A 57,671-nucleotide genomic window follows, 5' to 3' on the forward strand; every position below is an offset into this window, starting at 1 on the left:
AGGAATGCTGCCCCGTTAGTTTAAGCACAAAATTTCACAAAACTATATTCAATGTAAATAAATAATTATGTAGAATGAGTGACAAATTACAACAATATCCAAACAAAAAAATACCTTTGATCTATAAAATCAAAGGTCAAAGTTGAACTTAGTGGTCTAGGCTAAGTCCATTTTAGGAGGTCTAAACTCAGAAGAATTTAAACTATTATTATATTAACATATAATGAATATTTATTCAATAATATAAATAATTATACTTTATTCATATTTGGTTGCTTTTCATTTAACTTAATGAAACCCTTTTGAATTCAAGCCCCCGTTTGTTTAACAAGGATAGTTTAATAAATTTGATAATAAATTCCCTGCCATTTTTTATCAGGCATATCATATTCTTCTCGCAAGGATACTTCACGATTTTCCATAAAAGAAATATACCGTTTTAAACTTTTTATAAGTCCACTTAAGTCATTTTTTAGAATTTCATAATAAGTATTGTCCCATAATTCAATGTATTGCTCTTCAATTTCTGCTAAATTGCTTTTTCCCGTCTCACTAAGCAGCACAATATTTTTATCCTGAACAACATCAACAATTTTAATTGAGAGAGTACACCAATATGCCTCCATAGTTGAATCCTCAGCAAGATGAAACGGACTAATCACTAGATCATCAACGCAGTTTAAATTCTCTATTATTTTTAGAAGGATTTTTAAATCTTCAAGGGAAAAGTACAAATCCTCATTTAGGAAATGCCCTCCAGTTAATTTCTGCAACTCCTCAGAGCAAAGTTTACCTAAGTCCAAATTTTCCCCTTCAAATCCTTAGTTTATAAATTTATTTTATCAAATCCTTGTTCAACTCCCTCAGTTTAATACGAATATCTCTCGAATGCTCCCTTATTCGCAGGATTTCATAACCCTTGTAATTGGAGTTACAGTTAAATGAAATGAGTTCAGATCATTTTGGCTTCGTGAAGGCATAGTTAAATAAAGGAGTCAGCTACCGCTTCATATTTTACCATATAATGTACTTCTCCACGCCGCCCCTGGAGGCTTTCCCTCCCATGTCTCAACGGGTCAATTGCCCTCTCATTCCTTCGTCATGCCTATCCAAGGGGTGGAGGCCAGTTATGCTAACCTGATGGGTCACTGTGCCCTTTTGTTGAACAAACCTGGTACTCCGTACATATTTGAAATCCTACGAATAAGACAACACTCAAAATTAAAGTTACTTTTTTTAAATGATAAATTTTATATAAATAATGTTTTATTTCTATGCTGCTAAAGGGATTGATACTTGGACTTTGTTTGGATAGTAAGACTCGTTTCGTCGTGCTATTCCTACAAAAATCCTTGCTAGTTTACCTATCAATTTCATGATTGATTTCATTTTCTTTAACTTCTTTACCTTTACATTATGGGAATGGAGGGCTTTAAACTCAGGGTTATTCATCACAAGGCTCATAGTTGCTAAGTATAGGAATCGTCGCAGTCTGGACCTTCCACGCTTTGAAATGACAATCTGACCTTTCCATTTGCCTGAACTTGCTTCAGCTAAATGTAATCCCGCATGACGTAATAGAGAGTTTCCGTGAGAGAAACCACTTAGATCGCCTGATTCACCTAGTATCCCGGCTAATGAAATTTCACTTATTCCCTTAATCATGAGTAGTTTTTTTGCAAATGGTATTGTGTAGAGAACTTCTTTAACTTGTTGTTCAACTCTTTCGAGTTGTTTTACAGCGAGGTCATATTCCTCTAATAATTGTTCTAAATGGAATTTATAAGCATCAAGAGCTTGTCCGGTTCCAATAGAGGATTTTGCTAGATTGATTAGTAATTGAGCCTTTTTGGGTCCTGGTTGTCGTTTCATTAAAGACTTCCACCCCCTCATGACATCTAGGGTTTCTAGTGATGATATTTCATCCGGTGTAGGAAATAAACGAAGAGTTGCGATGGCCCCTTTGCACGAAACATCTTTAAACACTTGTCTGAGTTCTGGAAAAACCACATCCACCCATCGATTTACTTGATTAATTGACATCACGAGACGTTTAACAATTACATCACGGTTAGAAATTAGAACTCTAAGTTTCTCAAATGATTCTGATGTTGGACGAACAAAGGAATAATATCCGTTTTTCACCATATCCGCTATAACGAGGGCATCTTTTTTATCACTCTTCGATTGAGTATTGTCACGATTCTCTTTATTCCTTTTAACCAAGTGGGGATTCACTGTAACTACCTCAATGTTTTGTTTATCCAGCCATTTGGATAGGTTAATCAAGTAATGTCCTGTCGGTTCCATCCCCACAATTGTTGAATCTAAGTTTTTTAGTTTTTGTAAGTTTTGAATCCACTTTAATAGTTTTACGAACCCCTCTTCATTATTTTCAAATGTAAGAGGATCTCCAACTACAATTCCACGGAAGTTAACAGCTCGAGCAACGTGTAATTGTTGGGCAATATCCACACCTACAATTAGATGTGTATAGGAAATTCTTTCAATTAGTTGATTTTGTTTGTCTTGCATTTTAAAATTCATAGTAGGGCTTCCTCCTTAAGACTCTGAGTTAGATTGGACTCTATACTCGTATCTAACTGAGGGGCTCTATTTTTTTCAAACCTGATATTTAATGATCTACAGGAATGCTATCCTGCCCCGTTAGCGGAACAAGAAAAGCGATTGCTCTTATTGAACAATCGCTACCCATTAGTTTAATAAAAACCACAATTTTATCATTGTCTAAGATTATTCAGTACATTAATAATGTCATATAATTTCTTTTCAATTCCTTGGATATATGAAACTTCCTTCGAGGAATTCCAAGCAATAATAGATAAACTAACTGCTATTATAACAAAACTTGCAACCTTTTGTTGTTTAGTAAAAGAAGGCTTTATTATTGGTCAAAATGAATTAGTTAGATAGAGGTAAAATATGGGGGTATCATATATGAAAAAAGAACAACTTGAATGATCGCTCATTTTTTGGATCAACAGTTGCATTTATTATATCTAACACCATCTGAACAAAACCAAATAAAATTACTTCTTTTATTGTTTCGAACATAAGTCCCTTACCCCAGTAATCTTTGCACAAATCCAATCCGACTTCAGCAATAAAATCTTCTTTTTTTCTTAAATTGTTCACTCCATCAATGTGCTCACTATTATTTTTCTATAATAAGGACATAATGTATGTAAAAAGGTGTGTTCCAAATGGATTTCCCCACGATACATACTAATTTTTGGGATGCTGTAATAGCAGTCCCATTAATAATGATTTTTACTGAAATACTAAAAGTGATTCTGAAGGTTCCAAAAAAGTTTGTACCAACTATTGCGCTTATTTTAGGATTAAGTATTTCAATTTTTATAAGTCATAGACATCATCTAGTAGCAGGTATTTTTATGGGGTGGTTCTATGGATATGCTGCTATAGGTTCTTACGCGTCATTAAAAACAGCTTTATTATCATTTAGGAGCGGAAAAAAAGATAAATAATTTTCTAATTGGCACCCTTTTTCAACAACTCGATATTACTAAGCCCCCCAATAGGATAGGCTTTTTTCCAATTGGCATAGCACCTAAATCACTTACAAATTGTTTTTGAACCAAATCCAACGTTAGGACCGCCCGATTACAGAATAAGAGTTTTGTTTTTTACACTGAATTGGTGAACAGTTCAATAAATTTATTTAAAAGTAGCTTCTATTCTGTTCTCATTCTTGTTCCTACTTCCACCCTAAATACACTATAATCTAAATGAAAAACCAGTCGGGGCAGACTGGTTTTTCATCTAGTTTTATTAATAAGCTCTATATATTGTGAATCTCCGTATCCTATTGTTGGGAAAAGATCAAATAACCTATTAATTAATTCTGATGTTGGCAAATCTTTATTTTTGGAAATATACTTTACAACTGCATTATTTTCTTTCAGCATATCTAAATATATATCTATCGCCTGATACATTACTGGAAGTAGTTCATTTGATGGTTTTCTATGGTTTACCAATACTTCTTTGTATTCAGAATTATAGTTACCTAATTTAAGTTCAGTTTGACTTACTTTAAATTCATCCTCTCTGAAGCTATTTAAGAACACTTTGCCATCATACCCGGACTGTTCAAGATAGGAAAGTATTGTAAGTAGGTTCATTTGACAAAACATGTCTTCTCCAAACCATAAAACGATACATTTATACTCTTTATTAAAAAGATTGTCTAATGGATCAATAACCTTTTTGATATAATTTTCTACTGACTCATGATGTCCCGATGCTCGTGTTTTTATAAATTCTTTATCAAAAACTTGTTTAGTAGTTACATTTACACACATCGCTTCATTAAATGGAACGTAATCAGAATCTCCCATTAGTTTTTTATCTTTAAACTCTTCATACATAGCCTGACCATTCAATATGTTTAGTACGTATTTGTCAAACAACTCACTCTTTTCATTTTGTAACTTTTCAACCTCAATTTTTCTATAAATATTCATTCTACACCATTCCTCGTCCTTATTTATAAATTATTATACTGCTCCAATTCATCTAATGAATAAATATTAAACATCACTCTTCAATTAACCTCCCGTTATTGAATCAAAAAGAAAAAGAGCTGCTGCCGCAGCTCAATCTTCAACTCAATTACTTGAAAGTCAAAGGAACCCCTGACTAATATTTAAAATTGTCATGAAGCATTAATAAGGGAATTTATGTCTTTTTGTGATAAATACTTCATATGTTGATTTATTAATATATCAAGATCCTGGCTACATTTTATTGTCTCTTCACTTTTTAAACCAGTATATTTTGCTGATTCAATCATTTTTCTCTTCATTCTATCTATACAATTTAAAAGTAAAAAATCAAGTTCATCTACATTCATGCTACTACAAGTCTCCTACACAATATTTGAATAAAACGGACAAAATTAATTATAAAGTAAAAATATTCAAATAAATAGTATTTATGGAAGAATTCAAAAAAAAATGTAGTAAGTTTCACCAGAAATGTTCCCTTTAATCCACAAATAAATAAATCTTGTTTTCAAAATGGCAGCTGGATCTTCAATCCTTGTAACAATTAGATTAATATCTTACTACCCATTTCCCAGCAGGTAAGAAATAATATCTTGATTCGTACATTGAAAAGAGGTTGGGATATCATTACGATTTGAAATTAAGCTAAAATAACGGGTATCGACTGTATCCTGATATAAGCTGTATCGTAATATGTTTTTATTATTTGTGAGTTTACAAATAATCTGTTCAAAAAATTCCCCATGAGTTATCAAATCTGTTGATCCTAAGTGAAAAATCCCATTTAAATTTTTTTCAATAATAAATCGTAGTTGTTTGGCTAACAAAACATCCAAAAGATTGTTACAAACCAGATTGCTATACACATCTATCTCTTTTTCATTTTTAAGGCTTTCTTTAATTAAGTTCCATCTTGATGAATCCTTACCCCATATCGCTGGAATTCGGATGATTTTCACTCGCTCATCCAAAGTTTTTTTTAGTATATTTTCACATTTAATTTTGAAGTTCCCATAATCTGATTCAGCAATCGGTATATCTATTTCTGTATGGGATCTTGAGAAGTCACCATCAAATACATTTGTAGTAGAAAGGTAATAAACACGGGTACTTGTATTTTGCAAATCCTGAGCCAATTCCCTATGAAACTCAAGTTGCCGATCAAACTCTCCTCTAAGGCAAGAAATCACTATGTCAGGTTTAATAGAATATGTAATATTTTTTAGTTTATCGAGCTGCTGAACTTCTAATTGGAACTGCTTATCATTAGGAAGACTTGTTAACTTTGAAGAATATGTTCCAAACAGGTCAAAATCATTTTTCAATTCATCAATTAAAGCACTTCCTACTAGCCCGCTTGCACCAAGAATAAGTATCTTTTGCATCCTAATTCTCCCTTCGACAAACTTTTTAATCGGCTTCGGCTTCGGCATCTTTAACTCTGGCACCCGTTACATTAAGATGAATTTTAATGATATTCAGATGTATTATTCCACAATGGTTGGCTAATCTCCTTCTTATGTTAACCTGCATCCGTAAAGTCGAATAAGAAAAGGCTGCCATAATTTTCCTTCGTATTTAGTGCCACTCATTCGATATAGAAGATTTCCTTTATGAAAATAAAATTCTTAAGAAGTTCACTTTCGTTGATCGATATACTATTTGCTAAATCTTTCGTTCTCATTACAAACTCTTTTACCCCAATAAATTCTGATTCAATAATCAGGTAAAATTGTGTTCCTTTTTTATATCCATTGAATTTTCTATTAAGTGTATAAACCTTCATTGATAACCTCGAATAATAAATAATTTGATTTTTGTTTGTGTTATTTTTATAAATGGAATTATACCATTAATAATAGCTGTGGAATTATAAACCTTTCTTCAAAGAATGGAAAAAACCGCCCGAAGGCGGTAGTGAATAGCTGACATTACGTTAGTTTCAAGAGGAAATGGTTTCCCTACTCATTCCCACTCAAACATTTCATAAGTGTTTTTTCCTTGCACTTTAGCTTTATACATGGCTTTATCTGCATTTCTAATTAAAGTTATCGCATCTGTTCCATGTTCCGGGAAAAAAGCCAAACCAATACTTGTTGTAGTGTAAATCTGAATATTATTAATGTTAGCAGGTTTGTTAACCTCTTCAATGATTCTGTTAACAATCTTTATAGCTGAAGGTTTATCAATTTTTGGTAAAAAAACCAGGAATTCATCTCCCGCAAAGCGTGAAACTGTATCCTCTTTACGTAAGCAATTTAATAGTCTTTTCCCCATTTCCATTAATAAAAGATCACCAATCTCATGCCCATAATTGTCATTTACATGTTTAAATCCATCAAAATCAAGAAAAATAACTACGCCAGTTTGTCTATCCCCTTTTAGATCAATCAATGAATCTCTTAATATTTCTTCAAAATATCTCCGATTTGACAATCCAGTCAATGGGTCAAAATAAGATAAAGCTTTATACTTTTCTTCTGCTCTCTCTAATCTGATTCTTTGTTTCATAACAATAAAGAGAAATGGCATAAAAAGAATTGTAGTAATAATGGTGCCGATGAGCGCTTCCATTCCACCCATGGGTATTTTCCATAACCAATGAATAACTAGATATAATATGTTATATTCTGCAATCTTTATTAACAATAAGCCAATCAAGATAAAAATTATTTTATATGACCATTTTATATATTTATTTCTTCCTGTTTCCAAATAAGACATCCCCAATTTTATAATCCTTATAACAGATTACTAAATCTCACTTACTACTTCAATTATAGTTTACTGGTAATAGCTCACATATTGGCTCTCTTAAGTGAGAAAAAAAACCGCCTCTCTTATAGCTTCTGATTTAAAACTATCAACAGAACATTATCTTATCTTTTATGGGCATACACACAGTCAACTAGGTATTTACCTACATATGTTACACAAAGTATGTTCATGTGCTTTGGAGGGGGACATTTGGAACATTCAAATTTATGAATAAGCATAGGAGGTTTAATGATGACAAAATTTTATTCTTTTCATGGGACCGTCACCATGATTACTGATCTTTTGGGGCATAATGGTGAAGGAGATGGCTGCAATAAATTAATATCTGTCACAAACGGAATGGGAGCAATAGTAAATTTCGTGGTGTCACCAAGCACTTACTTTGTAGACCATGTAATGGTGAAAGCAGGAGATCGTGTGACTGGCTATTATGACGGAAATGCACCTGTTCCTCTTATTTACCCTCCACAGTATCAAGCACTTGTCATGGTAAAAGATAGTCCATATCAGAATGTAAAAGTAGATTATTTTAATAGTCAGTTGGAGAGTAGTGATGGGCGATTACGATTAAATAATTCTCCATACACTCAAATGGTTTTAACAAATGGGCAATCCTTTACAAGTAACCCTGCGAACCGAGATCTTATTGTTATCTATGGACCATCCACAAAAAGTATCCCCGCACAAACCACACCATATAGAATTATAGTTTTGTGTTTGAGGTTATTATAGAAAATTCTGTATGGGATCATAATTTGTATAAAAGAACCTTTCAAATTGTAATGACTTTGATGCACGAGAATATTTCCTCCTCCACAGATTTGAAGGCCCATTCATGTGGATAGTAGCCTAATGGGTTGCATATCATTTCAATTCCTTTATATTTATCATGGTATATGGTATGAATATGACCAAAAATATATTTTTCAACTCCATATTTCATGGCCAATTCACCCAAGCGTGAACTGCCCATCATTGCATTGAAAAAGTCCCAACTAGAATCGTTTTTAGATAATATAAACTGTGAGCAGGGAACGAAATGTGTTACCATAATGATATTTCTTCCGCGATATTCGCTTAACCAGTTCTCTATTCTTGTAATATAACGTTCAGTCACTTCATAATCATTCCCAGTCCAATGAGCATTTGTTTTATCAGGCCACGTAAAGTCATTAAAAGTACCAGTTTGGTATTGTTCTTTGGTATATCCTTCTATTCCAAAGGTGTAATCATACCAGCCTACATCGCCAATAATAACCCATTTTTCATCTAATTCGACTGGACCATTTCCAAGGTTTCCTTGAAACTCAAGTAGTCTTTGGTAAGCTAATTCAGAATCTTTATGATAGATATCGTGGTTTCCATGCACAAATAATATCCTTGTTTGTGGATATTCACTTTGTAGTTGATTTAATAGGGCAAGGCTTTTTTCAGGGCCAGCAGTCATATCGCCGCTAATGATAAACACTTCCGGTGAATGGACTGCGATCCATTTTTTTAACGTTGCCATTATATCAGACTTTGTATTTTTACGATTTAAACCTTCATGAATATCTGACAAAACCGCAATTCTCATTCAATCCCTCCTGCTCAAATCTTTATGAATTTTCCTGTACTGAACGCCAAAATACCACTCAATGTAAATAACAAAAAAAGTAAATATTACTAAAGAAGTTATAGAAAAAGAACTGTATTTATTCATTTCCCTCCCAAAACTCATGACACCAAATTTTTTACCACTAATGTTACCTTTGCACTACTTCACAAGTGAACTGGAATTTTTATGTTTTTTGTATGCCAATGGTGTCATGTTCATCGACTTTCTGAATTTATCAATGAAATAGCTTGTGCTGTTAAATCCTACTTGATAAGCAACATCAGTGACATTGGACTCTGGTTGTTGCAATAAAATTAAACTTTTTTGAATTCGAAAATCGGTTACGTAATTCAGAGGTGTCGTCTTTAAAATTCGTTTGAAGTATCGACAGCACTCGGAACGGCTTAATTGACCAGCTCGTGCAATATCGTCTAAAAGAATTTTCTCAGCGTAATTCAGGTGTATCCAATTTAACATCTGTTTCATTCGTTGACTCTTTATCAATTCCGTCTGTTCAGACTCTAATTCAATACCATTAATTATCAGGTTCTTCCAAATTAATGTTAAATGTAGGCTGATGTCGATTTCATAGTACGGGGGAATTTGTTTTATCAACTGATTGATTTTCAAAATAGAATCCAAAATATTATTCGCCCAAAGCTCCTTTGGAACCAAGAGTAAATAAGGTATATTAGTCGCCTGGATATAAGGGTTTACATAGGTTGTAAAAAGGTCTTGTGATAAAACGAAATTTGGAAAAACATTTAAACAAATATAGACACAGCCCGAATCATTCTTATCTTTTGCCATGTGCAGGCAGCCGCTATTAATAAAAAGACCTTCTCCTTCTCGAACTGTAATATTTTCTTCATTTATTTGAAAAATGGTTTCTCCTTTTACAACTAGAACAAACTGAAATTCATCATGCCAATGAAGCGGTATATATCCATTTACATTTCGGTTAATCGTTGTTTCATAACAGGCAATCGGCAGCACAACTGTACGATGTTCAGTTAATTCTTTTAAACTTTGGTCAACCATAAAATCTTTAATTTGCATTTTACCGCCTCAATATACTTATATTTTTTCATTCGATTTGAGTATTATTTCAGAGGTTTTCCACTTATTATTTAAAATATTATAACACTATTTTTATATTTAAAGGTGGAGAATCAATAATGAATAGACGTAAGGGAATATTTCTTGTCATAACGGGAGCAGTATTTTGGGGGATTGGTGGTACAGTTGCAAAAAAGCTTTTTCAACAGTATCAAGTCGATGTAGATTGGCTGGTGACGATCCGATTGCTTCTAGCTGGTTTTTTACTCTTAACCGTTCAATTTTTCGGAAAAGACCGTTCTCAAGTTTTTGCTGTTTGGAAAACTCGAAGAATCGCTATTCAATTGATTATCTTCGGTGTACTGGGTATGCTTGCGGTTCAATACACATATATGGCTTCCATTAAACATGGGAATGCTGCAGTTGCAACGCTATTACAGTATTTAGCACCTGTTATGATTATCGTATACTTAATTTTCCGCAAACAAACTGTTCTTACACGACGAGATTTATTAACTGTTTCGCTGGCTCTAGTTGGTTGTTATTTCTTATTAACAAACGGCTCAATCTCTCAATTATCTGTACCCACCCTTGCCATCGTTTGGGGTGTTTTATCTGGAATAGCTTTAGCATTTTATACTCTATATGCCGTTCCATTACTAAAGGAATACGATTCACTTGTCATTGTCGGATGGGCTATGATTATCGGTGGTTTTGCCTTAAGTTTTATCCACCCGCCATGGCAAATGGACTTTACAGTCTTAACACTACAAGCATATTTATATTTAGGCTTCGTAATCATATTTGGTACTATGATTGCATTTTGGTTTTATATAGAAAGTTTACAAAGTTTGCAACCTAAAGAATCAAGTCTTCTAGGTAGCATAGAGCCTCTAGCTGCCGTTTTAACTACGGTTTTTTGGTTAAAAGAACCCTTTGGTTTTTTCCAATGGGTTGGTACAGCTTGTATTATTGGCATGATATTTTTGTTGGCTTTGACTAAAAAGTCTTCTTCAAGTACTAACCAACCTTCTAAAAATGAAAAGCCCCTCAGAGTTGATTAGAGGGGCTTTATTCAACTCCCAAGTTGGCCACCAAAGCGATTTTTAGGTTAATGCCTCAAGTATTTTTCATTGAATCCTCCTTTCTAGGTTATATTGGTAAATACATTACATATGTTAGGAAGAGCTTTATTTGCTCTTTGTTGTAATTTAAGGAACAGTAAGGAAAATCTTAGTGTTCCTTTTTGCGTTTGCGTATGATGATTTATAAAAGATTTTAGCGGGTAATATAATCCTATGGTTACAAGCAGTTCAATTGCTAGCTTACGGAGGTACTTTATGCGTTATTCAATGTTTAAACGAGCCTTAATTGGGAGACCGCTGAAAACAAGTGAATTAGGCGAACAACGATTAGGTAAATTAAAAGCACTTGCCATTCTGTCATCCGATGCCCTTTCTTCTGTAGCATACGGTCCTGAACAAATTATCATTGTCTTATCTACTTTAGGTCTTATTGCTCTCTGGTATTCAATTCCGATTGGTGTAGGTGTCCTCATCCTGTTAGCTGCACTAATTTTGTCCTATCGACAAATTATCTACGCTTATCCTCATGGCGGGGGTGCCTATGTTGTCTCGAAAAGTAACTTGGGGAAAAATGCGGGATTAGTAGCAGGCGGTTCGTTATTAGTCGATTATATCTTAACAGTGGCCGTTAGTGTTTCAGCTGGAACCGATGCGATTACATCGGCATTTCCACTATTACATCCCTATAATGTACCTATCGCTTCCGTCTTAGTTATTTTGATCACGATTTTGAATCTCAGAGGTATTACGGAATCAGCTTCTGTCCTCGCCTATCCCGTCTATATATTTGTCTTTGCGTTAGTCCTTCTGATTGTAGTGGGATTGTGGCAAATTGTTAGTGGACAGATTCCTTCCCATCTGCATACCCCAATTGGGACAGCTGTTCCTGGTATAAGTCTATTTTTACTACTGCGTGCCTTTTCATCAGGCTGCTCGGCACTTACAGGAGTCGAAGCTGTTTCAAATGCTGTACCGAATTTCAAGGAACCTGAAGCTAAAAATGCAGTCCATACTCTAATGATGATGGGCATCATTCTAGCGGTTCTTTTCACGGGAACGATGTTTTTAGCCTATTGGCTTGGGATTTCTCCTAAAGCAGAGGAAACCGTTGTTTCCCAAATGGCATCTGAGGTTTTTGGGAGAAACTTCCTTTATTATTTTATCCAGGGTACTACGGCTCTTATTCTGGTACTAGCGGCGAACACAGGATTCTCTGCTTTCCCTCTGTTAGCGGTTAACTTCGCCACTGACAAGTATATACCGAGAATGTTCCTAAATCGAGGGGATCGACTTGGCTATTCAAATGGAATCCTTACTCTTAGTGTGGCATCCATTATATTGATTGTCATCTTTAAAGGAGAAACAGAACAACTTATTCCCCTTTACGCGGTAGGTGTATTCATCCCTTTCACGTTGTCGCAAACAGGTATGATTGTGAAATGGATACGAGAGAAACCTTCTGGTTGGCTATTGAAAATGACCATTAATCTAATTGGCGCACTGATTACTTTAACGGTTGTGATCATTTTCTTTATCACCAAATTTTCTCAAGTCTGGTATGTACTTATCTTCTTACCGATTATAGTGTTTGTGTGCCATCGGATTAAAAGGCATTATGATGCAGTTGGTGAACAACTTAGGATTTCAGCAGGTGATGAGGCCCTTCCGTTAGAGGGCAACATTGTTATTGTCCCGGTTGCTGGGGTTACGAAGGTTGTAGAAAACTCGTTAAACTATGCGAAGCTAATTGGTGACTCCGTTATTGCCGTTTATGTAGCTTTTGACCGTGAAAGTGAAAAACAAATGGAGGATAAATGGAAGGAATGGCAGCCAGATATTCGTCTTGTGACTTTGTATACATCCTACAGAAGTTTATTACGTCCGATTGCACGCTTTATCGAAATAGTTGAGGAAAAGGCGAATGAACAAAAGTACACACTTACCGTATTGATTCCTCAATTTATTACAAAGAAAAGATGGCACGATATCTTGCATAACCAATCAAGCTTATTATTACGACTCTACCTTATTTATCAAAAAAATGTGATTGTTTCAACCGTACCATTTCGATTCAAAAAATAAACTGCATTTTTTTAAATTGTTAAACAAAATACAAGGGATTCCAAAAGTTATTTTTGGAATCCCTTTTTCAGGTTGATTAAAAATACAGTGTCAACAATATCTCATGTATCAAAACACGCCATTCTCATTGGGAGAGTTCTCCGGTATGGGCTGACCTACATCCCATAACTCGACGATAAGGTCGTTATGGAAGCGAAAGATATGAACCACAGCTGTCCCAAGGTCCTCTTGCGTTTGCTTAACATGGGAGTGAACCGCAACGGTATCACCCTCTTCGATAACACGTTTTACCTCAAGGGTTTTGTGAGGATTCTTGGCGGCGTTTTCTTCCATTGCGAGCATAAGAGAATCAGCATCTCCGCGGAAAAAGGCATTATGATGGCGGAAATCCGGACCAATATACTTACTGTATGCTTCACGCACATCCCCCGATGCAACCAGTTGTAAAAACGACACAGCCTTCTCTCTTAAAGAATTCTTCATTGCTATTCATCCTTTCGTAATAATAGTTTTAATAGTTATGTAATTAATCTAACGAGCATTTTAAGTTTCAAACTCTCTTTTTTAAGTAAACCTAATTGTTAGTTACATTATATATCCAATATGTTGAAATTACACCCACTTGTTAAGTACATAAATGACAAAAGAAAAAAGGGCCAAAGCCCCAAACCCTTATTTATACCCATTGAATAGAGCCAAACTCACCATGCGGATGGTTTTGTAATTTAAATCTCCTATACTCATATTCTAATTTTGATAGTGGCAGCGTATAAAGCTTTTGATCTTCTTTGTTATATACGTTTAGAAATATTAGTTTATTGATAATTTTTTGCCGCTTTTTTTCATCGTTATTTCTCATCATAAACACTCCTTCAGTTTTCACTAAAACCTTCCCTTGAATATAACAACTTTAAATTCGGTCTGAATAATTTTTTAATTAGATTAATTGTATTATAAACCTATAATTCCTATCTGTAAAGTATGAATTAAAAAAATAACTTTTTGTAATGTTCCAATACTTCTGTACTTTATGTCATTTTAACTCCCTCAATCCCCATTTTCTGCAAAGATATGGGGCTTTTCTTCCGATTGTCCGCATAGAATGTGGACAAGAGTAAGTGATACTATGCCGTTAAAAATGGAGAGCTATTGTCACGTAGTGAATTGCGGATAAGCAAATATAAATGATACATAGTAGGCGGAGAGAAGCAGGAAAAACGGACATACCTGTTTAGACTCTGCAAACAAGAAAATATTAAGGTGAGTCATATGTAACTCTTAAGGGGAAATCCTTATGACTTGCCTAATATCACTCCTTTTCATTATAATGGTAATAAAAGATAATGTTGCAATTTTCTTAAAAACCTGTTATCTAAAACAATTATCACAGCAATAATTCTTCTAAAAGTTCCATTACATTCTCATAATTTCAATAATTATTTTTCCTCTCCATTACGTTTATACTTCTTTTGTTTTAATAAAAGTGTAAATCATAATCAGCTAATCATCCAGGTGCCCTGGTTAATGATTTTAGAATTTCTCAAAAGATGTTTCTTTAATTTTTCCTCTTAGTCATGAATTCCAAAAGAAGCAAAATGTATTACATGTCACATAATCTTTCGTTTTGCGATGAGTAGCAGAATATCGCAAAATAAAAGATTTTAATTACTTTCCCTATGAAACTTCACAATTTAGTACTCCTTTTCAAGGTCATGATTGTCTTCTTGTTGCTTTAATTTATTTATTCTCTTTCTCTTGTCTATATTTCTTTCAATTTAATTCATAATTTATAATAGCAATTTCATAATAATAATTATTATAATTCTAGTTTATAAGATTCTTAAAACTAGATGCATAATTATATATTTACACAGAAGGAGAGATAAAGAATATGGATATTAAAGACAATGGTAACATTGGTGGATGCCCGTTTCACGGCGGTGCTACCAGTAACAAATCAAGTGGTACATCAAATCGGGACTGGTGGCCAAACGCGTTAAACTTGAATATTCTCCATCAGCATGACAGAAAATCTACCCCTATGGGAGAAGACTTTGATTATGCAGAAGAATTTAAAAAGTTAGACTACGGTGCTCTTAAGCAAGATCTTCAAGAATTAATGACAGTCAGTCAAGATTGGTGGCCTGCTGACTATGGACATTATGGTCCATTCTTTATCCGAATGTCTTGGCACGCAGCAGGTACATACCGTACAGGTGATGGCCGAGGTGGTGGTGGAACTGGTAACCAACGTTTTGCCCCACTTAACAGCTGGCCTGACAACACTAGCCTTGATAAAGCCAGAAGACTCCTATGGCCGATTAAGCAAAAGTATGGTAACAAGATCTCTTGGGCCGACTTGCTAGTTTTTGCAGGTAATGTTGCGATTGAATCCATGGGCGGTAAGACAATAGGTTTTGGAGCAGGACGCCCAGACATTTGGCATCCAGAAGAAGACATCTATTGGGGTACTGAAACAGAATGGCTGGGTGACAATCGTTACACAGGCGATCGTGAGCTTGAAAATCCACTTGCTGCTGTTCAGATGGGACTTATCTATGTTAACCCAGAGGGTCCAAACGGTAAACCTGATCCCCTTGCAAGTGCAAAGGACATTCGTGAAACCTTTGCACGTATGGGAATGAACGATGAAGAAACAGTTGCACTAATAGCCGGCGGCCATACTTTCGGTAAGGCACATGGTGCAGGAGATGCTTCACTTGTTGGTCCAGAGCCAGAGGCCGCTCCTATCGAAGCGCAAGGCTTAGGCTGGCATAGCACATTCGGCTCCGGTAAAGGTCGTGACACCATCACCAGTGGTATTGAAGGTGCTTGGACTGCTAATCCGACACAGTGGGATAATGGTTATTTTGATCTATTGTTTGGATATGAATGGTGGCTTACAAAGAGTCCTGCAGGTGCCTATCAGTGGCTTGCTGTAGATCCTGATGAGAAGGATCTTGCACCTGATGCAGAAGATCCAACCATTAAAGTTCCAACGATGATGACCACCGCTGATATGGCACTTCGTCATGACCCAGTATACGGGAAGATTTCTCGTCGTTTCTATGAAAATCCAGAAGAGTTTGCAGATGTCTTTGCTCGAGCATGGTTCAAACTATTACACCGAGACATGGGGCCTAAAACAAGATATCTAGGTCCAGAAGTTCCAGAAGAAGATTTCATCTGGCAAGATCCTGTACCAGCTGGTATTTATGAATTAACCGATGCTGAAGTTACTGAGCTTAAAGCAAAAATCCTAGATTCAGGACTAACAGTAAACAAGCTAGTAACAACAGCTTGGGCTTCTGCTGGTACCTACCGTGGCTCAGATCATCGTGGCGGTGCTAATGGTGCCAGAATCCGTCTTGCTCCACAGAAGGATTGGGAAGTGAATCAGCCGGAACAACTCGCACAAGTGCTTCAAGTACTTGAAGGCATTCAAAAAGAACTAGATAAGAAAGTCAGCATGGCCGATTTGATTGTACTTGGTGGTTGTGCCGCAATAGAAAAAGCTGCACGAGATGCAGGCTTTGATGTAACGGTTCCTTTTGCTCCTGGACGTGGCGATGCAACACAAGAGCAAACGGATATAGAAAACTTTGAAGTGCTAGAGCCTATCGCTGATGGTTTCCGGAACTATCAAAAGAAGCAGTATAGTGTAAGTCCAGAAGAGCTCCTAGTAGATAAGGCCCAGCTCTTAAACCTTACTGCACCAGAAATGACTGTTCTTATTGGCGGTATGCGTGTTTTAGGTACAAACTATGGTGGCACTGGGCACGGCGTATTCACTGATCATGTAGGCAAACTCACTAATGACTTCTTTGTAAACTTGCTTGACATGGGAGTGGAGTGGAAACCTCTAGATGGAAACGTCTATGTAGGACGTGATCGCAAAACAGGTGAAGTAGTACGTACAGCAACTAGAGTGGATCTTGTGTTTGGTTCAAACTCCGTTCTCCGTTCCCTTGCAGAAGTTTATGCTCAAGATGATAATAAAGAGAAGTTTGTGAATGACTTTATCGCTGCCTGGGTCAAGGTAATGAATGCAGATCGCTTCGATCTTAAGTCGGTTGATTTTAAGAAAGCTCAACTAACAGGTAAGTAAATATAAGAAAAAACCGCCGTCAAACCCGGAGGGCACTGAAAAAGTCCAATATTTAAAAAAGGCAGTTGAAAGTTCAATGAACTTTCAACTGCCTTTTTACTTTATAATATTGTTATCAATTGTATGTAGGTGGTATCCAAGTGATTTCAAATCAAGAATCTCTTAACTTTAGCCCATTCATGGCTTTATACGATATTGTTGTACCAAAAGATAATATGCTTCGTAAAATTAATGAGCTTGTAGATTTTTCATTCATACTGGAAGAATTAAAAACAAAATATTGTCTTGATAATGGACGTAATGCCGTTTCGCCAATTCGTATGTTCAGATATTTACTTCTTAAATCAATCTATGATTTGTCAGATGTAGATGTTGTAGAACGTTCCAAATACGATATGTCATTTAAATATTTTCTCGACATGGCTCCAGAGGATTCAGTTATTGACCCAAGCTCTTTAACGAAATTCCGAAAACTCCGTCTAAAAGATGTGGGATTATTAGATATGCTTATTGGAAAAACCGTTGAGATTGCTCTAGAAAAAGAGATCATTAAAAGTAAAACCGTTATTGTGGATGCAACACATACAAAAGCACGTTATAACCAAAAATCACCGAAAGAGTTTTTACAAGAGAAATCAAAAAATGTCCGAAAAGCAGTATATCAAATAGATGAATCATTGAAAGAAAAATTTCCACCAAAAACAACTTCTAACGAAGTTAATGATGAATTGGATTATTGTCGTCAAGTCATTACAGTTATTGAAACTGAGCCACAAATCGCCGAGATTCCTGCTGTCAAAGAAAAATTAAACGTACTAAAAGAAGTTGTAGAAGATTATGCAGAACAACTATGTTTTTCAAATGATCCAGATGCACGTGTCGGACATAAAACAGCTGATTCTTCTTTCTTTGGATTTAAAACACATATTGCTATGAGTGATGAACGGATTATTACAGCTGCGATTGTTACTACTGGTGAAAAAAGTGATGGGAAATACCTAAAAGATTTAGTTGAGAAAAGTAAGGAAGCAGGCATGACAATTGATAGAATTATTGGTGATACAGCTTATTCGGAAAAAGATAATATCCAATATGCAAAAATAGAAGAATTTCAACTAGTATCCAAACTGAATCCTCAGATCACACAAGGTGGACGTGCGAAAGAAGATGAATTTGAATTTAATAAAGATGCGGGTATGTATGTTTGTAAAGCAGGTCACATGGCAATACGTAAAGCAAGAACAGGGAAGAAGGGACAAAGTAAAAATCAAAAGGATACATTTTACTTTGATATTGAAAAATGTAACAAATGTCCTTTCCGTGAGGGCTGTTATAAAGAAGGGGCAAAAAGTAAAACATATTCTGTTTCAATAAAATCCACTGAACATAAGGAACAGGAAGCATTTCAAAACAGTGAAGAATTTAAAGAATTTGCACGCTCTCGTTATAAAATTGAAGCAAAGAATAGTGAAATAAAACATAGACACGGGTATGAAACAGCATCATCTGCGGGTCTATTTGGTATGGAAATTCAAGGAGCCACAGCGATATTTGCAGTAAATCTCAAGCGAATCCTAAAACTCCTAAGTGAAAAAGAATAAAAAATAAAAGGAAAAAGGCAATTTACCGTCTAAAACCAGAGTAAATTGCCTTTTTTTGTATTGAATTGAGACTTAAAAATAAAAAACGTAAGTTTTTCAGTGCCCTCCAAACCCGACGGTGGTTTTTTTCTTGTGGAAGAGACATTGAAACCCCCTCCTACAAAGCGATATAGACCTTTAAGTTTAAAATAAAGGAAAGGAAGGTGCTACCTAATCGGCAGCACCCTCATTTTTGTTGTTTGTTAAAGAACGTTTCAAAGTCGAAAAGATTATTCCGCTTCTGAATGAGCTGCAGTTGAAGAGTCTCTGCACTCCCAGCATTCCACTCGATTCCTCTCCATAATAGCTAATTCCTCTCCGCATGAAATGCAAATTTCCATTAGCGCTCCTCCCTTTTCACGTTTTTTATTAATTAACATTAACCTTATCCATTTAAATATAACACGAAATATTCTGAAAAAAAGAACAAACACATGTTATTTAAATTACATTAATTGCACCCATATAACAATGCCATCCTATGGTGATGATGCTTTGTAAATAATGACTGTGTTTCTTAGCGACAAACGAAGCGCGGAAAATCCTCAAATTACAAACTTCCTCCCTCAAACCCCAATTTCTGCAAAGATATGGGGCTTTTCTTCCGATTGTCCGCATAGAATGTGGACAAGGGTATGTGGTCTCTCATTGAAAAAAATTATCCTGGAGGGAATAACCTAATGCAATTTATTGAAGATGTTAAAGACGTGAAATTTAGCTTTTTGGAAAAACCGCCTGCGTCGTCTATGACATATGCCTTTGTTTATGTTAATAATCACAACCAATACTATGCCGTTAAAAATGGAGCGCGTTTGTCACGTAGTGAATTGCGGATTGGAAAATATAAAAGGGTTTATACAGTCAATATGCAGCAGCAAACCATCACCTACAATGAGGAAGTCCCTTCGGCAACAAGAGGAAGAAATTTTTCTGTCAATCTGTTTATCGATATTGCCGTTGAACACCCCGAAAAGTTAGTTCAACAAAATGCAGGAGAATTTGGCCACATTATTAACAATAATCTGCCTTTCTGGGTGGAGTCGGAAGCAAGATTTTATCCTATTGAAGAGGATCTGAGTTTTGCCCGACATATTGAAGAATTTTTTCAAACCTCGCCACTAGTTAAGGTGTTAAGAGAGGCTGGAGTAGTTGTTCGAAATATTCGTGTTTTGATCAGGCAAAGTATTCGGGACCAGCGCCATGATGAGGCGATTGCCGATTTAGACCGGAACGCTGAACTATCTGCCTATCAAGAGGCTCTGGACTTGGAGGAAGCGCGCCGGATTTCGGCCTCGATTAAAGAAGCCCTTCAAGCAGGTGATTTTATCACTGCAGGGAAGCTTGGAGAAAAAAATGAAATGGCAAAGCGGTTAGTGGAATCGGAGTTTAGCCAAAATCAAGCCTTCAAATATGAGGTAAATAAACAACTTTTTAATTTGATCAACGATCACTCTATTGACCAGTTTGAGGCGGAACAAAGATTGGCCAAGCTAAAAAAACTATTACCCTATCTCCCCATCAATCAGGAAAACATCAATAGAAAAAAACAGATTACTGGTTCAAAGAGAGAACTCCTATCCTATTTAAATAAAGGAGATTAGCGATTGTGGAATCCATTTTAAATCAGCTGTTTTGGATCTGGTCACTTATTTCTGTCCTGCCGGAATGGTTGCGCCTTTCTTTGGCTCTCTTTGTTCTCTTGCAGCTCGCAAGGCTGATTTTGTTGTACATGGTTCCTCCCTTCTTCAACTTGTTGTGCCGTTTGTTGAAAAAAATGTTTTATCTCATTTCTTACCCAATCATGGCACTTCTGTGCTCGATACAAAGAAGACGGAGAGAAGCAGGAATCGCCGGAATATCTGTTTGGATTGATATCATTGAAGGAATGTTTGCCTTGTTCGAAAGATTTTTCAACAAAATGATTCAGCTTTTCATGAAACGGAGAAGGAATAAGTCAAGGATTAAAAAATGGACCTTCTATTCTGCTACAACTTTAGTAATTTTGCTTACTGCAGCAATCCTGAACAATCCAAATAAGTGGTATACACAAAAATGGAAGAAAGCTGAGATATGGTTAAACCAAGAACATGTGCATATACAAGCATCCGGGGCCTCCCCTGATCAAAAAGAACTTATTTTAAATAAGAAATATGAAGAAGGCGGAAATATTCGTGAAGCTCCCACACTAACCGCACAACGTATTTACACGATTACAAATGGAGAAATCATGCACTTTTTGAATGAAGAACAGGTAGATTCCAAAGGAATTAAGTGGCTAAAAGTTCAAACCGCAAACGGGATCGAAGGCTGGATTTCAGCCTTGATTGTCAGGGAAAAATAATTAATTGAGAGGTTCCGCAGGAGAAATGGGCACATGATCATTTCTCCTGGCAGAAACTAATTCATTGCCATCAACATACCATCTGTGAAACACTAAATTAATAACATGATAAATAGGTAAAAGCATATAATCGAAAAAGCAAAAAAGAGTATTGCTATTTTAATATTCGTTCTAAATTTAACACCGTAAGCACAAAAGAAGATCGCCGCTGCCAATTTGGCAACTCCCTTATAATAATCATTGTCCGCAAAAAATGAACTGCTAAAAATAATTGAAATAATCAAAGTTGTAGAAATTAGTATTTTAAACCACAAAGGCTCATATAGAAATTGTTTAATAATAAATTTTATCCGTTGCATGACTGTATTACTCCCTTCATGTAACGTTTATTTATTTTAAGCATATGGTGTGGTCTGTAAAAGTATCACTTACCTTTATGTAAGTATGAATTTAGTTGAAAAAGACTTCTGTAAAAAACAGCAAATTCTGCTATAAGTTTGGTAGTTGTTTTGCAATTCCATAAACACCTACAAATTCCCCATCAACAATAATTGGGGAAATCTCTATGTGGATATCAACACTTACCCCATTTTTATGTAATATTTCACAGTCGAATCCTTGAGTAATACCTTCAACTGTTATGAAATAATGATTATAGACTTTATCTATGTCATTTATTGAAATTAACTTAAGAAAACTTAATGATTTGGCTTCCTCTGCAGTATATCCCGTCAGGCTTGTACAAGCATCATTTAAGAAAATAAGATATCCGTTAAAATCTATAGCAAAAAAGGAATGCGGGTTATGTACATTATTATTTTTATTAATATCCTTAATAAAACTCTCTAGCAATTTTCTCTTCATTATTCTTGTCTGCTCTTTGTTTAAGTCCATTAATATAGTCAGTCCTTTTTATACTTTGTAAATAAGTAGATTGAAAAAACAAGTATTCTATCATTATTTACGAAAAATAAAAATTAGTTGCACTTGTATTTCAAAAACTTTTTTCTATTATTATAAATACCGATTGTACAATGCCATTAATTTTTATTGAATTTTAATTCAATTGTAATATATTAAATATAAGTGCAATTTATTTAATATGCTCTCCTTGAAGCTCAATAACCTGATCCAAAAATTAACCTTAAGCTGCATAAGAAAAAGGCATTACCTTTTTTGTAGTAGTGCCCCTTTGTTATAATCCTTCATGAGTTTCTTTTAACCCCAATTGTCTGAATCCTAAAGCATTTTTCGATTGTCAAATAGATAACTATTACTAACTTTAACCATTTGGTCAAATGTAACTTTAGGAGGTATCGATGATTTAGATCCTCTTGGATACATAATATTGTTTTTATTGTTATTATGGGCTCTATCAAATTTTAGATTCCCTTGATCATCTCTCATTGGCTCTCCTTTATCGTTCACTTCTAAATATGGATTGGGATCATCTCTATTATTAAATTTATTGGTGTAATACAAAATATGTCCTATTTCATGCGCAACTACCCATGGATAGTCCTTAACACCATCGGAGACTACAATTAAATATGGAGGTTTTTTTGTATCATACGCAAGTGAAAGGCCATTCGCTTTTCTCTTAAATTCCAATCCGGGTAAATATATAATGATCACATCTGGTTTTGTTTTTCTTATCAAAAAATATTCTACTGCCTTTTTATAGAGGGATGTTAATGGCGCATTTTTACTTAGTGGTTCTCTACCAATGTTCTTTGTCTCAAGACTTGTATCTATTTGCGCAAACCCTACATTTTCAAATAGAATTCCTTTCCATATCCTTTGTGCGTTTTCATATTGTTTAAGAAGCTCTTTTATAGTTGAACGGTTAGAAACGATTGTACCAATTGTAATTTTTGGCTTTTCTCCGAAATTGGAAAACCCTTGAGATCCTATAGCACCTCCCAGTTGAAAGTGAAACTGTTCCAAAATCGTACCTCTTTTCTAGTAAGCTAATAGCAAATTATGAAAATAAAGGATTTATGGTCTGTGTCCTTGTTCTATAAAAAAGAATTTTTATTATCTCATAATAATATAAGGAGTCCTCTTAAAAAAAAAGCAGCCAAGAATGGCCTCTGCTTGTTCAACTCTAGCACGCTATAGTCTTCTTAATATTTTTTCAAATTCATTTTTTAAGTCACTTATCATTACATTAGTAACTTCTTTTACAAGCATTAACTTAGAACCTTCACTATATTTGACCACTAAAAACACCCCAATAATTAGATTTCACTCTAACTTTTGGGGTGCAGTACAATTACGTTGCTTTTTTCACTCTTACACCCAGAGTTTATGTGCAATCCTTCACAATCTTGTAACACTCTTTTTCAAGATTTTGTACTACAATGAACTCATGGAATCCAACAAATTCACACGGCGTAAACGATGGCGCCAATCATCTAAGCCGGGTAGTAATTTTTCAGGTGGCTTTTCCAGCCACCACCAATTATAACATCAATGAAACCGTTTACCAACTGGTTAATGTTGGAGTATCAGAGTGTAATAATAACTATTACGCCAATATTGTGTTTAATCTTTTTGAATTGTCCTCAATTCATTAATAAAAGAGAAAACAACTTCCTCCTTTGTTGCCCAGGAAGTAACCAACCGAATCGCAGAGTGATCAGAATCGACCTTTTCCCATATGTGGAAGGAATACTTACTTTGGAGTTCAGTAATTAAGGAATTAGGCAAGATCGGAAAAATTTGATTGGATGGTGAATGTGTTAAAAACTTGAAATTTGCATTAACTAGTTCCTGTTTGATCATGTCAGCCATCTTGTTAGCATTCATGGCTAGGTCGAAAAATAGATTGTCCTGGAAAAGTGCAAGAAATTGGATCCCTAAAAGTCTTCCTTTAGCAAGAAGCGCCCCTTTTTGCTTCAAATGGAAGCGAAAATCCTCTTTCAATGATTCGCGGCAAATGACTAATGCTTCACCGATGATGGCTCCATTCTTCGTTCCGCCAATATAGAAGGCATCCACGAGTGCTGCAATATCATTCAACGTAAGGTCATTTTCTGTAGAACAAAGTGCAGACCCTATTCTGGCGCCATCCATATACAAAATCAAATTGTTTTTACGGCAAAATTCACTTAATTGCTCCAGTTCACTTTTCTTATAAATGGTGCCAATTTCTGTGGAATTGGATATGTATACAAGCTTTGGTTTCACCATATGTTCGTCTGTATGATATTCAAGTACTTGCTTTATATGTAAAGGGGTTAGTTTCCCATCATCGACTTCAACTGATAGAATTTTATGCCCAGTTGCTTCAATCGCCCCTGTCTCATGCGTAAAAATATGACCGGTGTGTGCCGCAATGGCAGCCTCGTGTGGTCTGAGAAAGGATGAGATCGCGATTAGGTTTGTTTGTGTCCCGCCAGCGATAAGGTGGATGTCAATATCTGCTCGTCCGATTCTTTCCTTTAAAAGTTCGACTGCTTGTTGAGTGTAGCGGTCTTCCCCGTAGCCATCCTCCTGCTCAAAATTGGATTCGATTAAAGCATTCAATATTCTAGGATGTGCCCCTTCACTGTAATCGTTCTTAAAACTGTACATTTGATGTCCTCCCATTAAGATATGTATTTATTCCCTAATAAACCAAACTTTTGAAATTAAGTCATCCTTCACTTCATAAATAGCCATTAAGCTTGTGCTTTCACCCGTTAATCCGTTCGTTGCGATCTCCCAGTCGATTACCTTGTTTCCAACAATTGAACGGTTTTTGATTTCAGCGAACATTTTCTTTTTGAAGGTTTCTGTATATCTTTCAATTAGTGCCTGCTTACCGCTTAATGTAACTGTATTATCCGGGAAGGTCAACACCGTAATATCCTCTGAATAGGTGCTCGCAAACCCTTCTAAATCCTGGTTATTATAAAATTCAATTTGTTTTTGTACCACTTTTTCAATTGACATAGAATTCACCCCATCCTAATTCGTGAATGATAGTAACATCATACCATAGAACAAAACAAAAGCCGGGTTTTAAAACCGGCTTTTTTGCTTTATTCAAAAGTTTGCGATGTTTTTGGGGCACTTGAATTTGTATGAATCCAAATCACCTGTTTCAATTGAACATATTCTTCTTCAAGGTCTTGCAATGTCCATTCATATAGATGCTTATTGTTTTTCTTAAAAACTCCTAATTTAAGTAGCTCATCAATTAGATGTTGCCTTTTTTGCTGGACAGCATTTCGAAGATTATTTTTCATAACGAAAAACCTCCTAGTTTGCTTTGGGATTTACCGTGAAAATTGCTAAGAATAGAACGAATAAAGAACTAAAAAGCATTAATTTTTCAACAAGTATTGTTTCAACTCCTTCCCACAAATGCCATTGTAATTCCTAAAATTAGAAAAATTTGTCGATTTGACACATTTTTATCGATTTTTAAACGAAATGTTATCTACTCTTAATATAAGAAATATTTTTGATGTACCCCTCATTTCTTGTTATAATCAAGCCAAATTCATATGTGCGAACATAAAATAGGTGATTGAATGCGAAAAAAATATGCTAATTTAGAAAATGTCAGTACGAACAAGACCTTTAAAGACATGGTGAAATGGCAAAAAGAACGCAAAAGCAAGGTAAAGGATTTATCGGTAAATATCGAGCAGTGTGAAAGTAAAATGGTTACAGAACTCCAGGAAAATCGAAATAAAACCACATATACTTGGATCGGACATTCGACTTTTCTGATTCAACTAAATGGACTTAATATTTTAACGGATCCTGTATGGGCCGAGCGGATGGGATTTCAAAAGAGATTAACTCCGCCAGGAATTTCATTAGTAGACATGCCGGAAATTGATATTGTCCTTATATCTCATGGCCATTACGACCACTTGGACTTTCCGACGATCAAGCAGTTAAAAGGGAATCCTCAATATTTTGTACCAATCGGATTAAAATCGCTATTTCTCAAAAAAGGTTATCATCGGGTCATCGAATTGAATTGGTGGGAAACGGTTGAACATGAAGGACTTACTTTACACTTTGTGCCTGCTCAGCATTGGACGCGAAGAACGACAACAGATATGAACACGTCCCATTGGGGGGGCTGGATCATCCAGAATCAAGCAGAAACGTTTTATTTTGTCGGAGATACCGGCTATTTTACGGGATTTAAGGAAATTGGAAAACGATTTACCATCGATACGGTGTTTATGCCGATTGGGGCCTATGAGCCAGAGTGGTTTATGGCATCCTCCCATATCTCTCCTGAAGATAGTGTTAAAGCTTTTTTAGAATTAAAGGCAAAATGGTTAGTACCGATGCATTACGGGGCCTACCGCTTAGCCGACGATACCGGCCCCGAAGCGTTAGAGCGGTTATATCGTGAATGGGAAAAAAGGCAATTACCTATGGAGCAATTAAAGGTATTATTGATTGGAGAAACTGTTACCTAATTTACTGCAACGGAGGCCGCTATTCACCTCCGTTTTTTAGGAAATGTTTTTGAAGCGGCAGGTTGAGCTCAGCAATTCCCTCTGCAATCAGTTTGGTGATCTCCCTTGCACCCTTTTCTTGAAAATGAATAGGATCCTGTACTCCATCAGGGTAATTTGGATGTTCTCCAGCATCCAGGAATAAAAAAAGTTCCGTTGTTTTTTCTGGACCCAGTTGTTGATAAAGTGCCCTACTTTTCGCCGTCAAATCAATAACAGGGACATTCTCCTTCCTGCCAAGCTCCTTCATAGCACCAGGATAATGGCCGTGGGTGGCCAAAGCCTTTCCGTCGGCTGAGAAACTCCACCTCTCAACCGGTGTAACAAGAATTGGGGTGGCCCCTTTCTGTCGGGCACCGTCAATATATTCCTTTAAATAATGTTGATAGGAAGTCGCAGGGTCTGTGTAACGGGATGGGTCATAGCTTTTTTCATCGTTATGGCCGAATTGAATCAACAAATAATCTCCCTTTTGAATTTGATTTAAAATCTTGCTTAACCGCCCTTCGTTGATAAAACTTTTCGTGCTTCTCCCCGGGACGGCTTCATTTTTCACGATAATCTGCTCATCAAACATTTGAGGGAGCATTTGTCCCCACCCAGCCCTCGGTGTCCGATTGCTGGCATAATTTGCTACTGTGGAATCGCCGGCGAGATAAACTGTTATGTTCTCATTGGTTTGTTTGGCTGTCGTACTATAGATATTTAACCCGCTAAATAACATCGTGCTAACAGTTAATATCAATATACAATAGATAAACCTTTTCATTTCTTTATGCTTCTCCCCCTGATGCCAATGTGCATGATAAAAACCTTCAAATAGATGAAGGTTTTAGCCAATTTACAATCCAAGCAAATTATCTCACGTCGTTGTCTCATTTTCATAAGCAATTACGACTACTTTTTTATGGGTTTGCTCACTTATTTTTTCTTCAAGGGATTGAATTTCATTTATTAATTGTGGTGAAAGGGAAGCTGTAATATATTGATTTTCTTTGTCCATTATTGATTTGATTCTCCTTTAAAAAAACTAAGTTAATGGTTTTCCTCCATCAGGAAAAAGATTAGGATCTCCGCCGCCAATGATGATAGCACTTTCTGCCTGGATATCATTATTATCTAAGTTCACTTCAACGTCTTTATTCATTTTTTCATTTATTTTTCCCTTATTTTGAAATTCTTGAGGATCATTTTCTTTTGGCATTTACACCACCTCCTGAATGGTAGTGTTTGTTTTTCGATTTTTATATATGTATGAGCTCATTTTTTGCTGATAATTGATTTCTTCCGCGCTGTTTGGATTGGAGCAATAATTGGTCCGCATAAATATACCCCTTCTCCATGGATATATTTTCGGTAACATCATAAAAGTAAAGGCCGAAGGATGCTGTATAGGTGATTGACATATTTTCTCCATTAAACTCTACTGGAACCAAACTTTTTTCAACACCTTGCCTTATTTTTTCCACCATAGCCACCGTTTGATCATAATCTCGATTCCTCAAGAAAAGCGTGAATTCTTCCCCTCCGCTTCTGAATAAAAAATCATCCTGTTTAAGATAGCTTTTTAAGGATGCAGCAAAATGTTGGATTACTCGGTCGCCGACTGCGTGATTATAGGTGTCATTGATGATTTTGAATTTGTCCAAGTCAGTAACCACAATCCCAATTGATTCATTTTCTTGATTTAACTCTGCCATCTTCTTATCCATAAAGGCACGATTGGAAACACCTGTCAAAAAATCGGTATAGGCCATTTGTTCAAATTGGTCTCGTTCCAGCTTGTTTTGCAAGTATTGAGATTTTGCAATAAAAGAGTGATTAACCAAATAATTCAAAATAAAGAAGCTGATTAATATTTCCCAATGTCCTTCCTGAAGGAAGAAAAATAACATTCCGTTTGTGAACGAGATTTTCCCTAAATCAGGGATACTTCTGCTTTTAAAAAATTGAAATACCTCCACCCGCGATTTGATTTCTCCTAAGAAATAGAAGATGATCGTGAGAAAGGTATCTGAAAGAATTGCGTTTGTTGTTGCCAGGAAAAACATTAAAATCCAAAAGCCAAACGGTATCGCTTGAAAATATTGTTGTAAGACTTGGAACACAAAATAGGAAATAGTATTTTGTAATACAAAGGATCCGATGTTATAAAAAATGTGCTCGAATTCATCCTGATCCGCTGTTTTGGTGATCTTTTTATAAAAATAATTGCTAATTCGAAAGATGGTTTCGAAAATAAATAGTCCTAACGGTCCGGAGAACATAACAAAGGATAAACTGTAGTTCATTCCATAATCAAGTGTCACGGTTCCTTTTCGGCTTATGGTACGTAAATGAAAATAAAGAGTACTGAAAAACCAGTACAGGATCACTGCTCTGATGAAAAGTGTGTTTTGGAGTGGAACACGATTTGACCCGATCGCAATAGCCGCAGCGGCAATAAATAATATGTAAATGAATAGCCTTGCCCCTTTTGTCAAAGTCCCTCTCCTTTCGAAGCAGAGTTTGATTGCGTCTAAGTCTAGAATCCCCTATGTTCTAGAATACAAACGTTTTTTTAATATACTGCAAAATAAAAAGAAGCAGCTGTCTCTGTTATCTGCTTCTTTTCTTCACAAGATAAATTCTCTTTTTGATTTCTTTCTCCATTTTTTGAAAAAAGTTTGCCAAACTTGTATCAGTGGTTCCGTCTAATATACGCTTGCTGGCGAAGGCAAGGGCCCCAGTTATCTCTGCATCAGCCAAGAAGGATAAGTGTGTACCTCCCTGTTTTTCTTTTATATGCAAAGCTCCATTGCCATTTATCTCTCCAAGGTTCCCTTTTCCCTTTACATGGAGCCGGTAAGATGAAGCTGAATTCTCTTCTATCGTGTAGATTTCCAGCTTAAACACATCTTTAATCGGTCCAATATGAATACCAATTTCAGCAAGGTAATTTCCAGTCGATCTTTCTTCAAAAAAACTGCATCCAGGGAGAGAGTTCCTAAGTACATTTTCATCCTTGATATATTTCCATACAATAGATCTAGGTAATTCAAAGGAATGATCATATTTGATTTTCAAGCGTACTCCTCCTCCATTGCTTTTAATCATTTATTTATATTCAAATGGAGTTTGTGTTGTTAATTGAGACTAAATGAGTTTAAAATTAATTGGTGCAGTCTTTTAAGAGGAGGTAAAAATTCGCCTTGATTTATCTTTTTGTAGGTATAGCTGGTTCTTTGGGAGCGATATTGAGATATTTAATTGGAATGACCTTTTTTACAAATAGCACTTTTCCATTCACAACTTTACTGATTAATTTATTTGGCAGTTTTTTATTGGCCTGGCTGACAACCAATATTTTCAGGAAGTTCTCTTTATCAGCTCAGATGTCGACTGTGATCGGAACTGGCTTTATCGGTTCTTTTACCACTTTTTCAACCTTGAGTGTAGAAACCGTTAAATTGTTTCAATCCGGAAAAATGTTACTGGGTGTCCTTTATGTTTTTGTCAGCATTATTGGAGGTTTATTCATGGCCCGATTAGGATTTAAGGTCAATAACGAGGTGGATAAATCGTGACAGGCATGCATTTGATAATTGTCGGAATTGGTGGTTTTTTCGGGGCGGTTGCTCGTTATTCCATTAGTAAACGCTTAAATCATAAATCTGGTTTACCAATGGGAACTTTAACGGTTAATTTATCTGGCGCTTTTCTTTTAGGTGTAATCACAGGCGCGAAAGCTGATATCATCATTGTATTGTTATTTGGAACTGGATTTATGGGGGCTTATACAACCTTCTCGACGCTGAAATTAGAAATGATCAATCTATTCTTAAAAAAAAATAACAAGGACTTTATCCTTTATACCATTATTACCTATGGCGCAGGCATTTCACTGGCTTATTTTGGATATCTGGTTGGTAGTTTTTTATGGTGATTTAATATCCGGTTCATCATCAATGATATGATATAAATTATTTTTCCCTTCCTCTTGGATGTCATTAACTCCATTACAGGATGCCAAATTTTTTTGTATGGATTTGGATGTTACAGCTACCCTAGAATAAGCGAATTAAAACAACCTTCCCAAAATGGATTTAGGAAGGTTTTTGTATGCATGTTTAAGTTATTTAAAATTATCTGCATTTTTTGGAAATCAGGTTAAAGCTTCAATCAACAACAAGACTTTACATTCACATGCCTGGCATTCCAGTCATGCCCATACCTGGCATTCCGCTCATCCCCATTCCTGGAGAAGTGCCCATTCCCATGCCTGGCATTCCGCTCATTCCCATACCTGGCATTCCGCTCATTCCCATGCCCGGAGAAGTGCTCATTCCCATACCTGGGAAGCCGCCCATTCCCATTCCTGGCATTCCGCTCATTCCCATTCCTGGCATTCCGCTCATTCCCATTCCTGGGAAGCCGCCCATTCCCATGCCTGGCATTCCGCTCATTCCCATTCCTGGAAAGCCGCCCATTCCCATTCCTGGAAAGCCGCCCATTCCCATTCCTGGCATTCCGCTCATTCCCATTCCTGGCATTCCACTCATGCCCATTCCTGGCATTCCGCTCATTCCCATTCCTGGCATTCCACTCATTCCCATGCCTGGGAAGCCACTCATACCCATTCCTGATGTCATATTTTCACCTACTTTCACTATACATACTATGATTTTTATAAAATTGAGAGCTTATTTTCCTCTAAAATTAGGCGGAACACTAGAGTTGATATTAAATTGTAAAGGCCTTATTACAAAGCTGAAAAATTGCTTTGTTATAATGTGGACTTGTTAAAGATTCGAATTTTACGAAATTTCAAAATGAGGTGTAACGGATGAAACTTATACTGCCCATGTTAATCATATTAGGTTTGTCGACTTTTCTTTTAACACCGGAGGCTTATGCAGAGGCAAACTTAGCGAATCAAACTTCACAGTCCCAAGCAAGATTACATAATGCTATAAATGAAAAATTGCAGAAAATCAATCAAGGTATTCAAGATAATCAAAAGGCAATTGTAAAGGCTGATCTAAAGGTAGCAGCAGCCACTTCTGAAGTACAAAAGCTTGAAAAGGATATTAATATTTTAAAAAACAGTATGGAAAAACGAAAAAATGTACTAAAAGAACGTGCCCTTTCCTATCAGCAAAGCAACAGACATTTAAGCTATCTTAATGTATTGTTAGGTTCGACAAGCTTGAGTGATTTTGTTGACCGGGTAGGAGCAGTAGCATCGATTGTTGAGGCAGACCGAAACCTTTTGGAACAGCAGGAATCCGAAAAGAACAAATACATCAGTAAAAAAGCTGCTTTAGAAAAAAAGCTCACTGGACTTCTTAGCATGAAAACGGACCTAGAAGGGATGCGTTCGCTGCTTTCAGAACAACAAGGAAAATATGAAGGTTTAATAAAACAGAGTGAGACAGTTAAAAAATCGGAATACATAGAGCCTCCGGTTATGGCGGATGGATACCTTAAGAAAATTATCTCCGCAGGATACAAATACATCGGAAACTCTGTCTATGTTTTTGGCGGCGGAAGAAGTGAATACGATGTCGCTAACGGAAGATTTGATTGTTCCGGCTTTGTCCATTGGGCTTTTGCCCAGGCGGGGGTTGAAATAGGTTGGAGTACAGATTCAATAAAAAGTTCGGGTGCACAAGTTTCGGTAAGTGAAATGCGACCAGGAGACCTTGTATTTTTTGATACTTATAAAACAGATGGCCATGTAGGCATTTACATAGGTAACGGGAAATTCATTGGATCGCAAAGCTCTACTGGAGTCGCGATTGCCGATATGGCAACGGGGTATTGGAAAGAGAAGTTTAATGGCAGAGTGGTTCGGATTTAGCTTCTTCTTTAGCGAAATAGTTCGCAGCGAAAAGACTGGCTACATAACCGTAAAGGCTGTATTCTAAAGATTTGGGTCACGTAGACGGCTCCTACGTGACCCAATAAGGTTTATTCTCATGATTTCGGTCACTTAAATGGCTCCTGCGTAACCGAAAATTCCAGTTAGTAAGAAAACGGTTACGTATTCCACCCATTCAAAAAACCAGCAATGCCCCTTTTTCATTAAGCTTCCTTCAAATAAGCCTGTTTTTTCAAAAGCAATCTTATCACCAACAACGTCAAAATAACCGCAGCGACCAAATAAATCACCAACGCTGTCACGTCATTACGGAGTATGTGGTAATCCCCAGTTGAAATAATCGCACGGAAGCCTTGGACTGTATAGGACATTGGCAGCAGCGAATGGAGCGTTTGTAAAAACCTTGGCGTGAGCTCGATCGGAAAAGTTCCTGCACTAGAGGTCAACTGCAATACCAGCAACACAATCGCTAGAAATCTCCCTGCATTATCCAAAGCAATCACAAGCAGCAATATGATAGACATAAACATTAAGCTTGCCAGAAAGGTAAATAGGTAAAGGTAACCCTGATTCACAGGGTCCAAGCCAATTAATTTTATTAAAAATAGATTGGTTATGACGCTATGAAAAATAGAAATAAAAGCAAGTATTACCCATTTGGATAAAAACCAGGCCATCGCCGACGTCGGCTGGGTGCTTGTTAACCGAAACGGGAGGATCGTGGAAAGTAAAAGAGCCCCGACAAACAAACTTAAGGAAAGGAAATAGGGAGCTAACCCCGTTCCATAGTTCGGAACACTATGCACCAATTGCTCTTTAAGCCTGACCGGATTAGACATCATCTCATAAATAGGCTGTCCCGAATGTATTGCATGAATTTGTTTTGCTCCTTCCGTCAATTTATCCGTTAATTCCTTGCTTCCGGAAGCAAGCTTCAATTCACCATCTTTCAAGGATTGCAAATGGCCAATCACGCTATTCCACCCATTATAGACATTTGTCGCCCCAGTGGAAATCTTTGCTTGTGCAGCAGCTAATTGCTTGGCACCACTTGAAAGGTCCTTCAATTTAGCAGCAATCGTGGCTGATCCCGAACTAAGTGTTCCTGTACTTTGAGCAGCTTTATTCAAACCTTGATTAAAAGTGATAAAATTCGAATTAAATTTATCTAGACCACTACTGAGACTATTACTAATTTGGACCATTTGTTGATAGGCAGTGTCATTGGCAGATGCAGGGTGGCTAGTTGCATACCCTTCCATCGCTTGACTTAGTTGCTTTGAGCCATTCACAAGCGGACCTATTCTAGAAGCAAGTTGCGCAGAACTGCTATTTAACTGTTTTAATCCACTTTCCAATGTGCCAATACCACTATTAATCTGCCCCATCCCAGATTGTAATTGTGCCGCACCATCGGATAATTGTGTGGCAGCACTGCCTAATTTTTCTGCTCCGCTTGACAGCTGACTTAATGGCTCGACTTGCTTTTGCATGCCGCTGATAATTTCCTCGGTCCCTGACGTTAAATTGTTCAAGCCTGCAGTAATTTGACCTGAACCTTGACTTGCTTCATTCAATCCCTCCCCGACCGATTTGATATTGCCAAAAACGACTTCCGCATAATTTTTGCTGATTTGCTGGGCTAACTTTGTTCTAATCTTATCGACGGCATTTCTTCCAATTTGCGAGGCAATGAAATTGCTCCCCACATTCACCTTATAATAGAGATTAAGCGGTGTCGGTTTTTGCGCGGTTAGCGTCGTGGCCCTTATGGAAAAATCACGGGGAATATAAATTTCAAAGTAATATTGATTATTTTTTATGCCTTTATCCGCCATTTCTTTACTGACAAAGTTCCATTTAAAACTTTTGTCCGTCTTCAATTCCTTAACCAGATCATCACCTATCGCATACGAGCTGCCTTTATAATCGACTTTTTCGTCATCATTAACAACCGCGACCGGCAGTCTTTCTAAATGAGCGTATGGATCCCAGTTCGCCCATAAATAAGTTCCACTATATAGGATTGGAACAAATAAAATCACAATTAACGCTATCATCAGCTTGGGATTTTTAATAGTTTGTCCCCATTCATGTCTAATCCAGGAAAACATAGTCAATGATTATACACCCTCTACTGTCATATCATACTTTTCATTATTTGTATGAATTGGTAGATTTATGTGCATTGAAAAGAATGACATAAAAATAAAGGGAATTTCCCGTTTTCATGGAAGGATTTTATTAGATAAAAACAGAATATTAAAACATCTATTCATTTCGATAAGCGAAATAGGAAGAAAACTAGGTGGTGTGTAATAGATGGATTTGCTAAACTCACAGAATAATAGAATTATTCCTTACAATCATAAGCTGGCTCCGCTCTTTATTCGCAACACCTTACATTCCCTAATTCCAGAAGGAACAAAGCATATATATGTCGTTGGAATTGGTTCAAATAGGATAAGCGGTGACAGCCTTGGTCCGTTTGTAGGGACCTTGCTTTCTAACTTGTTTCCTAGCCACTTAACTGTATTAGGAAATCTTCAATCTCCTATGGATGCCAAAACCCTAATTCCGGAATTTACCCGGCTTAGCCTTCCAGAAAAAAGTTTTGTTGTTGCGATTGATAGTGTTCTAGGTTCAGTTGGAATCGTAAATTCAATTGTCGTTCGAGAAGGTTCCATGCTTCCAGGTGCAGGTCTTGGAAACCAGCTTCCTCCTATCGGCGACTGCAGCGTGATGGGAGTCGTCCTAGAAAATGATCCATCTATCGAGACTTCTTTATTTTACACAAACCTCCACCTGATCTATACGATGGCTGTTAATATTGCAAAAGGAATTTCACTTTCGGTTCGGCAGTATTTTAATTATCCTTCAAACCACCCGATCCTGCTTCATCATTAATATCAATTATCCCTGTTTACACAGGGATTTTTTTTACTAAAAAAAAATTTTCTGTGTAAACGCAACCAATTTTCTTACAAAATTCATTTATAAAAAAATTAGAGTATAATTGGAAGGGAATAAAAGTAAACAGGGGTAGAGATCATTGGATAAACAAAATAGCAGGTATCGTTGGGTGGTTTTCGCCACCGTCTTGTTCACTTATTTTTTAATCGTGAGCCAAAGGACAGCACCAGGATTAATTTCCGATCAATTAATGAAAGATTTTAATATTACTGCAGCAACTATCGGTCTCTTGACCAGTGTACAATTCTTGGCCTATGCTGGGCTGCAGGTTCCCATTGGTATCCTTTCTGACCGGTTTGGTCCTAATGTGTTTTTAATCGTTGGGGCGATTCTCAATGGGTTAGGAACGCTTCTTTATAGTCTGGCAACAAATGAATATATCCTCCTTCTTGCCAGATTGATGGCGGGTATGGGTGATGCGACGATTTGGGTGAATTTGGTTATAATTATGAGCCAATGGTTTAAAGTAAGAGAATTTGTCAGCTTACTGGGATTCGCCGGGATGGCCGGAAGCTTTGGTTTCTTAATGGCTACCGTTCCTTTTTCCGCTTGGATCACCTTATCTGGCTGGAGAACTCCTTTTTTCATAACAGGAATCATATTATGTTTAAGTGGGCTTCTTTTATATGTTGTTCTCGTAAACAAACCAAAGAAAATTTTTACGAACGCTGCTTTATCAGTTAAAAAAGAGAAAAAGCGAGAAAATACGGTTGTTTTATTAAGACGGATGTTTTCCGATCGACAAGCCTGGGCAACCTTTTTATGTCATTTTGGCGTGGTTGGTACGTATGTTGGATTTATCGGTTCTTGGGCAGTTCCTTATGGGATGCATGTGTACGGGATGAGCCGATCGGACGCAAGTCAGCTGATAATGATTGGTTTAGTTGGGGCAATTATTGGTGCTCCGCTAACAGGCTGGATTTCAGGTCGGCTGAATTCCATAAAAAGACCTTATATCTTTGTCCATCTTATTGTTTTTATAAGCTGGGTTGCGTTCATTTTATTTAATGGGAAGCCATCCCATAGTATGCTTGTGGTTCTTTTCTTTATCATTGGTTATGGAAATGGTGCCAGCTCGTTGACCTTTGCGGTTGTCCGCAAATCGTTCCCAATGAAAGAGGTGGGAGTGATTTCGGGGTTTGCGAATACAGGTGGATTTACAAGTGCGGTGCTTCTGCCAATTATTTTCGGAAAGGTTTTAGACCATTTTCATGCGGCCGGCAGCAGTGTTGGCTATCACTATGGGTTTATCATCCCCGTCCTGTTTTCGATGGTCGGCTTAATTGGCGGAATTCTTATAAAAGAACAACGTCAAGAAGCCAAGCAGCCGAGTGAAATGTTGGCTTAGGTTATTCGTGATTTATAGCTTCATTGCCCGTTGGGTGAAAAAGTTTGCTTCCTCGGGCAATGAAAGTCCATTTCATTTACCGTTGTGCCTAGAAGCAGCCTCTCTCGGGCAATGAAAGCCCGAAACAAAGGAAATTAAAGATTAATATAAAATTTTTTTTAAGACAGAAGGGTTTCTATTGAAGAATTTGGCAATGAACACGGAGGACAAAAGAATACGTTTTGTGATTACTCTGGTAACTGCCTTCGTTGGCGGAATTATTTTCACCATCCTTCATACCCCTATACCATGGCTGCTAGGTCCGATGACTGCTGTCCTGTTTGGTGCAAGGTTGGTGAAACTTCCATTATTCTGGCCAAGCTACATACGTGATACCGGGCTAATCTTTGTGGGCTATTCCATAGGACTGTCGTTCACAAAAGACGCACTGTTGCAAATTCTTGAAAAGCTTCCTTCGATGCTCCTCATGACTGTAACTCTTGTGGTATTTTGCGCGGGAATTGCTTTTGTTGTCTCCAAACTTACCGGTGTAGATTATCCAACGGTGCTAACTGGCAGTATTCCGGGTGGTCTTTCACAAATGATTACCTTTGCCGAGGAAGTCAAAGGAATTGATCTCACAACGGTTACCTTCCTTCAGGTGGCAAGATTATTAATGATCATTTTCTTTGTTCCCTTTCTGATTTTAGGACCTTTTTTTAAAGAAGCTAACTCAGCTCCGGTTGCAGATTTTATTCATAAGTCAGCTGCATTTTCTGGACCTATTTTTCCAACCATTCTTTTGTTTGCGGTTGTCTGTGTGCTTAGTGCTTTTCTTGGAAAAAAACTTAGGTTTCCAACTCCATTTTTGTTGGGGCCGATTATTGGGACTGCCGTCATGAATATATCTGGACTAAATGGGCCTCCCCTTTCCCCAACGATCTTGGATCTATCACAATTCTTGATTGGCGCCTACATCGGATTGTTATTAAAACCGGAAAAATTGCCGCACAAAAGCAAAATGATTACCCTTGCGCTTATTAGCGGCATGGTAATGATCCTTGGCTCCATCGGCTTAAGCTTACTGCTTGTTTTCCATTACCATATTACTCCGTCCACAAGTTTTTTAAGCCTAGCACCCGGCGGTATGGATCAAATGGGTATTCTCGCCCATGAAGTGCATGCCGATTTATCAATGGTAACCGGGTATCAATTATTCCGGCTCCTATTTATCTATTTTGCGGTTCCACCGATATTGAAGTTGTTTTTTAGGGTGCGGAGGAAACCGAAGCAAATATAAAGCGGTGTTCACATGGAACACCGCTTTATTTATTATAGAGTTTTATAATATAAAACAGTCGTATGCAGTTCCCCATTTGCTGACTTGGCAAAGTTCGGGATTCGCCCTGCTTCGATAAATCCTAGTGATTGGTAAAGAATATTGGAGGGGTCTCCTTCTCTTGTATCTAGAACTAACAATGACCGGCCTTCTTGTAATGCCCGTTTCTTTGCTTTTTGCATTAGTGCACGGCCTAAACCCTGCCGCCTAAAGTCAGGGTCCGTTATGAGCTTGGCAATTTCGGCTCTATGTAAACCGTTTGGTTTCGTGCATAAATGTAATTGAACACTCCCTACAATCCGATTGTTAATTTTAGCCACAAATAAAATCACACCAGGCGATGAAACTGTTTCCCAATACTCCCTAGATTGTGATAGTTCCATTGGCGGCAGAAAGCCTACGGCCGCACCATCATCGACTACTTTCACCAATAGCCGGGATAGCTCCGAAATAGATTCCTCAATCGAATCCAATTCCTCAATGATCAAAATAAACACCTCCCCTTTCATGATAACTCACAGCATCAACCCGAACTACAAATATGGCAGATTTTCTTACATTTTAATTACCTTTTTAGCCCATACTGAAATAGGAACAATTAAAAGTGAAGGATGAAGTAGATTGCATGTTGTTTTTGAAGCGATTATCCGTACATGTATTGCCTATATAGTTTTACTGGGCGTTTCATTATGGGTGGGAAAACAGGTAAATTCTCATACAAATTATTATAATTTTGCTTTGTCTATCACGATAGGCTCTTTTATTGCGAACATGGGGTTTGATACGAATCTCCACTTCGCTCCGATGATCTCTTCTTTCCTTGCCCTTATTTTAATCTATTTTTTCTTATCCCTTATTTCTGCAAACAGTCGGCCATTTCGCAAGTGGCTATCCGGGCAGCCCACTGTCATCATTGATAATGGGAAAATTCTTGATGCCAACATGAAAAAAATAAGATATACCTTGGATGATTTAAATCAGCAGCTTCGGGAGCAAGGAATATTTGATTTATTTGAGGTGGAATATGCGCTTTTAGAGGTGAGCGGCAAATTATCAGTATTGAAGAAAACACAATACCAAAATGTCAGTAAAAAGGACGTTAATCCAGCAGCTAATTTAAATGAAAACGTTATGCTGCCAAAGGAACTCATTATGGACGGAAAGTTAATAGAGAAGAATTTTAACCATAATTTTTCAAAAAATTGGCTGGATCAAGAATTAAAATTAAGAAGTTTAGAAATCAAGGCGGTTCAATATGCCGTCATTTCATCCAATGGCAGTCTATTTATTGATTTATTTGACGATCATTTGAAATCACCGTTAGACACCGAATGAAAATGGCTGCCCTAACTACTGGCAGCCACTCTTATTTAGACTCTATTTTTTAAAAGGTAAATCTGCGACCAGTTAACAAACTGAATAAGGCGATAATTAACGCGATACGAATAGCCAATCTTACGATGCGGCCTCTGATTCTAGTACGCAAAATGATGCTGTCGCCGCCAACATATTCTAGTGTTCCAGTAAAGGTCCCATTATTCGTCACAACTTCTACTTCTTCACCAACAAGCTTATGTGCAAAGTCTCGAAAACTTTGTGAGCTCATGCAAATCAACTCCTTTCATTTCTATTAAATGAATTTTTCATAGAAATGATTGGGTATTTGCAGGACAAACTTAATTAAAATTGCTAGACATTGACAACATTCGTTGTTTCATTGAATACGTCCACTAGATAATCTACGGCTGTTAAATAGACCATCCCATTACCTTCGAGCTTAGGAGAATATCCTAACGGGACCGTTCTCCTAATTAATTGGGCATATAGTTCTGGTTCTGATAGATTTCTCTCGAATGCCTGATTTGACAAAGATTTTATTAGAGCCAGTGCCCCGGAGACATGTGGTGTTGCCATTGAGGTGCCGCTAAGTTTAGCATAATTCCCCTTCAAATAAGTAGATAAGATATTTTCACCGGGTGCCACCACATCGACCTCTTTATTAGAATTACTAAAATCGGAAATATGACGTTCAAGGTTGATCGCTCCTACACTTATAACCTCATTATAGGATCCTGGATATTCGAATTCATCTGTAGAACCTTGTCCATCCCCTTCATTTCCTGCAGCAGACACGACGAGAATATTATTGGCTACCGCTTTTTGGATGGCTTCGTGTAATTCCGGTACATCCTCTGGTCCGCCGAGGCTCATCGAGATGATATCTGCCTTTTGTTCAATAGCATAATAGATTCCATTGATAATCCAGTCATATTGACCAGAGCCATTTTTATCAAGTACTTTTACGATTAATAGATTCGCTTCAGGGGCAACTCCGACTACGCCCTTCTGGTTGGCGGTTGCTGCGATGGTCCCGGCAACATGTGTTCCGTGCCCATTGTAATCCTTATAAATCGTTTTGTTTGCTTTGTCATCATTTGTAAAATTGCATCCGCCAATAATCCGTTCCTTTAAGTCAGGATGCGTGAGATCACAGCCTGTATCCAAGATCGCTATGGTGATCCCCTTCCCTTTTGTTTTTTCCCAAACTTTCGGGGACTGAATCATTTCTACCCCTTTTGGTACCTCGGTTACTTCTTCAACCTCTGCCATTACCTGGTACGGAATCAAGCGTACTTTTCGCTCCATCGTATTCCCCCTAACAGATTTTATGGAAGCCAACGCATGATGATAGTAATAGTTTAACAATTCTGAATCTATTAAAATAGATTCCTTTGGACTGTTTTTCCTCCATTCACTTGTAATATAGAGACAAATGATTAAAATGGACAGGCTGTAAAAATTACGAAAAGTAAATTTAATCAAATTATTATACTTTGGTAAACTACTAAAAAATTATCTATGGTACATTGAATTTAGCATTTTACTAAGTTAGAGATAAGAGTTGAGAACATGCTTAATGTGAAAGAAGTAACCAAATTACTTGGTGCCGAGGGTATTACTGCGAGCGAGCAAATGGTTATCCGCTGGATCCTCGATGGAAAATTAAAAGCGAAACGTACTACAAATTTAAACATTGACTACGTGATTAAACCCAATGATTTGGCTTCCTTTATTTTAGAAAAAATAATAGAAGAAAATCGCAGAAAATTTGGTGTTGATTACCAGGATTGGGAGAAAACCTTCAAGGAAAACCAGAAATTGAAAGATAAGATTGAGGAGTTAAAAAGTAGTTTCCGTATCGAGCAAGCGAAAGTGCGATCATTGAAAAAAATGCTGCAGGCAGAATATGCTATATCAGAACCTGCTTCTATCAATTATCAGTCATTATTAGGATTAGAAGCCCATGCTGAAAAAGATTTAGTGAAGAAGGAGTTTAAAAAACTACTAAAAGCATTACATCCTGACCGCGGCGGTGACGATCGGCTTTTTAAGGTGTTCTATGAACACTATGAAGCGGCAAAAACGAATTAGCAATAATATTTTTCTACAATTGAAAGGAAATACATAATGGATGGTGTCGTTTTATGCAAGATTTTTACTATCTTGATAAAAATCTCGGGCTATTTGTAGATAAGTTTTCTAAGATGCTGGCAGGAAAAACTAACCACAATCGAAAAATATTAAGAAAGACAAATCAGATGTCTTACTAATAAGTTGAAAGGTGGTCATTGTCTTGGCTATGGAAATAACCCTACAACAAATTGTCGAAGGAATCCCGAAGTCCTTGTTAAATGCATCTGATAGAGATTTGGAAGGTTTCCAAAACATCATTGATGAAACGATTAAGTTAAGAGAAGCGCATCGAAACCTGCAAAAAATGGTGAAAAACTTCTCCACGACTACCATTCAGCGCTCATAAAAACGATATGTAAAACGGAAGGTGAAAGTCACCTTCCGTTTTTTTTCGTTCAATTACTTTACATCTCATTGCCTCGCCGGCGATTAATTCCTTTGCTCGTTTTCAACTTCAAAAGCGTGGACAAATATTAGTGTTTTTTACCTATTTTTTTATACTCATTTTCTACTAGTCTTGTTTTTCTAAATATCCTATTAATAGGGAAATAATCCTTATTTTTACATTTTTATTTATTTTTATATTCGAAATAATCAGAAAATGCTATTATTTTCCTGTACATATAAAACATTGGGGGGGTTGAATTTTTGAAAAGAACTCTAGTATTTTTGATTAGTTTTTTACTAACAGCCATTTCAACGACAGCGTACGCAGAACAGCCTGGATTATCAGATTTTCCAGAACCCATTGATTCCCAGTCCTGGGTCCTGCCTCGAGATATGTCCTGGAGTGATTACCGTCCTGTTCCCGGTATTGACTGGAATACCGCGGATATTCAGCCGGAAAGAGTTATTAAAGGAGCATTAATAATCGTAGATTTCCCCGACCGCGATTTTATTTTAAGTCAGCCAGAAGGTTCGGAGATAGCCGGTAATCCAATTAGCACTGGAAAAGTGCCTCGTGATCAGCTTGGCAAATGGTGGGAGGATTTCCTTAATAAACCTTCTGCATTAAACAACTATCGCACAGTAAACGAATATTGGCAGGAAAATTCTTTTGGCAAATGGAAAATTGAGCTGAAAGCATTTGGTCCCTATCGAATGGATGGAAATGAATTTGAATATGGACTGAATGAGTTTGGTCAGAAGGTTAATATGCCTGAAGGCTACACAGGTAGAAACCTTCGGTCAGAAGCCGTTCAAAAGGCACTTACAGACATTAACGCTTCTGGTGAGAATTTTGATTTTAGGTTTATTGTTCACTCAGGGTATGATGAATCTGGCGTTTGGCAGGAGCTGGGCGAAATGATGTTCCAAAACGCGGAATCCGTAACCGCTCCTTTTGGACCTAATGTTACTGGCATGCCAAATTCGGCCGTTACTCGTTATGTCCCTTGGACTTCCTGGTATGCAGCAAAAGGTATTTGGTCAAGCGCCGGCGGTGGCACCTCTATCCAAGGTGAAAATGATGGAATGGGTACTTTCGCACATGAATTCGGCCATATTATGAGCCTTGGCGATAACTACAACAATCCATATGGTGTTCCCGTTTCCCGTACTTATTCTGGACCTTGGGAGTTAATGAGCCGCGGCAGCTTCAATGGCCCAGGCGGCCCGCACACAAGATGGATGGTTCCATCCACATTGGGTGCATCGGCCCCGTCACATCATATGCTCCGGAACAAAATCAAGCAAGGCTTCCTAGCACCTGATCAATATCTAAGTTTAGATCGTGACAGGCTTGCCGAAAGCGGTCCTGTCTTTGCGGATATTATTTCGCGTGAGGTGCCGACCGGCAGTCAATTTGGACGCACGGGTCTTCACGGTATTAATATCAGCATGGTGGACAATACACCGACGAACTCACTGACTAATGATTGGCGTGCTGACATGCAGAAAGGTGCCAAATGGTACAATAATTACACCCTCGAAGTTGTTGATAGAGTCGGATACGATTCATTTGTCCCAGACTCTGGAGTATTATTGGCGAAAACAAAGAATACCGAGTCTGCTCCAAACATTTGGGTCATTGATTCGCATAAAGAGGATATCAATCTGGTCGACTTTAAACGGCCGGACGGTACAACTGCTATGCTGTCTAAAGGTGATTATCAGCAATTAGCCGATTCTCTTTTCAAGGCTGGTACCGGGGCTGGAGTTGTTAGTGAATATAAGGATGAATATAACCGTCTCCACTTCTATATTTTAGGAAAAAAATATGACGCAACTGGTGCTCTTTCCTACCGAGTTGCCGTTCGTAATATGGATGGTGCAGGTTCATTTACACGCGGAGTTGCTGTTGCAAATGGCACGTCAGAATTTGCCGCACCTGGAAGAGTCGCTGTTTATAATTTTAGTGTAACGAATACTGGAAATAGCAGTGATCTCATCCGTCTGAACGCCAAGACCCAGGCTGGCTGGGATATCATGTTGGAGAATAACGTTATCGAAGTGGAGGATGGAAAAACAGTTAATGTTCCGGTTTATGTAAAGATTCCTAAAAATAGCAAAACGGGTGTTCAACCGGTGCCTACGGATCTTACATTTACTAGTACATCAGAAACGGATCCTGCAAAATCGGCTAGCGCCACTCGACGAATTGGCGCTGGGAATGGAAAATAAGATTTTTCCCGAGGCTGAACCAAATATTTTGGTTCAGCTTTTTCAATTATGTGAAGCCTTTATTCTCGATTCGCAAATAAACTACGTGAATCCACAAATAATTTAGATAAATTCGCAAATATATCAGGTAAATTCGCAAATAATAAATAAATTTTTGTAAGATCGTATATTTTTTAATGTAATATTACACTTCAAAATAATTTATCAGCGAATCCACAAATCCCTTGTAACTTTTCTCCCTTAAATCCGAAAAAAAGCATTTCCCTGCATTCGAATTTATTTTTCAACCATCCTATAAATGGAGGTGAAATTTATGCCAAAAAATAATCCGATTGAATACTCCGGAAAGGTTCTGGATCAGCGAAATAACCTGACGGGGCCGGATGATTCGGGTAAAAACGGGTATCCAAAGGCACCAAAACACGTTGTTATACAAGAGTCAAATAGGAAGGAGTGATACGCATGGATGGAAAGTATAATACAAATGATGATGCCACGGTAGAAATGAAGAAAGCTTTGAGTAAATCACAGCCCAGAAAGAACCCGAATATGAGCGATGCTGAATATAAGATGAAATTTGAAGGAAAGAAATGCTAGTTTAAACAAGCAAAGGGCAAGGTTGAACCTGCCCTTTTTGTGTCTCATTTTGGATATAGAATTTCATCAATGATCCCATATTCTTTTGCTTCCTCGGCACTCATGAAAAAATCGCGGTCTGTGTCTCGTGCTACTTTTTCAAGCGGCTGCCCTGTCCGCTCGGAAATGATTTGATTAATATGCTCCCTTAGTTTGAGTATTCGGCGCGCGGAAATTTCGATTTCGGTTGCCTGCCCTCTCGCTCCACCTAATGGCTGATGAATCATGATTTCACTATTTGGCAGCGCATATCGTTTCCCCTTCGTCCCCGCCAGCAGCAGCATCGCTCCGAATGATGCCGCCATGCCGGTACAGATCGTTCTAACATCCGGTTTAATGAATTGCATCGTATCAAAAATCGCAAAGCCCGCTGAGGTGGACCCGCCAGGGCTATTAATGTAGAGGGAAATCTCTTTATCCGGCGCATCCGCTGCTAAAAATAGTAACTGGGCAACCACACTATTAGCCACGTGATCATTGATTTCATCCCCAATGATAATAATTCTGTCCTTTAATAACCGTGAATAAATATCATAGGAACGCTCACCGCGATTGGATTGTTCGATTACATATGGAATGGTGCTCATCATTTTTTCCTCCTTAAAGCATTTAATTGGCTATGCCGCCATACAGAGAGTGCTTGAAGGAGATTGAGATGGAGTTGGTCTTGTAACGAGATTTGTTACGTTAAACATACTTTGTATAGTTGGAATAGCTTGAATAAGAACAGCAGGGTCTTCATTTAATAACGATTCTTTAAAAAGCTCTGTAAGCTGCTCCCGCTCCTCTGCATCCCAGAAAGTATCAACTGAATGAGATTGATCTTCTTCTTTTTCCAACCGCTTTTTCGCTCGATGCAAATTGGACTTCACCGCCATTTCTGTTGTTTCTAATATGTCGGCAATTTCCTTTATTTGATATTGAAATGCTTCTTTTAACAAAAAGATGATGGCTTGCTTTGGTGTGAATTGCTCAATCAGCATTTCGACAGTCTCATCCAATTGCTGGGATGTTGATACCTTTTCTATTTCGGATTCAATCGTTTCATGCTTCCTTTTTCTGAGCAGATCAATCCAATGATTGTAGGCAATTTTGTTTAATAAAGCGGGAGACATTTTTTGTTGATATTTCAATGCTTTTAGAAATGTTTCTTGAGCGATGTCATCGCCATCCCATTTATTTTGAGCAATGAAGCGGCAATATCGCTGCAGTTTTGGATAATGCTCTTTCCAAAATAAATTCTCTCCCTGATTTGGGTCTTCTACGGGGAATGGTCTAAGCTTGTGTGACATGTTTTTTCACTCCTTTAGCACTCTCTATCCTTTAAACGTTTTAAGGCAGGGGAAAAGATACGGGTTCAAAAAATTTTTTTTATTAATATATGCGGGTTAAAATTGATTATCTAGGTAATTTACCTTTTGAATTAGGCGCTCTATTTCTCCTAATACCTATGGTGTATTTTTCTGGAGGACATTCTTTTTTTAGCATTTGGATGCTGTTTACCCATATATTTATTCTACACCACTATTAAAGGGGGAATTGATTTTATGAATCAACAAACCTTAATAATGGATTTAGATGATACCCTCATCCACTGCAGCAAATACTTTAAAGAGTCTAAAAACAAATTTGCTGATCAAATGCTGGATTGGTTTCATTCCGCAACGAAAGAAGAGATCCTCCAAAAACAGTTAGAGATTGACTTAAAAAATGTAGAGGAATTCGGCTTACATTCTTCCTTATATCCAGAATCACTCGTTTTAACCTATAAATATTTTTGCGTGAAATACGGAAGAGGAATAACAGATTGTGAAGTAGAACATATACACAGTATCGGTCAGAGTGTTTTTCAGATAGATGTGCAGCCCTTCCCTTATTTATATGAAGTATTAGAAAGGCTACAGGACGATGGCCATGATTTATATTTATTTACTGGCGGCGATAAAGAAAATCAAAGAAGGAAAATTGACCAATTAGGATTGGAAAATTACTTTGAACAGCGTGTGTTTATTTTTGAACACAAAAATTCGGACGCGTTGCAATTGGTCCTGGATGAGATTAAAACGGAGAAGAATTCCACCTGGATGGTCGGTAATTCTCTAAAAACTGATATTAAGCCAGCGATTGATCTTGGAATTAATGCCATTCATATCCCAGCAGAGTTTGAGTGGAGCTATAACATCGTGGATATAGATATTGTACCAAACGGGACTGTGGCGGAATTGCAGTCTCTGCTCCAGCTTCCGGAATATTTACGGGATTATGCTTTTTATCAGATAGCTAAATAACAGTAAAAACCTTGATTCAGTGACATGAATCAAGGTTTTTTATTTTACATAAAATGACGCATTGAAATTTGCTGGTCTTTATTTTTTTCGTACAACTTTTCAACCATTTCTTGATGGACCGCTTCATTTACACTCATTTTCCTTTTATTGATGGTAATGGTTAAGAAAAATATATTTAAAGTCATTTTTGGTTCCTCCTTTGTAAACTTTTTCCTGTATCTTTTGACTTAATTATAATGTCTGTTCCTTTTTACCGAATCGATATTGGGAAGGATTTCTTCTCCATTGTTGGTCTAAAAGGTCTATGGTACCCTGGTCGTAGAAATTAATTTAAAACGACTAGTCAGTTTATTTGATGCCCAAAAAATATATGCTCTAATTTAAATTCCTCCTCCTTAAATAGACTATATAGTCTATTTTATTTTACCTTATCTTGGAAGGTTCATCAATTATAAATAATAAAAAAGACAAGCATCCAATCAAATGCCTGTCAAAACTGTCCGCGTAGAGTGGACAAATTATTTAAAATGTCTTTTTGCGGTGCCTGACACCCTATAAACAACACATATATACCCTTTCCGGTCTTCCAACGGTTCCGTAGGCCAGGTCGGCGGCTATTTTTTCTTCGGCTACGAGGTGTTCGAGGTAGCGTCTGGCGGTGGTTCGGCTGACGCCGATTTCTTTGGCAACCCGTTCGGCTGTTAGACCCTCAGCAACTTTTTCGAGAACCTCCAGTACCTTATCGAGAGTAAGCGGGTCAATCCCTTTTGGCAAATACCCCCTCTCGCCACTTATGCCTCCCGCTCCATCGCTTTCCTTACGCAAAAGCATGTCCACCTGCTGCTGGGTAACATGGGTATTTTCCATATTAAATTGAATCAGCCTTTTATGATACTCTTGATATCTTTGCAAAGATTGCTTAAATCGCTCAAAAACGACCGGCTTAATGATGTAATCAAATACACCAATGCTAATCGCTTCCTGGACCATTTGAATCTCTTTAGTGGCCGTTATCATGATGACGTCCATTTGTTTTGCTTGCTGTTTGGTTTCCTTCAATAGCTCAAGTCCATTCATATCTGGAAAATAGACATCCAATAAAAGCAAATCCGGTTGCAGGATCTCGATTAAGGTCTTTGCCTCCACATAACTGGCAGCAATCCCAACCGTTTGAAACCCTTCCAGCTGTTCCAGAAACCGTTTTTGAATTTCAGCAATCCTTAAATCATCCTCAACAATTAACACTTCGATAGGCTTGTTTCCCGTCATTTTCATTCAATCTCCCCCTTTGCTTCGGTATCGCCACCGTAAAAATCGTTCCCTCACCCGCACTCGAAGAAAATGTAACAAATCCCCCTAAATCGTTTATCGCTTTTTGTACCAAATTTAAGCCAATTCCGGCATTACTGCCTGTATTCTTGGTTGAAAAACCTGCCGAGAAAATTTGGTCCTGATGCTTTGAATCAATCCCTTGCCCGTTATCTTCTACTTCAATAATCAGGTCTTTTCCAAGATCCGTTAAAAACAGCGAAACGCGTTTTTCATGCAAGCCATTTTCCCTAACAGCTTCAAAAGCATTATTGACTAAGTTCCCAATAATCGTCACTAATGAATCTCTGCTAATTTCAAAAGGGATATCCTTAAAACTGCTTTCTCTATCTATTGAAAGATCAATTTTTAACTCACTCGCTAAACTTACTTTCCCTAAAATGAATCCTGCAATAATCGGATCCGGAATTTCCTGCATTAAAAATTGAATAAACCCTTGGGCTACGTCCACTTCTCTTGAGATAAAATCAACCGCTTCTTTATAGGAGCCAAGCTGGATCAAGCCAAGTAAAGTGTAAAGCCGGTTGGAATATTCATGCGTCTGGGCACGAAGTCCTTCCGCATAAGCTTTTACATGTGATAATTCCTGAAGCAGCGAAGCAAGCTCGGACTTATTCCGGAAGCTGGCAACAGCTCCTACGACTATTCCCCGTTTGTTAAAAATAGGAATGCGGTTAGCCAAAAAGACGTCTCCAAAAATAATTATTTCCTGATCATACTCTGCCTGTCCTGATTTAACCACGTCATACAGCTTCGTATTTTCAATAACCTCATCGATTTTTTTGCCCCTTAGTAAAATATCATTCGGAACATTCAAAATTTTATGAGCAGTTTCATTTACTACAGTGATCCGACCACCGTTATCAATCGCAATGATCGCCTCATGAATGGACTCAAGTATCGCATGCTTTTCCTGATACATCCAGGCTATTTCCTTTGGTTCAAGTCCGAAAATGGCCCTTTTGATATTTAATGAGATTAGTATTGCAGCAATTAGTCCCCCTGCTAATATAATCAGTGTAGCAACAAAGATTTTTTGTTGTATTTTCGAAACTTCTTTTTGAATTTCAGTCTGAAGATAACCAACCGAAACAACACCAATCACCTGACCACCACTAAAAATCGGTGCTTTTCCTCTTAAAGAGGGCCCCAAGGTCCCTGTCGATTCAGTAATGACTGATTTCCCTTTAAACACAAGGTCATTATCTCCCCCAACCATTTTTTCACCTAAACGGTCCGGATTTGGATGCGAATATCGGATTTCATTCCGGTTCCCAATGACAATAAATTCAGCCCCAACTTGATGTCGAATATTTTCAGCAATAGGCTGAATTATGGCAGCTGGATTATCGGTTCGAAACGCAGCTTGTATTTCAGGCATATTGGCGATCGATTGCGCTACAGATAAGGCCTTCGAGCCGATTTCATGCTTCAGATTGGTTTCCATAATATTTTTAAAAGTAAATTCAATAATCGTTCCCATCACAATAATGAGAATGGAGATACCTAGCATTAACTTTGTATGTAATCGCATTCAACCACCTCTAACTCTATCATATTAAAAAAATCTACTATTAAAAAGAGGACAAAAAAATAAAACAGCCATTTTAAGACTGTTTTTATCTTTACAAGCGATAATCTACCATTTTTTTTCTTTTACTAGCTAATTTGCCAATAATCAGCCGTAAATTTTTTAAGCCTTCACTTAAACGGGCCTTTCGATCTTCGATCATCCTCTTAACCTCATTAGGATTTGGTCCTCCCTGGATCCTTCTCACTTCGACAAAGTGCTCAGAGGATATGATTTTTTTCCATTCCTCTTCATTGAACGATACATTAGCCAAATCCTTGAGCATTGAATTTATTTCATCCACCTCCCAATCGAACAACTCTTTTTGCTCTTTAACAGTCCTTCTTGAAAGAGTACTCGCGATGGAATGTGCTTTTTTAAAGGGAATATCATAGTTCCTTGTCAAGGTGTCGGCGAACTCCGTAATAGTGATGCTGGATTTTTCAGACATCACCTTTAAATGCTCCTCGTTTACATCTAGTGTCAATATAACGGCATACATGATTTTCATTACGCGGTTAGCTTTCGAAAATGCCCGATATAAATGAGGCTGTAGGTCATCTTCAGTATCGACAATATCCCCGAAGGGCGTATTATGAATCATTTGGATCGCCGCGAGAGCCTCACCAGAGGAGCTGCTTGCCAGTGCCCGTGAATGTTCAATCGACACGGGATTCCGCTTCTGGGGCATAATGCTGCTTACTTGGACATAGGGGTCCGCAACCTTGAATGAGCCGAATTCTCTTGTGACATGCATGAGGAAATCTTGAATCCATCTTCCAGTATTCACCATGCAGGCCATTAAAGCGGTGGACGCTTCTAATAGATAATCGGCACCCGCGACAGAATCATATGAGTTTTCTATTACTTTATCAAACCCTAATAATTCACAGGTACGAGAACGGCTGATAGGAAAACCGGTCGTCGATAAAGCGGCGGCCCCGAGCGGTGATTGATTAACCGTATCAAATGCGGACCAAAGCCGTTTGATGTCCCGCATCAACACATCATATATCGCCAAGAAATAATGCCCTAAGGTCGTTGGCTGTGCGGGCTGGGTATGGGTATAGGCAGTCATATACGTTTCGCTATGTTCTTCAGCCTTCGCTAGTAATACCTCACCCAATTGATAACTACTCACAAGCAGCAGTAAAAGATGTTCCCTTAACACCAAGCGGTACATGGCCACCCCCATATCATTCCGGCTTCGCCCGATATGAATTTTTCCGGCAAGCTCATCGCCAATTTCCTCCGCTATTTTGGCTTCCATCATGAAAAATAAATCTTCATACTGAGGATCGTAATGGATTTGTGCTGTTTCTGTACTAGCAACCTTATTAATCCCCTCAAGCATTTTTCTAGCTTCGGCAGTTTTAATGATTTGCTGCTCCTCGAGCATGATCACATGTGCCCGGTGGATATCGAACATGACGTGAAATAAATAATCTCGTTGATCATTAAAAACCGGCTTTAATAATTCTTCGACATAGGTTTTTCCCGGAAAAACCCGCCCTTCCTTTTTAATAAACTCATTATCCATACGTTCCACTCCGATTAATGTCCTTTATTTAATTATACGAATGAATTATTTTAAAGTGATTTTAAAAAAAATCTTTCGACGCACGAAACAAGATGCTATAATAAGCAAATGGATTTACATCAATGTTCGATCAGAAAGGCGTGTCTATGCCTATGTCAGGTAGTAATCAAAAAACTCTATTAAGCTTGTTTTTAGTATCGGTGCTGTGGGGATGCAATTATCCTGTCAGTGCATACTTGCTTCAAGAATTTTCACCCGTGTTTTTGTCCACAGTCCGGATCTGTTTTACTTCACTGTTTTTAATCATTCTTGCATTCTCCCTAAAAGGAATGAAGCGGCCAACGAATACGGAGTGGAAATACCTGCTTGGTGTCGGTATCTTTGGAACGCTTCTTAATCAAACCTTTTATTTTACTGGGCTCAAACACACCACACCTGCAAATGCTTCCTTAATCCTTTCGCTTTCGCCCATTGCTACGATTCTATTAGAACGGATTATATTTAAAGTAAAATTAACCTTAAAGAAAGCCTCGGGAGCGTTGATTAGCTTGATTGGCGTATTTTCAATTATTGGGGTTGGAAAAGGTTCAATCGGAATTTCATGGGGCGATTTCAATATTTTAATCGCGATGCTTTGTCTTTGCATAAGTCTATTATTTATTCGGGGATTATCGAAGACAATGAATTCCTTTGTCATTACGATTTATGCAACGGTCCTTGGCAGTGTCTTAATGATTCCCGCCGCTGGTGTGGAAGGGATTGTCAGCGGATTGGTCATCAGCCCTTCCATTTTCATGTGGATTTTACTGATTGCTGCAGGGATTCTCGCACAAGGTGTGGCCGGTTTTTGGTGGAATAAGGGAGTTGCGAAGGCTGGGGCAGGAACTGCTTCCATGTTCATGAATATTCAGCCGTTTGTTGCGATTATTGCATCCCACTTTATTTTAGGAAACCCGATTTTAATAAGCCAAATTATTGGTGGAATTCTCGTATTATCTGGGGTATATATCGCGAATTTACCTTCTGTGAAACCTTTTATAAAAGCTCAGCCTAACAAAATGGCTTAATTGGAATTTTTTTCCTAGAACATTCTTTTATAAATCACATATCTTAACAATAGGTGGTACACCAAAAAAAGACCGTATCCCGATTGATACGGTCAAATATAACTCTAGAAGTTTATGAATAATCCATCAGCGTCTGCCAACGCAGGTGGATTATTCTTTTTGTGTAGTTATATTCCTCATGGACGATCACTCTTTTCTTATGGTAATTGTATTGTTTTAATATGCTCTAAATTCCTGTATACCCTTTCTCCATCCGCTGTTATTAAGGTTATTTTGTTATTGCGAATTTTTTGAAGCAGCCCAATTTTTTCAGTATGTTCCCCACCATCAATAATCACTAGTTGATTTTCAAATTTTTTCAACTGCTCATTTAGTGACCTTGCTAATGGTGTGGCTTTAGACATTTGCTGTAGATTTTCGCTGGTTAATGAGTACGGTGTTGTGTTAGGCGGATACGGAATCAGCCATTTAACATGATTCATCGAAATAAACATTTTTTTGTATACAGGGGAGTGAAAAACAAAATAGTCATTCATAATGCTGGTTAGGTACCCATGAATGGATTTATTCCCTGTTATATACACCTGAACAAATAATCCTTTAGCAAAATTTAATGCTTTCCGAAACGATATCACATCCATTTCAATCGGTTTTTCTGAAGGGGGTTGGTAGGTATCCTCCTCATCCTCGTTTAACATGGTTTCTTTCAATCTTTGAACATGAATAAAGGGAATGTAGAGAAAGGAATGGTTTTTGTTATCGTATAAAACTATCATGTCCAATCCACTATCCAGGAGGGTGCCTTTGTGAAAATTCCCTCCTGAAATTTCAACCTCAATATTTTTCCCTATTAAATCAACAAAATCAACTAACATCTTAAATCTCCTTTTCCCGAATGGTTTAGTTTTGCAAAACACCGCCAAAAAGCCAGGAAACCCAATAATATAAAACCACTAAGGTGAATAATACTGCAGGTGGTATGACAACACTTGTGATTATAACGTATTCCCACCAGCTAATTTTCACTTTTCCTTTTCTAACAATGTGCATCCACATCAGGGTTGCTAGCGTCCCCATTGGAAGAAGTAACGAGCCCATATCACTGCCAATTACGTTCGCTAAGTAGGCTACTTTCAATTCAAGTAAACTTAGATCCATATTCGTTAACGTAAGTGTTCCAACCATAAGAGCCGGGTGATTATTAAAAATATTGGAGAGTACTGAGAGAAGAACGCCCATCATCACGCTCGCATGGAGCAGGCTTCCAGCAACAATCGGCTCCATGAAACCAATCAGCCAGTCTGTTAAGCCAATGTTATTCAGACCGTAAATTATGACATACATACAAAAGGCGAAAACAATGATATACCACGGGGTTTTTTTCAACATATCGATCGGCGGTATTTTTAAATAGGCCCACCGCCAAGCTAAAAGGACCAACGAGCCAAATACAGCCATCATAGAGACAGGAATGTTTAAAAACGAAGCGACGAATAGGCTGACTCGGACAGCAAAAACGAACAAAAGAACATTGCGCATAAATCTCGAGCGTTCTTTTTCCGAATTATGCTGAATTCCGGACCTTAGTGGATGGTAGGATTTAAGCGACAATCCTGTTACTTCAGTTGGAACTTTTTTCGGCAATACTTTGTAAAAACGAAGGAACAAAAGCCCAACGAGCAGTAGCAATCCAAGTGTTGCCGGTACAAACATCATCGCTGTGTGCAAGTACAGACTCATATGCACAATTTTTAAAGCGATTAAATTAACAATATTACTTACCCCAATCGGAGCACTCGAAGCGGTGGCAATCAGCCCTCCAGACAGCAAATAAGGGATTTTTTGATGATTTTTTAAGCCCATATTGTTTAATAGCATGACTAGAATGGGTGTGGTGATTAAGATGCTTCCATCATTATTGAAAAACAGTGTCATCAGAAAGCACAAAAGGTTGACATACCAAAATAACCGAATCCCTGAGCCCTTTGCCTTCGCCGCCAATTTTTCTGCTACCCAGTTGAAAAAACCAAAGCTTTCTAATACGATTGCCATGACAATTGTCGCCATGATCGTAATGGCAGCACCACTGATAGTGTCGGCAATGATACCAAGGTCAGCGAGTGTAACACTACCGCTTAGCACAACAATAATCGCACCAATGGAGGCGGGGATTGCTTCATTAATGCCTCTTGGCCTCCAAAGGATAAATCCGAGGGTAACCAAAAAAGTAATGATGGTTATCCAAACGGTTAAATGAACCATATTTTTCTCCTTTCATCTAGCTGTTAATTCAGAATGTTTCTCTGAGACGACTTACCTCCTAATTACGGTTAGTCCGCTAATGTCCCCCCCTTCCATCTGTCCTTCTTGTGTTCTTGTACTCTATCTATATGTATCCCGCATAAGACAGGCTTTAGGTTTGTACCCTTTTTTCCCTTAAATCCACTAGAGTCTAAAAAATATCACTAGTTTTTTTAAAAAAATAAAAAAGCGAAGCCATAAGCTTCGCTTGGTAAGATCTTTTATCCTTCAACATTAATAATGACTTCTTTCCCTCTTCTTTTCATCATGAACGGTACAATCAGCCAGAGGGCTGTAATTAGTAGGAAGGCTAGTGAAATCGGGCGGGTAAAGAATACACTGTAATCGCCATTCGAAATGGTTAATGCTCTTCGCAGGTTATTTTCAACCATTGGTCCCAATACCAGCCCTAGAACGAGCGGAGCGATTGGGTAGTCGTTTTTGCTTAAGAAGTAACCTGACACGCCACAAGCTAATAAAAGTAATAAATCGTACATCGACACCTGCACGGCGTATACTCCAAAAATAGAAATCGCGATAATCATCGGAATTAAAAATTGCTTTGGTGTTTGAATAATTTTTGCGAACACCTTTACTAGTGGCAGGTTTAAGATCAACAGCATGATATTTCCAATAAACATACTAGCAATCAGGCCCCATGCCACCTGCGGATGGTCTTCAAATAATAATGGACCCGGCTGGACATTGTACATCATTAACGCTCCCATCAGGATCGCCGTTGTTCCAGATCCCGGGATTCCCATAGTTAATAAAGGGATCATCGCCCCGCCAGAGGCTGCATTATTGGCGGATTCCGGTGCTGCTACCCCAGCAATCGCGCCAGTGCCAAATTTCGCTGGGTTTTTCGAAATCTTTTTTTCTAATAAATATGAGAAGAAGGATGCCAGCGTTGCCCCGGCTCCAGGCAAAATACCGACGAAAAACCCTAAAATCGATCCACGGGCAATTGGTCCTGCGGATTCTTTCATCTCTTCCTTGGATGGGATTAAATTATTTATCTTCGCCATTTCCCCATCTTCTTCTTCTTTTTCTAAAATGGTTTTGAATACTTCACCAAGGGCAAATAATCCAACCGCAATCGTTAAGAATTCAATTCCCTGGTACAGCCATGGCACATCAAAGGTAAAACGGGCAATTCCTGACACACTGTCAATCCCGATGGTTCCTAGCAGTAACCCGCAAACAGTCATAATCAACGCTTTTGTAACCGATTTTCCAGCTAAACCGCTGACAGCCCCGAGACCCAAAAGCATCAAGGAAAAATATTCTGCCGGACCAAATTTCAGTGCCACCGCTGATAATGGTTTTGCTAGGAAGATCAGAGCAAGCAATGTGACAATACCTGCAACGAATGAACCAATTGCCGCAATCGATAATGCACTTCCGGCTCTTCCCTTTTTGGCCATTTGATAGCCGTCCAGGGTTGTAACAACGGAAGAAGATTCACCAGGTGTATTTAATAAAATCGAAGTGGTTGAACCACCGTACATCGCTCCATAATAGACTCCAGCCAGCAATATTATCGCACTAGTCGCCGCTTGCTCGGGCGGAAGGCTACCAGTGATGGAGGCCGTTACAGGGATAAGCAGCGCGACACCGCTCATCGGGCCGATTCCTGGCAGCACCCCAACAGCTGTTCCAATTAAAACCCCTACAAATGCAAAAATAAGATTATACCAAATAAGTGCGGTTCCAAATCCTTGAAATAAATAATCGAGTGTACTCATTTTTAGCCTCCTCTCTTAAAACCAAATTGGCCAGCCTGGCAGTGTCCCTTTTAACACGTCTACAAATAAAAAATAAACGAGTCCAGAAAAGGCAGCAGATATAATGATGGAAGTCAGCAGCTTAGAACGCTCCATCGTTTGAAAACACACTAGTAAAAATAAAAAGGTCGTAATCACATAGCCGATGGTTTCCAGCGTTAAAATATAAATCAAGGTAGCCAGAAAGATAATAAGGAATGGTTTGTACTCTAATTTTTCCGTCTTGCTCTGTCCGCCCTTTGACACATTCGTTTCGAAAAACAAGCGGATACTTAATAAAACAAGTATGATTCCAAGTACAAAAGGAAAAATGTCCGGTCCTACAACACTTCCATAGGATGAACTTGATAGATGCCTGCTGCCGATAATAAACAGTACGCCAACAGCTAGAAAGACAATGGATGCAATCCGATCAAACTTAATAGCCATTCATAAATCCCCCTTTTTTAAAAATCGGGAAGGAGAAAGCTAACTCCTTCCCGTACACTTTTTACTTCTGCATGCCCAATGCTTCTAGTAATTGTTGAACTTGTTTATCTTGCTCACCTAAGAATTTTGTGAAATCAGAGCTATTTTTATATTCTAGTTCCCAGCCTTGTGTCTCTACTTCTGTCTTCCATTCAGGAGATTTTACAAGTTTATCGATTGTTGTTTCCCAGTAGGATTTTGCTTCTTTAGACATTTTTTCTGGACCAAACACTCCGCGCCAAATCGTGAACTCAGCATCCACACCTTGTTCTTTAGCCGTTGGCACGTCCTTAAAATCACCGCCTAAACGATCAGCAGCCGTAACAGCGAGCACACGAACCTTGCCAGCTTTTAGGAACTCTTTTACGCTAGA

60 protein-coding genes and 1 pseudogene (1 of these 61 running past the window's edge) are annotated in these 57,671 nt (G+C 37.8%); 23 read left to right on the forward strand and 38 right to left on the reverse strand.

Going from position 1 to position 57,671, the window contains the following annotated elements:
* Positions 1-338: 338 nt before the first annotated feature.
* The 3 genes from ACIFOT_RS14705 to ACIFOT_RS14715 form a co-directional block, all read right to left on the reverse strand.
* A complete protein-coding gene (locus tag ACIFOT_RS14705; protein ID WP_430065736.1) occupies positions 339-803 on the reverse strand; it encodes a hypothetical protein in 465 nt (154 codons plus the stop codon).
* Between the two features lie 469 nt (positions 804-1,272).
* Positions 1,273-2,547, reverse strand: coding sequence for an IS110 family transposase (locus ACIFOT_RS14710; RefSeq protein WP_430065738.1), 1,275 nt, complete (start codon positions 2,545-2,547; stop codon positions 1,273-1,275).
* A gap of 405 nt (positions 2,548-2,952) precedes the next feature.
* Positions 2,953-3,156: a GNAT family N-acetyltransferase gene (locus tag ACIFOT_RS14715; RefSeq protein WP_430065740.1), complete on the reverse strand. Its 204-nt coding sequence runs from the start codon at positions 3,154-3,156 to the stop codon at positions 2,953-2,955.
* A gap of 68 nt (positions 3,157-3,224) precedes the next feature.
* On the opposite strand from ACIFOT_RS14715, the gene ACIFOT_RS14720 reads away from it, so the two are divergent.
* Positions 3,225-3,509 carry a hypothetical protein gene (locus ACIFOT_RS14720; protein WP_430065742.1) on the forward strand — a complete coding sequence of 95 codons (285 nt, stop codon included), beginning with the start codon at positions 3,225-3,227 and terminating at the stop codon, positions 3,507-3,509.
* 291 nt (positions 3,510-3,800) lie between these two features.
* Here the strand turns inward: ACIFOT_RS14720 and ACIFOT_RS14725 are convergent.
* From ACIFOT_RS14725 to ACIFOT_RS14745, 5 genes and pseudogenes are all read right to left on the reverse strand, one after another.
* A pseudogene (locus ACIFOT_RS14725) lies at positions 3,801-4,535 on the reverse strand (AraC family transcriptional regulator); the annotation flags it as partial.
* Positions 4,536-4,699: 164 nt separating this feature from the next.
* Positions 4,700-4,897, reverse strand: a complete 198-nt coding sequence (locus ACIFOT_RS14730; protein WP_430065744.1) for an aspartyl-phosphate phosphatase Spo0E family protein — start codon at positions 4,895-4,897, stop codon at positions 4,700-4,702.
* Between the two features lie 213 nt (positions 4,898-5,110).
* A complete protein-coding gene (locus ACIFOT_RS14735) occupies positions 5,111-5,935 on the reverse strand; it encodes a sugar nucleotide-binding protein (protein ID WP_430065746.1) in 825 nt (274 codons plus the stop codon).
* 203 nt (positions 5,936-6,138) lie between these two features.
* A complete protein-coding gene (locus ACIFOT_RS14740; RefSeq protein WP_430065748.1) occupies positions 6,139-6,336 on the reverse strand; it encodes a hypothetical protein in 198 nt (65 codons plus the stop codon).
* A 179-nt stretch (positions 6,337-6,515) separates the two neighbouring features.
* Positions 6,516-7,265, reverse strand: coding sequence for a diguanylate cyclase domain-containing protein (locus tag ACIFOT_RS14745; RefSeq protein ID WP_430065750.1), 750 nt, complete (start codon positions 7,263-7,265; stop codon positions 6,516-6,518).
* Between the two features lie 294 nt (positions 7,266-7,559).
* Between ACIFOT_RS14745 and ACIFOT_RS14750 the strand changes: the two genes are divergently transcribed.
* Positions 7,560-8,060, forward strand: coding sequence for a hypothetical protein (locus tag ACIFOT_RS14750; protein WP_430066043.1), 501 nt, complete (start codon positions 7,560-7,562; stop codon positions 8,058-8,060).
* A gap of 40 nt (positions 8,061-8,100) precedes the next feature.
* Here the strand turns inward: ACIFOT_RS14750 and ACIFOT_RS14755 are convergent, their stop codons facing one another.
* The gene (locus tag ACIFOT_RS14755; RefSeq protein WP_430065752.1) at positions 8,101-8,904 is read right to left on the reverse strand and encodes a metallophosphoesterase; all 804 of its coding nucleotides are present in this window, start codon (positions 8,902-8,904) and stop codon (positions 8,101-8,103) included.
* A gap of 180 nt (positions 8,905-9,084) precedes the next feature.
* On the reverse strand, positions 9,085-9,984 hold the full coding sequence (locus ACIFOT_RS14760; protein WP_430065754.1) for an AraC family transcriptional regulator: 900 nt from the start codon (positions 9,982-9,984) through the stop codon (positions 9,085-9,087).
* A 119-nt stretch (positions 9,985-10,103) separates the two neighbouring features.
* On the opposite strand from ACIFOT_RS14760, the gene ACIFOT_RS14765 reads away from it, so the two are divergent.
* Positions 10,104-11,048, forward strand: coding sequence for an EamA family transporter (locus ACIFOT_RS14765; protein WP_430065756.1), 945 nt, complete (start codon positions 10,104-10,106; stop codon positions 11,046-11,048).
* Between the two features lie 276 nt (positions 11,049-11,324).
* The gene (locus ACIFOT_RS14770; protein ID WP_430065758.1) at positions 11,325-13,151 is read left to right on the forward strand and encodes an APC family permease; all 1,827 of its coding nucleotides are present in this window, start codon (positions 11,325-11,327) and stop codon (positions 13,149-13,151) included.
* Between the two features lie 108 nt (positions 13,152-13,259).
* Here ACIFOT_RS14770 and ACIFOT_RS14775 read toward each other — a convergent pair whose 3' ends face one another.
* Positions 13,260-13,634, reverse strand: a complete 375-nt coding sequence (locus ACIFOT_RS14775; protein WP_430065760.1) for a nuclear transport factor 2 family protein — start codon at positions 13,632-13,634, stop codon at positions 13,260-13,262.
* A 193-nt stretch (positions 13,635-13,827) separates the two neighbouring features.
* On the reverse strand, positions 13,828-14,013 hold the full coding sequence (locus ACIFOT_RS14780) for a Fur-regulated basic protein FbpA (RefSeq protein ID WP_430065762.1): 186 nt from the start codon (positions 14,011-14,013) through the stop codon (positions 13,828-13,830).
* 1,029 nt (positions 14,014-15,042) lie between these two features.
* On the opposite strand from ACIFOT_RS14780, the gene katG reads away from it, so the two are divergent.
* The 4 genes from katG (at position 15,043) to ACIFOT_RS14800 (ending at position 21,240) form a co-directional block, all read left to right on the forward strand.
* Positions 15,043-17,259, forward strand: coding sequence for a catalase/peroxidase HPI (gene katG / locus ACIFOT_RS14785; protein WP_430065764.1), 2,217 nt, complete (start codon positions 15,043-15,045; stop codon positions 17,257-17,259).
* Positions 17,260-17,399: 140 nt separating this feature from the next.
* Complete coding sequence (locus ACIFOT_RS14790; RefSeq protein ID WP_430065766.1) at positions 17,400-18,860, forward strand: IS1182 family transposase; 1,461 nt, start codon at positions 17,400-17,402, stop codon at positions 18,858-18,860.
* Between the two features lie 719 nt (positions 18,861-19,579).
* Positions 19,580-20,500 (forward strand): hypothetical protein, encoded by a 921-nt coding sequence (locus ACIFOT_RS14795; RefSeq protein WP_430065768.1) that lies wholly within the window; start codon positions 19,580-19,582, stop codon positions 20,498-20,500.
* A 5-nt stretch (positions 20,501-20,505) separates the two neighbouring features.
* Positions 20,506-21,240, forward strand: coding sequence for an SH3 domain-containing protein (locus ACIFOT_RS14800; protein ID WP_430065770.1), 735 nt, complete (start codon positions 20,506-20,508; stop codon positions 21,238-21,240).
* A gap of 489 nt (positions 21,241-21,729) precedes the next feature.
* Here the strand turns inward: ACIFOT_RS14800 and ACIFOT_RS14805 are convergent, their stop codons facing one another.
* The 5 genes from ACIFOT_RS14805 to ACIFOT_RS14825 all read right to left on the reverse strand — a co-directional run bounded on the left by ACIFOT_RS14805 (position 21,730) and on the right by ACIFOT_RS14825 (position 25,475).
* Positions 21,730-22,104, reverse strand: a complete 375-nt coding sequence (locus ACIFOT_RS14805; protein WP_430065772.1) for a PAS domain S-box protein — start codon at positions 22,102-22,104, stop codon at positions 21,730-21,732.
* A 375-nt stretch (positions 22,105-22,479) separates the two neighbouring features.
* On the reverse strand, positions 22,480-23,187 hold the full coding sequence (locus ACIFOT_RS14810) for a hypothetical protein (RefSeq protein WP_430065774.1): 708 nt from the start codon (positions 23,185-23,187) through the stop codon (positions 22,480-22,482).
* Positions 23,188-23,787: 600 nt separating this feature from the next.
* Positions 23,788-24,819: a threonine aldolase family protein gene (locus ACIFOT_RS14815; protein WP_430065775.1), complete on the reverse strand. Its 1,032-nt coding sequence runs from the start codon at positions 24,817-24,819 to the stop codon at positions 23,788-23,790.
* Between the two features lie 27 nt (positions 24,820-24,846).
* Entirely contained in the window at positions 24,847-25,179 is a 333-nt protein-coding gene (locus tag ACIFOT_RS14820) for a nuclear transport factor 2 family protein (protein WP_430065777.1), read from the reverse strand.
* 89 nt (positions 25,180-25,268) lie between these two features.
* Complete coding sequence (locus tag ACIFOT_RS14825; RefSeq protein WP_430065779.1) at positions 25,269-25,475, reverse strand: Fur-regulated basic protein FbpA; 207 nt, start codon at positions 25,473-25,475, stop codon at positions 25,269-25,271.
* A gap of 288 nt (positions 25,476-25,763) precedes the next feature.
* Between ACIFOT_RS14825 and ACIFOT_RS14830 the strand changes: the two genes are divergently transcribed.
* On the forward strand, positions 25,764-26,675 hold the full coding sequence (locus tag ACIFOT_RS14830) for an MBL fold metallo-hydrolase (RefSeq protein WP_430065781.1): 912 nt from the start codon (positions 25,764-25,766) through the stop codon (positions 26,673-26,675).
* A 19-nt stretch (positions 26,676-26,694) separates the two neighbouring features.
* Here ACIFOT_RS14830 and ACIFOT_RS14835 read toward each other — a convergent pair whose 3' ends face one another.
* The 5 genes from ACIFOT_RS14835 to ACIFOT_RS14855 form a co-directional block, all read right to left on the reverse strand.
* The gene (locus ACIFOT_RS14835) at positions 26,695-27,483 is read right to left on the reverse strand and encodes a rhamnogalacturonan acetylesterase (RefSeq protein ID WP_430065783.1); all 789 of its coding nucleotides are present in this window, start codon (positions 27,481-27,483) and stop codon (positions 26,695-26,697) included.
* A 93-nt stretch (positions 27,484-27,576) separates the two neighbouring features.
* Positions 27,577-27,717, reverse strand: coding sequence for a hypothetical protein (locus tag ACIFOT_RS14840; RefSeq protein WP_430065785.1), 141 nt, complete (start codon positions 27,715-27,717; stop codon positions 27,577-27,579).
* Positions 27,718-27,744: 27 nt separating this feature from the next.
* Entirely contained in the window at positions 27,745-27,918 is a 174-nt protein-coding gene (locus ACIFOT_RS14845; protein ID WP_430065787.1) for a hypothetical protein, read from the reverse strand.
* Positions 27,919-27,958: 40 nt separating this feature from the next.
* On the reverse strand, positions 27,959-29,197 hold the full coding sequence (locus ACIFOT_RS14850; protein WP_430065788.1) for a GGDEF domain-containing protein: 1,239 nt from the start codon (positions 29,195-29,197) through the stop codon (positions 27,959-27,961).
* A gap of 115 nt (positions 29,198-29,312) precedes the next feature.
* Positions 29,313-29,780, reverse strand: coding sequence for a CoxG family protein (locus ACIFOT_RS14855; RefSeq protein ID WP_430065790.1), 468 nt, complete (start codon positions 29,778-29,780; stop codon positions 29,313-29,315).
* A 125-nt stretch (positions 29,781-29,905) separates the two neighbouring features.
* Here ACIFOT_RS14855 and crcB (ACIFOT_RS14860) point away from each other — a divergent pair, with 125 nt between their 5' ends.
* On the forward strand, positions 29,906-30,280 hold the full coding sequence (crcB, locus tag ACIFOT_RS14860; protein WP_430065792.1) for a fluoride efflux transporter CrcB: 375 nt from the start codon (positions 29,906-29,908) through the stop codon (positions 30,278-30,280).
* 5 nt (positions 30,281-30,285) lie between these two features.
* Entirely contained in the window at positions 30,286-30,639 is a 354-nt protein-coding gene (crcB, locus tag ACIFOT_RS14865; protein ID WP_430066045.1) for a fluoride efflux transporter CrcB, read from the forward strand.
* 256 nt (positions 30,640-30,895) lie between these two features.
* Here crcB (ACIFOT_RS14865) and ACIFOT_RS14870 read toward each other — a convergent pair whose 3' ends face one another.
* Positions 30,896-31,345 (reverse strand): hypothetical protein, encoded by a 450-nt coding sequence (locus ACIFOT_RS14870; protein WP_430065794.1) that lies wholly within the window; start codon positions 31,343-31,345, stop codon positions 30,896-30,898.
* A 194-nt stretch (positions 31,346-31,539) separates the two neighbouring features.
* On the opposite strand from ACIFOT_RS14870, the gene ACIFOT_RS14875 reads away from it, so the two are divergent.
* The gene (locus tag ACIFOT_RS14875) at positions 31,540-32,556 is read left to right on the forward strand and encodes an NlpC/P60 family protein (protein WP_430065796.1); all 1,017 of its coding nucleotides are present in this window, start codon (positions 31,540-31,542) and stop codon (positions 32,554-32,556) included.
* Positions 32,557-32,780: 224 nt separating this feature from the next.
* Here the strand turns inward: ACIFOT_RS14875 and ACIFOT_RS14880 are convergent, their stop codons facing one another.
* Entirely contained in the window at positions 32,781-34,691 is a 1,911-nt protein-coding gene (locus tag ACIFOT_RS14880) for a YhgE/Pip family protein (protein ID WP_430066047.1), read from the reverse strand.
* Between the two features lie 208 nt (positions 34,692-34,899).
* Here ACIFOT_RS14880 and yyaC point away from each other — a divergent pair, with 208 nt between their 5' ends.
* From yyaC to ACIFOT_RS14895, 3 genes are all read left to right on the forward strand, one after another.
* Positions 34,900-35,484, forward strand: a complete 585-nt coding sequence (gene yyaC / locus ACIFOT_RS14885) for a spore protease YyaC (RefSeq protein ID WP_430065798.1) — start codon at positions 34,900-34,902, stop codon at positions 35,482-35,484.
* 145 nt (positions 35,485-35,629) lie between these two features.
* Positions 35,630-36,898: an MFS transporter gene (locus ACIFOT_RS14890; RefSeq protein WP_430065800.1), complete on the forward strand. Its 1,269-nt coding sequence runs from the start codon at positions 35,630-35,632 to the stop codon at positions 36,896-36,898.
* A gap of 178 nt (positions 36,899-37,076) precedes the next feature.
* Positions 37,077-38,177, forward strand: coding sequence for an AbrB family transcriptional regulator (locus tag ACIFOT_RS14895; protein WP_430065802.1), 1,101 nt, complete (start codon positions 37,077-37,079; stop codon positions 38,175-38,177).
* Between the two features lie 32 nt (positions 38,178-38,209).
* Here ACIFOT_RS14895 and ACIFOT_RS14900 read toward each other — a convergent pair whose 3' ends face one another.
* Positions 38,210-38,704 carry an N-acetyltransferase family protein gene (locus tag ACIFOT_RS14900; protein WP_430065804.1) on the reverse strand — a complete coding sequence of 165 codons (495 nt, stop codon included), beginning with the start codon at positions 38,702-38,704 and terminating at the stop codon, positions 38,210-38,212.
* Positions 38,705-38,837: 133 nt separating this feature from the next.
* Between ACIFOT_RS14900 and ACIFOT_RS14905 the strand changes: the two genes are divergently transcribed.
* A complete protein-coding gene (locus tag ACIFOT_RS14905; RefSeq protein ID WP_430065806.1) occupies positions 38,838-39,551 on the forward strand; it encodes a DUF421 domain-containing protein in 714 nt (237 codons plus the stop codon).
* A gap of 49 nt (positions 39,552-39,600) precedes the next feature.
* Here ACIFOT_RS14905 and ACIFOT_RS14910 read toward each other — a convergent pair whose 3' ends face one another.
* Positions 39,601-39,822, reverse strand: coding sequence for a hypothetical protein (locus ACIFOT_RS14910; RefSeq protein ID WP_430065808.1), 222 nt, complete (start codon positions 39,820-39,822; stop codon positions 39,601-39,603).
* A gap of 83 nt (positions 39,823-39,905) precedes the next feature.
* The gene (locus tag ACIFOT_RS14915; protein ID WP_430065810.1) at positions 39,906-40,862 is read right to left on the reverse strand and encodes a S8 family peptidase; all 957 of its coding nucleotides are present in this window, start codon (positions 40,860-40,862) and stop codon (positions 39,906-39,908) included.
* A gap of 264 nt (positions 40,863-41,126) precedes the next feature.
* On the opposite strand from ACIFOT_RS14915, the gene ACIFOT_RS14920 reads away from it, so the two are divergent.
* From ACIFOT_RS14920 to ACIFOT_RS14940, 5 genes are all read left to right on the forward strand, one after another.
* Positions 41,127-41,648, forward strand: a complete 522-nt coding sequence (locus tag ACIFOT_RS14920) for a J domain-containing protein (protein WP_430065812.1) — start codon at positions 41,127-41,129, stop codon at positions 41,646-41,648.
* A gap of 202 nt (positions 41,649-41,850) precedes the next feature.
* A complete protein-coding gene (locus tag ACIFOT_RS14925) occupies positions 41,851-42,036 on the forward strand; it encodes a hypothetical protein (protein ID WP_430065814.1) in 186 nt (61 codons plus the stop codon).
* Positions 42,037-42,338: 302 nt separating this feature from the next.
* The gene (locus tag ACIFOT_RS14930) at positions 42,339-44,312 is read left to right on the forward strand and encodes a M6 family metalloprotease domain-containing protein (protein ID WP_430065816.1); all 1,974 of its coding nucleotides are present in this window, start codon (positions 42,339-42,341) and stop codon (positions 44,310-44,312) included.
* Positions 44,313-44,625: 313 nt separating this feature from the next.
* The gene (locus ACIFOT_RS14935) at positions 44,626-44,769 is read left to right on the forward strand and encodes a hypothetical protein (RefSeq protein ID WP_289983279.1); all 144 of its coding nucleotides are present in this window, start codon (positions 44,626-44,628) and stop codon (positions 44,767-44,769) included.
* 5 nt (positions 44,770-44,774) lie between these two features.
* A complete protein-coding gene (locus ACIFOT_RS14940; protein ID WP_430065818.1) occupies positions 44,775-44,909 on the forward strand; it encodes a hypothetical protein in 135 nt (44 codons plus the stop codon).
* Positions 44,910-44,953: 44 nt separating this feature from the next.
* Here ACIFOT_RS14940 and clpP read toward each other — a convergent pair whose 3' ends face one another.
* A complete protein-coding gene (clpP, locus tag ACIFOT_RS14945) occupies positions 44,954-45,538 on the reverse strand; it encodes an ATP-dependent Clp endopeptidase proteolytic subunit ClpP (RefSeq protein WP_430065820.1) in 585 nt (194 codons plus the stop codon).
* Positions 45,539-45,565: 27 nt separating this feature from the next.
* Complete coding sequence (locus tag ACIFOT_RS14950; RefSeq protein WP_430065822.1) at positions 45,566-46,240, reverse strand: sigma-70 family RNA polymerase sigma factor; 675 nt, start codon at positions 46,238-46,240, stop codon at positions 45,566-45,568.
* Positions 46,241-46,495: 255 nt separating this feature from the next.
* Between ACIFOT_RS14950 and ACIFOT_RS14955 the strand changes: the two genes are divergently transcribed.
* The gene (locus ACIFOT_RS14955; protein ID WP_430065824.1) at positions 46,496-47,236 is read left to right on the forward strand and encodes an HAD family hydrolase; all 741 of its coding nucleotides are present in this window, start codon (positions 46,496-46,498) and stop codon (positions 47,234-47,236) included.
* A gap of 44 nt (positions 47,237-47,280) precedes the next feature.
* Here ACIFOT_RS14955 and ACIFOT_RS14960 read toward each other — a convergent pair whose 3' ends face one another.
* From ACIFOT_RS14960 to argH, 4 genes are all read right to left on the reverse strand, one after another.
* Positions 47,281-47,421 (reverse strand): YrzI family small protein, encoded by a 141-nt coding sequence (locus ACIFOT_RS14960; protein WP_430065826.1) that lies wholly within the window; start codon positions 47,419-47,421, stop codon positions 47,281-47,283.
* A 367-nt stretch (positions 47,422-47,788) separates the two neighbouring features.
* Positions 47,789-48,505, reverse strand: coding sequence for a response regulator (locus tag ACIFOT_RS14965; RefSeq protein WP_430066049.1), 717 nt, complete (start codon positions 48,503-48,505; stop codon positions 47,789-47,791).
* Positions 48,468-50,099: an ATP-binding protein gene (locus tag ACIFOT_RS14970; protein WP_430065827.1), complete on the reverse strand. Its 1,632-nt coding sequence runs from the start codon at positions 50,097-50,099 to the stop codon at positions 48,468-48,470. Before ACIFOT_RS14970 ends, ACIFOT_RS14965 begins: the two co-directional genes overlap by 38 nt.
* A gap of 91 nt (positions 50,100-50,190) precedes the next feature.
* Entirely contained in the window at positions 50,191-51,675 is a 1,485-nt protein-coding gene (argH, locus tag ACIFOT_RS14975; protein WP_430065829.1) for an argininosuccinate lyase, read from the reverse strand.
* 122 nt (positions 51,676-51,797) lie between these two features.
* Here argH and ACIFOT_RS14980 point away from each other — a divergent pair, with 122 nt between their 5' ends.
* Positions 51,798-52,742: a DMT family transporter gene (locus ACIFOT_RS14980; RefSeq protein ID WP_430065831.1), complete on the forward strand. Its 945-nt coding sequence runs from the start codon at positions 51,798-51,800 to the stop codon at positions 52,740-52,742.
* A 197-nt stretch (positions 52,743-52,939) separates the two neighbouring features.
* On the opposite strand, the gene ACIFOT_RS14985 is transcribed toward ACIFOT_RS14980, so the two are convergent.
* The 5 genes from ACIFOT_RS14985 to ACIFOT_RS15005 all read right to left on the reverse strand — a co-directional run.
* A complete protein-coding gene (locus ACIFOT_RS14985; RefSeq protein ID WP_430065833.1) occupies positions 52,940-53,617 on the reverse strand; it encodes a DUF2642 domain-containing protein in 678 nt (225 codons plus the stop codon).
* 25 nt (positions 53,618-53,642) lie between these two features.
* A complete protein-coding gene (locus ACIFOT_RS14990) occupies positions 53,643-55,004 on the reverse strand; it encodes an arsenic transporter (RefSeq protein ID WP_430065835.1) in 1,362 nt (453 codons plus the stop codon).
* Positions 55,005-55,264: 260 nt separating this feature from the next.
* Entirely contained in the window at positions 55,265-56,791 is a 1,527-nt protein-coding gene (locus ACIFOT_RS14995; protein WP_430065837.1) for a tripartite tricarboxylate transporter permease, read from the reverse strand.
* A gap of 15 nt (positions 56,792-56,806) precedes the next feature.
* Positions 56,807-57,259, reverse strand: coding sequence for a tripartite tricarboxylate transporter TctB family protein (locus ACIFOT_RS15000; RefSeq protein ID WP_430065839.1), 453 nt, complete (start codon positions 57,257-57,259; stop codon positions 56,807-56,809).
* A gap of 61 nt (positions 57,260-57,320) precedes the next feature.
* A protein-coding gene (locus ACIFOT_RS15005) for a Bug family tripartite tricarboxylate transporter substrate binding protein (RefSeq protein ID WP_430065841.1) crosses the window boundary here: on the reverse strand, positions 57,321-57,671 show its final stretch. 684 nt of this gene lie beyond the right edge of the window; the window shows 351 of its 1,035 coding nt (coding positions 685-1,035); the start codon falls outside the window, past its right edge; it ends in the stop codon at positions 57,321-57,323.

This window comes from Neobacillus sp. NRS-1170, from assembly GCF_050468025.1.

Excerpts from the sequence above, each read along its gene's own strand:
- ACIFOT_RS14775 (WP_430065760.1), bottom strand. The coding sequence starts at position 13,634 with ATGAAGAATTCTTTAAGAGAGAAGGCTGTGTCGTTTTTACAACTGGTT.
- ACIFOT_RS14750 (WP_430066043.1), top strand. The coding sequence starts at position 7,560 with ATGACAAAATTTTATTCTTTTCATGGGACCGTCACCATGATTACTGAT.
- crcB (WP_430066045.1), top strand. The coding sequence starts at position 30,286 with ATGCATTTGATAATTGTCGGAATTGGTGGTTTTTTCGGGGCGGTTGCT.
- ACIFOT_RS14880 (WP_430066047.1), bottom strand. The coding sequence starts at position 34,691 with ATGTTTTCCTGGATTAGACATGAATGGGGACAAACTATTAAAAATCCC.
- ACIFOT_RS14910 (WP_430065808.1), bottom strand. The coding sequence starts at position 39,822 with ATGAGCTCACAAAGTTTTCGAGACTTTGCACATAAGCTTGTTGGTGAA.
- ACIFOT_RS14820 (WP_430065777.1), bottom strand. The coding sequence starts at position 25,179 with ATGTCAATTGAAAAAGTGGTACAAAAACAAATTGAATTTTATAATAAC.
- ACIFOT_RS14870 (WP_430065794.1), bottom strand. The coding sequence starts at position 31,345 with ATGACATCAGGAATGGGTATGAGTGGCTTCCCAGGCATGGGAATGAGT.
- ACIFOT_RS14995 (WP_430065837.1), bottom strand. The coding sequence starts at position 56,791 with ATGAGTACACTCGATTATTTATTTCAAGGATTTGGAACCGCACTTATT.
- ACIFOT_RS14760 (WP_430065754.1), bottom strand. The coding sequence starts at position 9,984 with ATGCAAATTAAAGATTTTATGGTTGACCAAAGTTTAAAAGAATTAACT.
- ACIFOT_RS14840 (WP_430065785.1), bottom strand. The coding sequence starts at position 27,717 with ATGGACAAAGAAAATCAATATATTACAGCTTCCCTTTCACCACAATTA.
- ACIFOT_RS14950 (WP_430065822.1), bottom strand. The coding sequence starts at position 46,240 with ATGTCACACAAGCTTAGACCATTCCCCGTAGAAGACCCAAATCAGGGA.
- ACIFOT_RS14740 (WP_430065748.1), bottom strand. The coding sequence starts at position 6,336 with ATGAAGGTTTATACACTTAATAGAAAATTCAATGGATATAAAAAAGGA.
- ACIFOT_RS14830 (WP_430065781.1), top strand. The coding sequence starts at position 25,764 with ATGCGAAAAAAATATGCTAATTTAGAAAATGTCAGTACGAACAAGACC.
- ACIFOT_RS14915 (WP_430065810.1), bottom strand. The coding sequence starts at position 40,862 with ATGGAGCGAAAAGTACGCTTGATTCCGTACCAGGTAATGGCAGAGGTT.
- ACIFOT_RS14765 (WP_430065756.1), top strand. The coding sequence starts at position 10,104 with ATGAATAGACGTAAGGGAATATTTCTTGTCATAACGGGAGCAGTATTT.
- ACIFOT_RS14970 (WP_430065827.1), bottom strand. The coding sequence starts at position 50,099 with ATGCGATTACATACAAAGTTAATGCTAGGTATCTCCATTCTCATTATT.
- ACIFOT_RS14955 (WP_430065824.1), top strand. The coding sequence starts at position 46,496 with ATGAATCAACAAACCTTAATAATGGATTTAGATGATACCCTCATCCAC.
- ACIFOT_RS14735 (WP_430065746.1), bottom strand. The coding sequence starts at position 5,935 with ATGCAAAAGATACTTATTCTTGGTGCAAGCGGGCTAGTAGGAAGTGCT.
- ACIFOT_RS14875 (WP_430065796.1), top strand. The coding sequence starts at position 31,540 with ATGAAACTTATACTGCCCATGTTAATCATATTAGGTTTGTCGACTTTT.
- ACIFOT_RS14795 (WP_430065768.1), top strand. The coding sequence starts at position 19,580 with ATGCAATTTATTGAAGATGTTAAAGACGTGAAATTTAGCTTTTTGGAA.
- ACIFOT_RS14985 (WP_430065833.1), bottom strand. The coding sequence starts at position 53,617 with ATGTTAGTTGATTTTGTTGATTTAATAGGGAAAAATATTGAGGTTGAA.
- ACIFOT_RS14710 (WP_430065738.1), bottom strand. The coding sequence starts at position 2,547 with ATGAATTTTAAAATGCAAGACAAACAAAATCAACTAATTGAAAGAATT.
- clpP (WP_430065820.1), bottom strand. The coding sequence starts at position 45,538 with ATGATGAGCACCATTCCATATGTAATCGAACAATCCAATCGCGGTGAG.
- ACIFOT_RS14965 (WP_430066049.1), bottom strand. The coding sequence starts at position 48,505 with ATGACGGGAAACAAGCCTATCGAAGTGTTAATTGTTGAGGATGATTTA.
- ACIFOT_RS15000 (WP_430065839.1), bottom strand. The coding sequence starts at position 57,259 with ATGGCTATTAAGTTTGATCGGATTGCATCCATTGTCTTTCTAGCTGTT.
- ACIFOT_RS14960 (WP_430065826.1), bottom strand. The coding sequence starts at position 47,421 with ATGACTTTAAATATATTTTTCTTAACCATTACCATCAATAAAAGGAAA.
- ACIFOT_RS14815 (WP_430065775.1), bottom strand. The coding sequence starts at position 24,819 with ATGTACAGTTTTAAGAACGATTACAGTGAAGGGGCACATCCTAGAATA.
- ACIFOT_RS14720 (WP_430065742.1), top strand. The coding sequence starts at position 3,225 with ATGGATTTCCCCACGATACATACTAATTTTTGGGATGCTGTAATAGCA.
- ACIFOT_RS14920 (WP_430065812.1), top strand. The coding sequence starts at position 41,127 with ATGCTTAATGTGAAAGAAGTAACCAAATTACTTGGTGCCGAGGGTATT.
- ACIFOT_RS14770 (WP_430065758.1), top strand. The coding sequence starts at position 11,325 with ATGCGTTATTCAATGTTTAAACGAGCCTTAATTGGGAGACCGCTGAAA.
- ACIFOT_RS14845 (WP_430065787.1), bottom strand. The coding sequence starts at position 27,918 with ATGCCAAAAGAAAATGATCCTCAAGAATTTCAAAATAAGGGAAAAATA.
- ACIFOT_RS14755 (WP_430065752.1), bottom strand. The coding sequence starts at position 8,904 with ATGAGAATTGCGGTTTTGTCAGATATTCATGAAGGTTTAAATCGTAAA.
- argH (WP_430065829.1), bottom strand. The coding sequence starts at position 51,675 with ATGGATAATGAGTTTATTAAAAAGGAAGGGCGGGTTTTTCCGGGAAAA.
- ACIFOT_RS14835 (WP_430065783.1), bottom strand. The coding sequence starts at position 27,483 with ATGAAAAGGTTTATCTATTGTATATTGATATTAACTGTTAGCACGATG.
- ACIFOT_RS14780 (WP_430065762.1), bottom strand. The coding sequence starts at position 14,013 with ATGATGAGAAATAACGATGAAAAAAAGCGGCAAAAAATTATCAATAAA.
- ACIFOT_RS14825 (WP_430065779.1), bottom strand. The coding sequence starts at position 25,475 with ATGAAAAATAATCTTCGAAATGCTGTCCAGCAAAAAAGGCAACATCTA.
- ACIFOT_RS14980 (WP_430065831.1), top strand. The coding sequence starts at position 51,798 with ATGTTCGATCAGAAAGGCGTGTCTATGCCTATGTCAGGTAGTAATCAA.
- ACIFOT_RS14935 (WP_289983279.1), top strand. The coding sequence starts at position 44,626 with ATGCCAAAAAATAATCCGATTGAATACTCCGGAAAGGTTCTGGATCAG.
- yyaC (WP_430065798.1), top strand. The coding sequence starts at position 34,900 with ATGGATTTGCTAAACTCACAGAATAATAGAATTATTCCTTACAATCAT.
- ACIFOT_RS14730 (WP_430065744.1), bottom strand. The coding sequence starts at position 4,897 with ATGAATGTAGATGAACTTGATTTTTTACTTTTAAATTGTATAGATAGA.
- ACIFOT_RS14940 (WP_430065818.1), top strand. The coding sequence starts at position 44,775 with ATGGATGGAAAGTATAATACAAATGATGATGCCACGGTAGAAATGAAG.
- ACIFOT_RS14805 (WP_430065772.1), bottom strand. The coding sequence starts at position 22,104 with ATGAAGAGAAAATTGCTAGAGAGTTTTATTAAGGATATTAATAAAAAT.
- ACIFOT_RS14990 (WP_430065835.1), bottom strand. The coding sequence starts at position 55,004 with ATGGTTCATTTAACCGTTTGGATAACCATCATTACTTTTTTGGTTACC.
- katG (WP_430065764.1), top strand. The coding sequence starts at position 15,043 with ATGGATATTAAAGACAATGGTAACATTGGTGGATGCCCGTTTCACGGC.